This is a genomic window from Bartonella sp. CL70QHWL (genome assembly GCF_042194855.1).
In the GTDB taxonomy this organism is placed as follows: domain Bacteria; phylum Pseudomonadota; class Alphaproteobacteria; order Rhizobiales; family Rhizobiaceae; genus Bartonella.
The window spans coordinates 1-57,671 of record NZ_JBHINJ010000012.1 but is presented as its reverse complement, the minus strand read 5'-3'; the positions used below and the strand labels follow the sequence as shown (position 1 = coordinate 57,671).

The following is a 57,671-nucleotide window of genomic DNA, read 5'->3' as shown; positions in this document are numbered from 1 at the left end:
CACAATTGAGTGAGACGCTTTCAGTTTCTCACTTTTTGACCACGCCCTCTACAGATGCGGTATTGTCTATGTCTGTAGCTCCAGCGATGGTGTTTCACAACGAAATGCAAACAGTGCGTGCGGGAAGAGGAATTCTAGATAAAAGTAAAAAGAATGCAGCTTTATGGACCTATGCGATTAAATCTAAAGAGAGTATTGCGACAGAGCATATAGATTTTAAGTTAGATCAGACAGGTATTGTTTTAGGGATCAATGGTTTAAGCGAGTGGGAAAATGGAGAATTTTATATAGGTGGTTTTGGCAGTTATGATCGTGTCCGTGTTGCGCATGCACGGGGGGGTATCAGTGGTATCAATACTTATGGTATTGGCGCTTATGTCACTTATTTGGATCATAGTGGATGGTATCTCGATGGTATTTTAAAATACAATCATTATCAAAATACTCTAAAGGCAGTTTCAACGAATGGTTTAGGGATTGAAGGAAGTTATAGGCAATGGGCGGTGGGCGCCTCCTTTGAAGCAGGTTATCGACTTCAGACGTCAAAGAACAGTTGGTTGCAGCCTTATGGACAATTTACATGGTTGCAAGTTGAAGGTAAAGAAATCAAGTTATCGAATGACATGACAGGTGACATGCGTCCATTCACTTCATTACGCAGTGAGGTTGGTTTATCTTTAGGATATGAATTTGGTTTTCACATGGATTCCTCATCGCTTGCGTATATTACAGCAGCATGGTTGCGTGAGAATAAAGATGACAATCAAACGTTAATTAATCAACGGCATTCCTTTACCACGGACTTATCAGGGAATGCAGGTAAATTAGGAATAGGTTTAAGCAGTTTAGTGAGTGAGAAGTTAAAGTTATATGGTGAGGCCCATTATATTAAAGGGCGTAAAACAAAACAGTCCCTTCAGGGAATTATAGGTGTACGCTATAGTTTCTAAGTATATGGTTATTTTTTAATTGATCTCAATGTGTGTAGAAGGATTTTCAAACCAAGTGTCTAGGTTCGTCCTCTTTAAAGAAGAAGGCTTTCAAAAAGATATATTTTTTGCATGTGAGTTTTTTCTTATGACTTTTTATTGCTTAAATGATAATTTTGATGGGAAGCATTTAAGATTATGAAAGAAGGTTCAATATTTATTGAGAGTCGGTAGCGCATCTTTATGATGGGATGAGCGATTGCAGGTATTTTTATTAAAGTTTTCTTTATAATTCATTCTATATTTTGAGAATTTGTGTAGATTTTTGCAGAGTCACTTGGCAAAGGGCTCCTTGCTCGCTATAGAAACAGTCAGAGAATGTTATAAATGAAATAAAGGTGAGTAAATGGCTTTAGAGCGTACTTTTTCGATGATTAAACCAGATGCAACCCGTCGTAATTTGACTGGCGCAATTACTAAAATGCTTGAGGATGCGGAGCTACGTGTTATTGCGTCTAAACGTGTTTGGATGAGCAAACGTGAGGCTGAAAAATTTTATGCTATTCATAAAGAACGCCCTTTTTTTAGTGAATTGGTTGAATTCATGTCTTCTGGTCCAACCGTTGTACAAGTTTTGGAAGGCGAAAATGCAATAGCTAAAAACCGTGAAGTAATGGGGGCTACGAATCCTAGTGATGCAGAAGAAGGGACAATTCGTAAGGTTCATGCTTTATCGATTGGCGAAAATTCTGTCCATGGATCCGATAGTGCTGAAACGGCAAAAACAGAAATCGCCTTTTGGTTTTCTGAGATAGAAATTGTTGGTTAATAAAGCGTTTATAATAATAAAGCGTATATAAGAAGCAAAAATCCGAAACACTATATTTCGGTTTTTTGCTTATAAGATTATAGACTTTTTTGAAAGCATATGGAGCATTAATTGTTTTTTAGCTTTTAATATTACAGCTGCTTTTACGAAAATATAAAGCCTATTTACTCTTTTTTGAAGAGCTTTTATCTATATACCACCCTTACTTGTAATGTGCAAAAAAGTGTTTGATTGATTTATCATTAATAAAAATAAATCAATCTTATGCTATCCTCATCTCTTATTTAAGTACAAAAAGATAAATTATCATTATAAATCTCCATACTCTTCATAGGATAACGTGTTTTAAACCTGCACGAAAATAATCCCACCCTGTCCACAATGTAAGGAGGGCAGAAATCCACAGCATAGTAATGCCAAACTCTACTGTGTAAGGGAAAATTTTATTACCGGCTGGTCCAGCTAAAAGAAATACAATAGCGATCATCTGTACAAAAGTTTTCCATTTTGCAAGACGAGAGACAGGAACACTAACTTTTAACTCAGCCAAATATTCACGTAATCCTGATACAAGAATTTCTCTGCAAAGAATGATAATAGCTGCCCATAGTGTCCACCCAGCGATGGTACTGTCTGCGGCAAGCAAGAGCAAACAAGCAGAGACGAGAAGTTTATCGGCAATTGGATCTAACATGCGACCAATATTGGATGTTTGTTCCCAAATACGAGCAAGGTAACCGTCAAGAAAGTCAGTAATGGATGCAACGATAAAAATGGAAACAGCAATCCAGCGAGTGATATCACTTGATTGTAGTCGCCCTTCTAAAAAAAAGCATGCAACAACCATTGGGACTGCAACAATTCGTGCATAAGTTAAAATATTTGGAAAAGAAAAAGTATGATTTTTCATGGAGCCATTTTTAATTCTTGTGAAAGAGAATATATTTCCTTAACGTAACAAGTCGAAGGTTATGAAACAAGCCTATTTTTCATGAAAATGGTTATGAATTTTTTGTGCAATTGTCATAGAAATTCCCGTAACTTTTTTTAAATCTTCAAATGAGGCACTAGCAACAGCTTTGGCACTTCCAAAATGATGAAGCAATGCACGCTTTCTTGTCGGACCGATATTTTCGATTTCATCAAGTGGGTTTTTGAATGTTGCTTTTTTTCGTTTTATCCTATGAGTTCCAATCGCAAAACGGTGTGCTTCATCACGCAGACGTTGCAAAAAATAGAGGATAGGATCACGTGGAGGAAGTGTAAAGGGGGGGATACCTTTTATAAAAAATCGTTCACGTCCCGCATGACGGTCAACACCTTTGGCGATTCCAACAACTGTGAAGAGATCATTTAATTGTAATTCAGCAAGTATTGCATGTACGCTGTTGATTTGTCCTTCACCACCATCGATTAAGATAAGGTCAGGCCAAATGGGAAAAAGATCATCATCTTTTATGTCATGACTTCTATTTGGCAGATCATACTCTTTGATAAGGCGTGAAAATCTTCGTTTAATCACTTCTTTCATCATGCCAAAATCATCGCCAGGCGTGATATCTGTTGAGCGAATGTTGAATTTTCGATATTGATTTTTAATAAATCCCATTTGACCAGCAACAATCATAGCCCCTACAGCATTTGTTCCCATGATATGAGAATTGTCATAGACTTCTATCCGGCGTGGAGGAACAGGTAGTTGGAATGTTTTAGCAAGACCTTGAAGCAATTTTGTATGGGTGGCTGTTTCAGAAAGCTTATGTTCAAGTGCTTCATGAGCATTGAGATAGGCACGATTAACAAGAGTTTTTCGTTCACCTTGTTTAGGTAAAGAGAGGGACACTTTGTGATTTGCTTTGAGACTAAATGCCTCTGTAAGAAGTGTCTTTTCTTCAATTTCTTCAGATAAAAGGATGCTTTTAGGAAGTGGTTTATCATCGTAAAATTGGGCAAGAAAACTCGCTAAAATTTCAGTGCGGGAAAAAGAGGGATCTGCTTTAGGAAAATAGGCACGGTTTCCCCAATTTTGCCCCATGCGAAAAAAGAACACTTGAATACAGGTCATTCCTTCTTTTTGCGCAATTGCAAATACATCCGCTTCTTTTATCGTTTGAGGATTAATACCTTGATGGCTTTGTATGTGAGAAAGGGCTGATAAGCGGTCACGATAGGAAGCTGCTTGTTCAAAATCGAGATTTTCAGCGGCTTTATGCATAGCTTGAACCATATCGCTTTTAATAGATTGATCTTTTCCCGAAAGGAACGCTTTTGCTCCTTTCACCAGTTCTTTATAATCACTGTCACTAATTTCATGAGTACAAGGTGCAGAACATCGCTTAATTTGATAAAGCAAGCAGGGGCGTGTACGGTTTTCAAAAACTGAATCAGTACAGGTTCGTAATAAAAAGACGCGTTGTAAAACATGAACTGTTTGTGTCACTGCACCAGCAGAAGCAAAAGGACCAAAATAGTGAGCTTTTCGTATTCGAGCACCACGATGTTTGTAAAGTGCAGGCACTCGATGATCATCTGTAATCATAATATAAGGAAAACTTTTATCATCACGTAGGAGTACATTAAAATGTGGATGCAATCTTTTGATGAGATTGGCTTCTAAAAGGAGTGCTTCTGTTTCTGTATGGGTGACGATAAATTCCATATGATATGTTGCACGAATCATGCGGGTAATACGATTATTGTGTCCTTGTTCACGTGTATAGTTTGAAACACGTTTTTTGAGATTACGGGCTTTGCCAACATAGAGAATATCACCATTTTCACCAATCATCCGGTAAACCCCTGGCTTATGCGGAAGGTGTCTAACAAACTCTTGTATGAACTTGATACCTTGGAATTGATTTTTCTCATTGCTTTGATTAGCATTATGCCATGTAATATTAGAGAGAAAAGAAAGTTTTTCCCGTTCATTTTGCGGACAATTTGTATTACTTTTCAGGACCATTCCGTTTATTACAAATATGTTGTTCGTTTAATGTATGAAATATTCTTTTTTATTAAATAATGATTATTTATGTCTTTATAATTTTTTTCTATAAATAATATCTTATAGCATAAGAGTATGATTTTAGAGAGCCGATCTTTCATAAAAAACATGAGAGTTGTTATTCTAAGACAGCTTTATGAATTTGCCTAATTTATCCATTAAAATGATTGAATAGGAAATTCATGATGATTAAGAGGATAGACTTTCTAAAAGGAAAAAAATTAATTCACGCTGATCGTTATTAGCTTACCATTATAATATGTTGGTATTATCCAAAGAATCAAAGAACTTTATCATTTAATGCCTTTGTATTTTACAACATGATATTTGATTTAGAAAAAATATAGAGAAAAGTCTAACATAATAGATGTTCTTTTTGAAGCCACTTATGCGTTATTTGGGCATTTTCATCTTGTCCCAGACGGTTGATAAGAAAGGGGCTGAGTTTTTTCATTTCTTCTTCCAAAAGGTAGGGAGGGTTAATAATAATCATACCACTTCCATTCATTGTCGGTGGACTTGAACTTTTTCGGATACGCATTTCAAGCTGTAGAATCTTAGGAATTCCGGTTTGATAAAGCGCGTGAAGAAAACTTTCAATTTCTTTGTCATATTTAACAGGATACCATAAAGCGTAGATTCCTCCAGAAAAGCGACGATAGGCTTTCGTTAATCCATCAATAAGGCGGGAAAACTCTCCAGTTTTTTCAAAGGGAGGGTCAACAAGGATAAACCCACGTTTTTCTTTTGGTGGTACATGAGCATTTAAGGAAAGCCAACCATCTAAATGCAGAACTTTTGTCTGATAATCTCCTGCAAAGTTTTTTGCTAAAATATGATAATCTTCATTGTGCAATTCTATTGCGGTGAGGCGATCTTGTTTCCGTAATAATTGACGAATAAGAACAGGAGATCCAGGATAAAATACAATTTCTTTTTCCCCTTTATTGAGGGCATCAATGATATCACACCATGGACAAAGGAGTGTTCTTAAATCTTCTGGGATAGGAGTTGAAAAAAGTCGTTGGACACCTTCGCGACACTCTCCTGTTTTATGTGCTTCTAAAGAAGAAAGGTCATAAATACCGATTCCAGCATGCGTATCTATAACGCGAAAAGCTTTTTCTTTGCGTTTGAGATATTCTACAATGCGAGTGACAATAATGTGTTTAAAAACATCAGCAAAATTGCCAGCATGATAAATATGCCGATAATTCATGGAGTAAACTCTATCATATGTATAACTGTACCGGATTATTAGCATAGAATAATAGAATTGATATCCATAAAAATATTCTTATAGAAATCAAACAATACCCTCACTCCCACATTATACACTACAGAAAAAATATTAATGTCATCGGAGCATTTATTCACAAGGCTATTTTTATATTATGAGATTAATCGTTAAAATTTTAAATTTTTTATATGAAAGATAGACAAGAAGAGATCAAACATTTCAATAGAGATATTTATGTTGTAAGAGATTTTTCTTTATGATCGCGGACTCTTCTAGGAAGACTATAAAAAACACTCAATTAACGAGAATATTAGTGAAGTTTTTTGAAAAATTGAAGGGTATCTTTCAAATTCATTCATAAATTTTCTTGTTTAAAGATTAAAGAATTTCAAATGCTTGATAAAAACATTGTTACATTTATAAGTTTTTTTAGCGAGCGTAAAATTATGGATAGAGCAATAAAGTGCTGGTGTTATAGTGATAGATTTTTGTAAAAGTGTGAATGAATCTCATTGCTTTAAGCAGAGCCAAAGCTTTACATTATACACGCTAAATAGCTAGGTTATTGTGTATGATGCTAAAATAAAACTTTTGAAAATTGATATGTGCTCTGCAAGCGATCTCAATAAAAATGAGGAATTTTAAACTAAAGTAAATAGGTTTATCTATCTCTAACACTATATTATCGAGCGGCTTTATGAGGTAATCTTATAAAAAAGGCTAGGATAAGAAATTCTTTCTTATATGGATTATGCTTCGATACCATGCTTTTGATTGAATGTAATTTTCTATTCATGCCCATTCTGTTTTCAATACTGAGATAGGTTAAACACATGATATTATGAGAACGCATGCCCAGAATCCGGAGACTTGTAATAGTTAGAGCATACAGTGGCTTAGAGAGCTGGTTATATGGAGGTATTTTCTGAATAAAGGCGCAAGCTGGTACCTTTTTATTTTTTAGCAGTATTGCCATACTTCTTGGTACTTGAGTTAGTTCATAAAGTGCATTTTTACTCTTTCCGCTAATAGTTTTTATTTACACGCCAGATATTTAACTGAACGCGATGATGGCTCATATTTCGTATTGTACATAGAATAATGAATGATAAAATTCCTACCCCAACGCAAAGAATAAATGTTGTGCGTAAGATGATAGTTTTTGAAGAGACTGATGATGTGTTAAGAAAGTTTTTTAGAGATTTTTCTTTCTGAATTTTTTAATTGAATACGTAAAGTATTTTACAACATGTTATGATCTTTATCAGTAAAGGATAATTTGACGGAAATGTTTGTAATGATACGTAAAACATTGTGTAAAAGGAGAGACATTAGCTATAGTATTTACAGGAAGATGAGTAACCTAGGAGATCAGATGAAGTTATTTTAGAAAAGTTTTTAAGTGTTTTGAATTTTGTATGAGGCGGTTTATCATTGTTGAATGGTTTGTGTTATAGTACGCTAAAAAGGGATGAGAGGATAAAAAGTTCTTTTGCAATAAAAGCGTGTAATTGTTTTTAAGTTAAGAAGAAAATATACAAGTAAGATATTATTTTGATACATTCTTCAGAGGAAGCATGAATAAATGAAATCAAATTTAAAAGCATAAGTTAGAGAGAGTAATGGGTAATATTTTTTCACCAACGCATTTAATTATAATTTTATTGATTATCTTTGTGCTTTTCGGTCGCGGTAAAATTTCTGAATTAATGGGCGATGTTGCTAAGGGAATTAAAGCCTTCAAAAAAAATATGAAGGAAGAAGATGACAGCATTGAGGATAAAGTTGAAATGGCTCCTACTTCCCAAATAATTGATGTAGAATCTCAACAATCTCAGCCGTTATCGGTAAAACATGCAACAGCGCGCAGAAAGGTTTCTTCTGCTTCTAAAAAAAGCAAAACATCTGTTGCTAAAAAACAGTAACAAAAACGCAATCATCATTGTGCATTATTTTTTGATGAGAAAGTCGAATTAAGAGATGTTTGGGATTGATGGACCAGAGTTTATCGTAATCTTACTTGTTCTCATCATTGTCGTTGGACCGAAAGATTTACCTAAAATATTAAAAACAGTAGCAAAGGTAAGAGCTCGTATGTGTTCAACAGCAAATGAATTGCGTCATCAGTTTGATGATGCAATAAGACAAATCGAGCTCGATGCTTTGCAAAAAACATGTTCGAATATTAGCGATTCAAGTAAGAAGTTGACAGAGACTTTTGATCCCATTCAAAATACATTAGAAGATATCCACGATAATTTGGATGTTAAGGCAACACACCATAAATCAAAAAAAGATAAAGAAATTTTGGAATGCGATCAAAACGTAACCAATAAAGATACGACAGTATCTATTGCTTCTAAAGATAAAGAAGATATGTCATGAATGTTAAGAAAGATGAAGTTGATGCCCATATGGCACCACTTTTAGAACATTTAATTGAACTTCGTCAGCGAATTATTGCTGCCTTGGTTGCATTTATGATCGCTTTTATGATGTGTTTTCTTGTTAAAGATTATATCTTAAATTTTTTACTATGGCCATATCAGTGGGCAATGAAAATAGCAGGGGGTAATCCTGAGGGTATTCGTTTGCAATCAACGCAAGTATGGGAAACTTTTTTAACGAAGATGAAGCTTTCTGCTTTTGGGGGAATTATTTTATCTTTTCCCTATACGGCTTTTCAGTTTTATAGTTTTATTGCACCAGGGCTTTATAAAAATGAGCGGATGGCTTTTTTACCATTTCTCATTGGGGGGCCTATTTTATTTTGTATTGGGGGAGCGTTTGTTTATGGTCTATTAGCGCCAATAATACTATGGTTTAGCCTTTCTCAACAATTTCTTCCAGATGTTCATTTAAAAATAGAGTTTATAGTGCGTATTTCTGATTATTTGGGCTTTATGACATCATTTATCCTAATTTTTGGTTTGATTTTTCAATTACCTCTTGTCATCAGTCTTTTAACAAAAATTGGATTTTTAACGTCTTATGATTTGGCGTCTAAACGAAAATGGGCTATTTTGCTCTCTTTTATTATTGCGGCAATCATAACGCCGTCGGATTTTTTTACGATGTTTGCAGTGGCTTTACCAACGATAGCACTTTACGAGATTTCAATTTTAATTGCTTACAGTATAGAAAAGAGAAGAAAATCCGCTTAAGAAAAGTGTATAATCTTATGCGATAAGGAATGAATAAAACAATATAATGAGGAATTTTTATGCTTGATATTAAGTGGATTCGTGACAATCCTGAGAAATTAGATAAAGCACTCGTAAGTAGAGGTCTTGAGCCACAAGCTGAAAGGTTAATACAACTTGATCTTGCACGTCGGTCGCATATTGCTAAGGTGCAATTGGCGCAGGAATGTCGCAATGCTGTTTCAAAGGAAATAGGACAGGCTTTAGCGGTATCGGATCAGCAAATGGCTGAACGTCTTAGAGCTGAAGTTGAAGAGATTAAAGCTTTTCTTTCCTCTGCAACAGTGGAAGAAAAACAGCTGACGGAGAGTCTTGAGAAAATTCTTTCAGCACTTCCAAATATTCCATTAGATGATGTTCCAGAAGGTAAAGATGAAAGTGATAATGTCGTCATTCGACATTTTGGTACACCTCCAACATTTAATTTTACACCAAAGGAACATTTTGATCTTGGTCAAGATCTCAAGCAGATGAATTTTGAACGAGCTAGTCGTTTGTCTGGAACACGTTTTACAGTACTTTCAGGGGCATTAGCACGGCTAGAACGAGCATTAGGCCAGTTTATGCTTGATGTGCATGTCAATGAGAATGGTTACACAGAAGTCTCAATACCTCTTCTTGTTCGTGATGAAATTGTTTACGGAGCAGCACAATTACCGAAATTTGCTGAAGACCTTTTTCGTACAACAGATGGTCGATGGCTTATTTCCACAGCAGAAGTGCCATTAACCAATTTGGTCAACGATGAAATTCTTGAAATATCAGATTTACCACTGCGATTTTCTTCTTTATCTCCCTGTTTTCGTTCAGAGGCGGGAGCAGCCGGTCGTGATACGCGCGGTATGTTGCGTCAGCATCAATTTTGGAAAGTTGAAATGGTCTCGATTACCAGTGAAGAGCAGTCTTTAATTGAATTAGAACGTATGACGGAATGTGCAGAAGATATATTAAAACGGCTTGGTTTGCCTTTTCGCACAGTGGTTCTTTCTACGGGTGATATGGGGTTTGCAGCGCGTAAAACCTATGACATCGAGGTTTGGCTTCCTGGTCAAGAATGTTATCGTGAAATTTCTAGCTGTTCAGTTTGTGGAGATTTTCAAGGTCGTCGTATGAATGCGCGCTATCGTAAAGAAGGCGATAAAAAATTGCATTTTGTTCATAGCCTTAATGGTTCTGGTACGGCTGTTGGACGTTGTCTTATTGCCGTACTTGAAAATTATCAACAGGCTGATGGATCAATTATTATTCCAGATGTTTTACAACCTTATATGGGAGGCATGCGCTGTATTACTGCTTAATTTTACGAAAGGAGAGACAATATGCGTTTATTGCCAAGAGGTGATGATACACAGACGCAAGTTTTTGCCATTTTAAAAGAAGCAGTTTGTCAGTATGATAAAAGTGTACCTCCATTGGAGATTGAATGATACTATGGGGCAAAAGGGTATTTTACAATTTCGTGAGGAGTTAGCCGCTCTTGTACTGAAAATGCGTAGCAAAGGCATTGATGACGTGCGATTTTTTTCGGCATTAGAGAAAATTCCGCGTCAACAGTTTGTTGCTGCTCCTTGGTTCAATAGTGCTTATGATAATAAAGTTATTCCCCTTGAGTGTGGTGAATATATGGAACGTTTGGAAGAACAACTCTTAATTCTTTCGGCATTATCGTTGAAAAAAAGGCATCGTGTCTTAGAAATTGGTACAGGATCTGGTTTTTGTACTGCTCTTATGGCATGTCTGAGTGACCGCGTGACAACGATTGATCGTTATAAAACGCTTGTTGATTTAGCACGCCAAAAATTTCAAACTTTAGGAATTGAAAATATTGTTATAAGGCAGATTGATGGAAGTCATAGTGTGACAGGCTTAGGATCATTTGATCGCATTCTTATTTGGCCATCACGTTTTGATGAACCAAAGGAATTTTTAGAACTTTTAGCTGAAAATGGAATTCTCATTCAGGCGATAGGACCTGACGAAGGGGTACAAACGGTGACGCGCTATACAAAAATTGGTAGTCGATTTGAGTGTTTAGAACTGTTCCAAGTGCGTTACCAACCTTTTATTAAAGGCATTGCGGAGATACTTTAATTTTTAAAAGCTAAGAAGTTTCTGCAAATTGTCTACGTTAAATTCATTTTGATCTTATATAAAGATATTTATGAATAAAACATCTCATTTTAACTCTTCGGTAATTTAAAAAAGCTTTAATGGAGTGAGTTGATTATTGATGAGTGAGCAAAACGATGTATCTAAAAGCTTTGGATAATATTTTCCAGCATAATTTTCAGAGAATAACTTTGTTAGCGGTGGTAACTATTGTTGCTGGTTGTAGTTCTGGTACACAGCGTTTTTCCAATACGTTCTCTCATCGTACGGTATCATCTCAATCAAATATATCAAGCACTATGTATACAGATCCGCGAATGCTATCATACGGTAGTGGTATGATACAAAGCACTGAATTGCCACCTGTGGAATCAGGTGATGATTCGTGGGGAGATGACAATTCTCCCTATAATTTTCCACATCAAGATAGGATAACTTCTTCTGATGGTCGCGTTATGGGCTCCCCTCCACGTAATCTTGGAACACTTTCTCGTTCACAAATGGATAAATCTCCTATTTTTCGGCGGAATTCTTATATTGTCCAGAGTGGAGATACACTGCTCAGTATTGCACGACAAGTAGGGGTTAGTGTTGAGGCATTAAAATTAGCAAATGGTATAAACAGCAATTCCATTTATATCGGTCAGGTACTGGTTGTTCCAAGCAGGCGTACATTATCAGCTTCAAATGCACACAATAATAACGATTGGGCAGTGTCAACTACAGAATCTACATCCCAATCTCAAGTGATGTCCTCTATAAAAAACAAGAAGTCCTCTCCTATATATAAAGCTCCTGTAACAACGCCACCCTCTGCAAAGATGAACAAATCAAGTTCTGAGAAAAATTTTTCTAAACAGATGACGCAATTGAAACATGAGACTGGTTTGTCAAGTACTGTTACGAATACAGATAATATGACGACTCCGCAAGCCACAGGAATTTCTAAGATGCGTTGGCCAGTACGAGGGCGTTTATTAAGCCAGTTCGGTCAAAAAAAGGGAACAGTAATGAATCGAGGAATAGATATTGCAGTGCCTGAAGGGTCTTCGGTAAAGGCGGCAGAAAATGGTGTGGTTATTTACGCGGGAGATGGATTAAAAGAGCTTGGTAATGTTGTGATGATTCGACATGAAAATGATATTATCACTATTTATGGATGTAATAGTAAGCTTGTTGTTAACAAAGGACAAAGGATAAGGCGCGGTGATGAGATTGCTAAATCTGGTGTTTCAGGAAATGTTAAAACGCCACGTGTCTATTTTGAGATGCGTAAGAATTCATTACCTGTTGATCCCCTTAAATATTTAGAAAACTAATTTATTGATGACTTTTACATTTGAATAGTCTTACAGTTTATAGAAAATTCATGAAAAACAATTGATTTTCTTAAATCAATAACATAGCAGCAAAAAATCATTGGTTTCAGGAGAGTAGTTCGTGGGGGGCGTTAGATATTACCATCTTTGTATTTATGAAAGTGTAAGAAATAGTATCATACTATTTGTCAGCTTTGAGTATTCCAATTGCTCTTGCATTTGAGAGAAGCATGAAAAAAAATTTCACGCCTTCTTAAAAAGTTTTTATCTACAGGCTCATTTCATATGTGTGACGTGCAACAAAATCGTTTTGATTAATTCAGAAGGTTTGAAATAAGAGCGTTTTATTGTATTTAGATCTGTCGTTCGATATCAAAAACGATAAATTATCTATATAAATTAAAGTTTGTTCATTAGAAAAATTATCTTGTATAATTTATTGAGTTAGTGAAAAGATTTATATTGTAGGATATACAATAGGGGAAAGTGAATCTATTTTTTAAGATTTTTCTCATTATATTTTGGTATTCTGCCTCTTAAGGATTTATTGTATTTTTGTAAAGCTGTGATTAGATTATGTAGTTATTGCTTTTTATGATAAATTCTTTAGGAATTTTTTCTGTATCGGAATTTCATTTTAATAGAGTGGGAAATACCTGAGGTTTAACTATAGGAGATAAAAATGTTTATTACGAACGCTTATGCTCAAGTTGCAGGCGATGTTTCCGGTGGAATTTCATTTGCTAACGCTGTCCCATTCATTTTAATTTTTGCAATTATGTATTTTTTTATGATTCGTCCACAGCGTGCCCAAATGAAAAAACGCCAAGAAATGCTTAATGCAGTACGTCGTGGTGATACAGTTATAACGGGTGGTGGTATTATCGGCAAGGTTACGAAGGTTCACGACGAGAGTGGTGAATTAGAGGTTGAAATTGGTGAGAGTATAAATATTCGTGTTATTCGCTCAACATTAGCTGATGTGCGCGTTAAAGGTGAGCCGATTGCAGAAAAAAAATCAAAACTTAATGCTAAAGCAAAAACACCACAAAAGTCTAAATCTAAAACGACAACAAAAGAAGATATGAGTATCTCTAAAGAGAAAAAAGCTATATCAAAGGAAAATGCATCTTAAGGTGTAATAGCAGTTTATTACATTTTTTAAGCATTTTTGTAAAAAGCTTGGCAAGATCAAGACAATTTCATTGGAAAAGGGGCTTTATAGTGGCTACAGAAAATGGGGTTTTGGTTTTCTTTAGATTATTAAAATAGTTGCTTTATTTATAGAATATTACGCAATTTTTTTCTGTTTTTTAAATAAGATCATTGTTTTTATAAAAAGAAATTTGTGAGTAAATAAGCTGAGGAAACTTTTTAAAAGATAGATTTATTGAAGCAGGTATAGCAATTTATCGCGATTTATTACCAAATTTTCCTATATTTGTTGTATGAGAAGATTAGGGTATTATATAAAAATTTTCACTTCAGTACTAGGTTATGGTTAACATATCAATGTTTATATCAGCCTTACTTTAATTTTTATGGTGAGAAGTAGCAAAGACAATTGGATTATTCAAAAATAAAAGGTGCTTATTCATGTTCGATGCAATTCAAATTCGTGAAGCACATTTTCCAAGTCGCGCACCTATTGATGCTTATGGAAATGGTGGGTTTCGTTTTGCTGATATGTCTCATAGAGGTTCTATTATTTGTGTACCATCAGGTATTTATGGCATTGACATGGCAGAGCCTATTCCCACTCAAGGGGATATATCTCGTATTTTAGAAGAAGCTTCTGAAATCGAAGTTTTATTAATAGGTACTGGAATTGAATTATTACGATTACCTGAAGAGTTACGGGTGCTTTTAGGGGAAAAACGTATTTCATCAGATACAATGAGTACGGGAGCGGCGGTGCGTACATTTAATGTTTTATTGGCTGAAGATCGCGCTGTTGCGGCGTTATTATTTGCGGTAGAATAGAGTATTGTTTAATAAAACAAATGCTCTCGTCTAGTATGAAAGACTTGTGCGATTATTTTTCTGCGCCGTAAAGTACCGTCGTTTAAGGCGGTGATATAAGGGTATAGAATATACATAACTTAACATATTAAAGTGTTTTTAAATACAAAAGTGTTTTTAAATACAGCGGCAAGTATTTAGGACAAAGCTTGCTCGTCGTTCCTAATGAATCACATGAGTGATCAACTCTTGGCACTTGAGACAGTTCATAAGAGGCATTTTTAATTCTTTCTTATACAGTTGTTACCTACAAGCCAGTTACGCTTGGGACGTGCAAGGGAATGGTTTTTATTAATTTAACATGGAATTGGTTTGAAATGAAAGCATATCTACGATATTTGGGATTCTAATTTAACATACAAAACAACAAATTATGATTATAAATCAATGTATTGATAGTAACAGAAACTCACCGAGAGCAATTGGACTTTTTACAAATTGGTGTTGGTAAGAACCTTTGTCTTTTAGGATGGGGAGGAGGTCAATGAGTTGATGAAGTTTTTATGATTAGTGCATTTTTATAAAATAACATTGTCATCTATCCACTGAAAAAGTGTTTTTCGTTGTTTGTTGTTCAAGTTTTACTATGCATGTTACGATTGTTTTTTAGCTTTTTTACTGCAAATGAAAACTTGAAGTCCTATAAGATAAGTTTTATCAGAAAAATTATTTATTTAATTTTTTTCTTTCTAAAACGAAAAGTGACTAGAAAAGAAACTTTAATTCACAATACAGTTAAGAGACACATTTAAAAATCTTATTTTCTGAACTGTATTTGCTTATCCTTCATTTTTTAATATGAATAAAAAGAGGATATTAATTTAATTGCTAAAAAAGGGATGTTAATAGGTTCATAGAATGATAGGCTCTCTTCCTTATTGTCTTGATATTTTACGTACCATAGATCGTGATCGCTATATATCAGTTTTATTTGCACCTAAAAAAAAGCGCCAAGCATTGGCTGCTCTTTATGTATTTAATGCTGAAGTTTCTCGTATCCGCGAAAGTGTACATGATCCACTCATAGGAGAAATACGGTTACGTTGGTGGTATGATACTATTGCTCATGGTGAAATGCAAACGAGTGGAAACAATCCGATTTTGAATGATTTATTAAAAGCAATGACTCTTTTTAATTTACCTAAGACAGCTTTTTTACGTTATTGTGATGCGCAAATTTTAGATCTTTATCACAATCCAATAGAAACACTTCATGATCTAGAGCATTATTGTGGTGAGACAGCAGGCATAATTTTACAGCTTTCTTGTCAGATATTAGATCCTGAAACTGCACAAGAGTTTACAGATATCTATGAACATGGAGGGATTTCTCAAGGATTAAGCGGTGTATTGCGTCTTTTATCATTCATGCAATCACGATATCAATATTATTTACCTACTGATATATTAAAGGCTGTAGGAGTGAATAGGGAAGATTTGGAATCTCATCGTCTCAGTGATCAACAAAAGGGTCGTATTGTTGAAGCTATGGTAGCATTATCACGCGATCATTATACCCAATTTTACGAGTATTCTTGTACTTTACCTAGAATTCTTAAGCCAGCTTTTCTTCCATTGGTCATTGTACCGGCTTCTCTTCAAAAAGCTATACAGCTGGGGGCAGCAATTTTTCAAGAGAGTGCAACTTTGCCATTGATATATCGTTATTGGTTGATAACAAGGGCAGCAATAAGCGGCAATTTTCCAAAGATACTGTAAAAGAATATTACTACGTTGGAATGCGTAACATGGAGACTGATTTTCTCATATGAAGATAAAAGGAGCCATTGTGATTCCAAACCATTTTTTTGTTATAAAAAATGTTGATGTTTTGGTTGTTATGAACGCAAAAGAATAAGAAATTTTATGATCTTGAAAATACAGTGTATTTCTTCATCAGTAATATGTTTTATACAGTGTATTGGATGGGTGAGATACAGAGAAAGAAAAACATGAGATAAATCTTAATACATTGGTTTGTTTGATGAAGAACTTTTAAGTACTCTGAATGTATTGATTGTAGCTCATTTGCAAATGAAATAAAATTTCTATTTTATGAGAGAAGTTATCTTAGCAGTCTATAAGTCTATAAAAAACTCTTATTTTTGAGAAATTATAACATCATAATTGATGACTGTTATGATTTATGAATATATTGATTTATAATGATAATTTGTTTTTTCTCATATTGAATGAGAGTCTTGAATAGAAAAAGATTTCTCCATTTTTATAATGAATTTTAAAAATAGTTTTTTTGTATATTATAAGTTTGGTGTGTAAATGAAATCATTTAAGGAAGAAGCAATATGCTCCTTATGAATGATATTAAGAGTAGTAATATGATGAGCTATAAATGAGTGACGATAGGGATGATATTTATAGCTTAATGGGCGACAACCTTTACAACCTTTGGATGAATAATATTTTTTAATGCGTTGCAAAAACGACTCTACATTCCATTGACTATTTTCTCGCAAATCCATACATGCACTGATTTGCGAGAGAATGAATCATTATACAAATGTTTGATCCTAAGATATGCAAACAAGAGATCTATCTTACCTCTTCAACTATAGACGAAGAGCTGACGGAAACTTTATCAAATAAGTTCTTTAAATTATGTAAAATCTTTTTATTGGAGAGCGTTAAAGATCTGATTATAATTTGTGCTATTAATTTCCAAAGGATGTTCTTTATTGGCAACTTGTAGCATTTCTAGCTTGAGATCTTCTCTTATCATCATATCTATATTGGTGCGGACTTCAGTTGAAAGAGTATGAGACGTGATATCTTTAGGCATGGTTACAGTCTTTATTTGATAAATGATACGGTTTGTTGCAACCGGACCTTTTATGATGCCATAATGACCTTTGGGAGCGGAAAATAATGCTTTAATGCCTTCAACGCCAAGGGTTTCAGATGAGTCTTGACGCCGGAGGGTTGGTGTTGTTTGTTTTGTAACACCAAGGGTATGAGCAAGAGCAACAAGACTTTTTCCTTCCGTGAGCTGTTTGAGAGCATTTTGGGCTTTTTCATCAAGAAGACGTTGGATTTCCTCATTTTTCCATTGAGAAAGAACATCTAGCTTAGCCTCTTCAAGTGTCTTATCACGGGCAGGAATAATTTTATCGACCTTGTACCAGAGATATCCACCATTTTGAAAAGAGAGAGGATCAAGATCGACTCCTTCGTTTGATTGATAGATGGCATTCAGTAAAATATCTTTTTGAGGTAAATCCGTGAGTATTGCACCTTCAAGCGTTTTTCCTGTTTTATCAATGGTAATTGTGCGCAAAGATAACTTGTATTGGTCAGCTAACTCTTTGAGAGAAGCACCCTCAAAACGAGCATTTTCAATGGCTGCATAATTGTTACGGATATCATCAGTAGCACGATTTTTGGCAAGTGTTTGGCGAATATTTTCTTCTACACTTTCAAAAGGAAGAGAGCTTGAGGGTTCAATATGCGTGACGCGAATGATAACAGGTCCTTGTAAGTCATTTATCACAGAACTGACTTGGCCTTGTTGAAGTTCAAAAATTTCAGATGTCAGATGATTAGGAAGTTCATTTTCTGCGAGAGGCCCTTTTTTTATTTCATTAAGAGTCTTTTTTTCAGCTTTTACCAGTTCATCAAAACTCAATCCATCAGCTATTTTTTTTGCTGCATTATCGGCTTCTTCGCGTGAGGGGAATCGCAGTTCTTCGAATGTACGCTTTTCAGGCGTTACAAAACGTGAAGCATTTTGTGTATAATAGGCTTTCGCCTCATCTGTTGAGATATCTTGAGGTTTTACAAAATCATTAAGTTCCATAGATAGCAAAGAGACAGTGCGGTATTCTGGAGCACGAAATTGACTTTGATGTGTTTCAAACCATTTTTGTAATGTTGCGTAATCAGGATCAGCAATTGTTTTCTTTTCTTTTAGATCAATAACAAGATAATCAGCAATACGCATTTCTTCTTGATAAAGAGCAAGTGCTTTATAAAAGAGATTTGGTGCCTTCATATCAGAAAGTAAAGCGGCAATAAGCTGATTACGCTTTTCTTGTTTGGTGTAATAATTAAGAAAAGCACTTTCACTAATACGTAAATGCTGAAGATAGTTATAAAACAAGTTTTTATCAAAAGTGCCATTTACCTGGAACATCTTATCAGAACCAATCGTATGAGCTATTGTATTTTTTGAAAGACTTATTTTCATTTTACGTGCTTGTTCATCAAGAAGTACATTTTGTTGTAATTGATTAAATACAAAAGCAGGAATTTGGTATTGCTGCATTTCATTTGCTGTAAACATTCGTCCAAGATGAGCTGCATATGCTAAACGTGCGCTTTGATCGGCGAGTGCAAGACGATAATCATCGACAGTTACTGTGGACTGTCCAGATGTAATAAGATCTCTTTCACTTTTTTTGTGTAACTGCGGTACCCCCCATAAAAGAATGAAGCATAAGAGTAAAATAGCAAGGAAAATTCTAAAAATCCAAGAATTTGTAGCATTTCTTATGATGTCAAGCATTGTTCAGGTCCATTTTTAATGTGAGTTATTATCAAAGCTGTAATGGAATTTGCAATAAAGAGATGAAAGATGCAAGCTTTAAAGACTTGCTTTCATTTTATAATTTGGTAACTACAGATAAACAATGTATTGTAAGAGCTCTTGAGGTGAAAATATGTCTCAAAATATTCGGCCTTTTCTTGCTGGAAATTGGAAAATGAATGGAACGAGTGAATCGCTTGGAGAGTTGCGTGCTATTGCTACAGGCGTTAGCTCTGATCTAGGTCATCTTTTTGAGGCGCTTATTTGTGTTCCAGCAACGCTTTTATCGCGTGCTTCTAATACGCTGAATGGTGAAAATCTCCTTTTAGGAGGACAAAATTGTCACTTTGATGATCATGGTCCTTATACTGGAGATATTTCAGCTTTTATGCTTAAAGAAGCGGGAGCAAGTCATGTTATTATTGGGCATTCAGAACGTCGTACAGTGTACCAAGAAAATGATGCGATTGTCTGTGCCAAAGTGCAAGCTGCGTGGCGAGCAGGTCTTGTGGCTCTTGTGTGTATTGGTGAAACATTGGAGGAGCGTAAGAATAATAAAGTGCTGGATATTCTGACGCAGCAGCTTGAAGAATCTTTACCAGATGATGCAACAGAAGAGAATACCATTATCGCTTATGAACCAGTTTGGGCGATAGGCACCGGCAATACAGCGACTCCAGAAGATATTGCAAAAGTACATCATTTCATTCGTGATAAGGTGCGCTCTCGTTTTGGTGATGAAGGCAATAAGATTCGTTTGCTTTATGGTGGATCCGTAAAGCCATCCAATGCATTTGAGCTTTTAAGCATTGCTCATGTTAATGGTGCTTTGATAGGTGGAGCAAGCTTAAAAGCGATTGATTTTTTAACTATTTGCGATGTTTGTCGTAAACTATAGCAGAGAAATTTGAGTTTCCCCTTGGATTGTGCGTTATTTATGTGTAAATAGCTATTAAAGAGTTATTTGAAGAGCAGGGTTTATGCAAACAGTACTTATAGTTATTCATTTTTTGATTGTGATTACTTTGGTTGGTGTTATATTAATTCAACCTTCAGAAGGTGGTGGGCTAGGTGTGAGTAATAGCTCAGGGTTAATGAAAACTCGTGGATCTCGAAACCCTTTAACACGTTTGACTGCTATTTTAGCCTGTTGTTTTTTTGTTGTGTCTATTGGACTTACCGTGGTGGGTAATATATCAAATTCTAGTTCTGATATCTTAAAGCGTATACCGGTTAATTCAGAACAGAATTCTACCAATAAAGGCTCAGGCTCAGTTCCATCATCAAATGATGAGTCTTCCCCTTCTGTTCTTGAACAGCTAGGAGGCACTTCGAATTCTCCGCAGGAACAGAAACAGTCCACAAATCCTGAAGCAGAAAGTCCAGTTCCACAGGTTCTTGAAAACACAGTTCCGGATAACAGTACAAAATAGTTTTTTAAGAAAATATAGACTTTTTAAAAAGGTGATTTTTTCACCTTTTTTATTTTAGAAGAAAAATTGTTTCTTTTTGCATTTTTTGCTGGAAAAATCATTATAAATTGCTTATCACCATAAGCCCATGGCACGTTATGTTTTTATTACTGGTGGTGTGGTTTCTTCCCTTGGAAAAGGCATCGCAGCGGCGGCGTTAGCAGCGTTATTACAGGCTCGTGGTTATCGCGTACGTCTTCGCAAACTTGATCCTTATTTAAATGTTGATCCAGGTACGATGTCACCTTATCAACATGGTGAAGTATTTGTGACCGATGATGGTGCAGAAACGGATCTTGATCTTGGTCATTATGAGCGTTTTACTGGGCGTTCTGCAAATAGCCAAGATAGTATTACAACAGGGCGTATTTATCGCAATATCATTGAACGAGAGCGGCGTGGTGATTATTTGGGGGCAACAGTCCAAGTTATTCCTCATGTTACAGATGAAATTAAGAGATTCATTACGATGGGAAATGAAGAATTTGATTTTGTTTTATGTGAGATAGGTGGAACGGTTGGTGATATTGAAGCAATGCCTTTTCTAGAAGCGATTCGTCAGCTTCGCAATGAGTTACCGAGACAAAATGTCGTTTATGTCCATCTCACATTAATGCCTTATATTCCTTCAGCAGGTGAATTAAAAACGAAACCAACACAACATTCTGTCAAAGAATTGCAAGCAGTTGGTATTTCTCCTGATATTTTGCTTGTACGTGCAGATCGATCTATTCCAGAAACAGAACGGTGCAAATTATCACTTTTTTGCAATGTTCGCTCCAATGCAGTCATTCAGGCATTAGATATGCCAACGATTTATGATGTTCCTATGGCATACCATAAGGAAGGTTTGGACTCTGAAGTTCTTTGCGCTTTTGGAATCGATTCGGCACCTTCCCCCAAGATGGATCGTTGGGAGGATATTACGCATCGTATTCACAATCCTGAAGGAGAAGTCACGATTGCTATTGTAGGAAAATATACGGGCTTAAAGGATGCTTATAAATCTCTTATTGAAGCGATTGCGCATGGTGGTTTAGCGAATAGAGTAAAAGTTAATATTGAGTGGATTGATTCGGAACTTTTTGAAAAAGAAGATTCTGTTTCAGCTTTACAAAAAGCCCATGGAATTTTGGTTCCAGGTGCTTTTGGGGCACGTGGGGCAGAAGGGAAGATTCGAGCAATTCAATTTGCACGAGAGCGTAAAGTTCCATTTTTAGGGATTTGTTTTGGGATGCAATTAGCTTGTATAGAAGCTGCGCGCAATATTGCACAGATTGAGAATGCTTCATCGAGTGAGTTTTGCGAAACAGACAATCCAATTGTAGGTTTAATGACAGAATGGCTTAAAGGAGACGTCCTTGAAAAACGTACAAGAAATGGTGATCTCGGCGGTTCGATGCGCCTTGGTGCTTTTGCTGCTGAATTAAAAGAAGAGAGTCATATTGCTCAAATTTATGGGATGACCAAGATTGTCGAGCGACATCGTCATCGTTATGAGGTCAATATTGATTATAAGGATAAGTTAGAACAGTGTGGTTTGATTTTTTCTGGGATGTCTCCTGATGGTATTTTACCAGAAACGATAGAATATGTAGATCATCCATGGTTTATTGGTGTTCAATATCATCCAGAATTAAAATCCCGTCCTTTTGATCCACATCCGCTTTTTTCTTCTTTTATTGAAGCTGCTGTAGAACAAAGTCGATTAGTTTAATGCATAAATTAGGTTACTTTGCTTTTGAGGGATAAAATGACTAAACCAAATGCCCGTGTGAAAGTTGGAAATATGATTTTTTCAAATGAAATGCCTCTTTCATTAATTGCAGGGCCGTGTCAGATGGAAAGTCGTGATCATGCTTTTGAAATGGCTGGTCGTATTAAAACAATTACCGATCAGCTTGGTATCGGGTTTGTTTATAAATCAAGTTACGATAAAGCCAACAGAACCTCTTTGGGGGCGGCACGTGGTATTGGTCTTGAAAAAGCAATGTCCATTTTTTCTGATTTAAAAAAAGAGTTTAATTGTCCCATATTAACTGATGTGCATACAGAAGAGCAATGTACAATTGTTTCTTCTACAGTTGATATTTTACAAATACCGGCTTTTTTATGTCGTCAAACAGATCTTTTGGTAGCAGCAGCCAAAACAGAATGTGTTATTAACATTAAAAAAGGTCAGTTTTTAGCGCCGTGGGACATGGAGAATGTTTTAAAAAAGGTTGTTTACAGTGGTAATCCGAATGTTATGCTTTGTGAGCGAGGCACGTCATTTGGTTACAACCGACTTATTTCTGATATGCGTTCGTTGCCTATTTTACGTTCATTTGGTGCTCCTGTTATTTTTGATGCAACGCATTCTGTTCAAGAACCTGGGGGGCAGGGGGCTTCATCTGGTGGGCAGCGTCAATTTGTTGAAATTTTAGCGCGTGCAGCTGTCTCTGTTGGGGTAGCTGGTATTTTTTTAGAAACACATCAAGATCCAGATAATGCACCTTCTGATGGACCCAATATGGTTAAAGTTGATGATTTACAAAGATTGCTTGAGACTTTAATGGAATTTGATTATCTGTCAAAAAAGTTGAGTTGAGAAGAGAAAAAATATTTCATTAATAGGGCATTATAAATGAATCGAGACTTTTATTGGATAAGGAAACACATATGACTATAATTGTCGATATCATTGGGCGTGAAGTTCTTGATAGCCGTGGTAATCCAACGGTAGAAGTTGATGTTCATTTGGAGAATGGAGCTTTTGGTCGCGCTCTGGTTCCTTCGGGAGCTTCAACAGGAGCACACGAGGCTATAGAGCTTCGTGATGGTGGTTTGCGCTATCAAGGGAAAGGTGTTGAAAAAGCGGTTGCTGCAGTTAATGGCGAAATTCTTGAAGAACTTGGTGGGCGGGATGCAACAAATCAAATTGCTATTGATCAAGCAATGATTGCTTTGGATGGAACGCCAAACAAAGCCCGTCTTGGTGCCAATGCACTTCTTGGTGTTTCATTAGCTGTTGCAAAAGCAGCTGCGGATTCATTAAATTTACCTTTGTATCGTTATATTGGTGGTACACAAGCGCATATTCTTCCAACCCCCATGATGAATATTATTAATGGTGGCGTTCATGCTGATAATTTGATTGATTTTCAAGAGTTTATGATTATCCCTATAGGAGCTCCTACTGTAAGAGAAGCTATCCGTTATGGCGCTGAGATTTTCCATGCATTGAAAAAGCGTTTAAAAGATGCGGGTTATAATACCAATGTTGGTGATGAAGGTGGTTTTGCACCTCAATTTAAAAGTGCTGATCAAGCAATTGATTTTATTATGGAATCTATCATGATATGTGGCTATAAACCAGGTGAACAAATTGCCATTGGTTTAGACTGTGCTTCAACCGAATTTTATAAAAATGGTTCATATTTTTATAAAGGTGAGGGGAAATGCCGTGACATCCAAGAGCAGGTAGATTATTTAGCACATCTTGTGAAAAATTATCCTATTATTACAATTGAAGATGGAATGGCAGAGGATGATTGGGAAGGTTGGAAGCTACTTACTGACACAATTGGAGAAAAATGTCAGCTTGTTGGCGATGATTTGTTTGTAACGAATTCAGCACGTTTGCGTGATGGTATCAAAATGGGGGTAGGCAATTCTATTCTCATAAAAGTTAATCAAATTGGTACATTGAGTGAAACACTTGATGCTGTAGAAGTAGCACATAAAGCAGGTTATCGTGCTATTATATCTCATCGTTCAGGCGAAACAGAGGATTCTTTCATTGCAGATCTTGCGGTTGCAACGAATTGTGGACAAATTAAAACAGGTTCTCTTGCACGTTCGGATAGATTAGCCAAATACAATCAACTTATTCGTATTGAAGAAATGCTAGGAGCCCAAGCGCGTTATGCTGGTGATTTAGTGTATAGTTCTGAGCACAAAATATGAAAGTATAAGATCATTTAGATTATGAAATTGAGATTTCTTATCAAAGGCATATACGCAATAATTTTTAAGTGTTTAAATTTATAGGGATTAAGATGAGAGGTATAATTATTAGTCAAGATCAAGGAACTTATCTCGTTGCTGGTGATGATGGTAAACGTTATCAGTTTGCGACTTGGGATTGGTTGGGAAAGAATCCACCAAGGATTGGTAATGCTGTTGATTTTGTCTGTGAAGGGGGGGTTGTCAGTTCTGTTTTTCCATTGTTGAGATCAGGTACAGAGAACACAAAGATAATGTTCGCACTGCTTTGTTGGGTTGCAGGTATCTTTGGTGTCCATCGCTTTATGGTTGGTAAAGTTAGGACTGGTGCTTTAATGCTAGTTCTATCTTTATCATTGTTTGGATTGATAATTACCGGCATTTGGGCAATTGTTGATTTTATAGTCATTCTTGGTGGAAGATTTACGGATAAAGATGGAAATCAGATTACAGATTTGTGAAAATCTTATAATAAAAAAAGGTGATTTAGCTCGCTTTTTATTTTTATAAATATATTAAGTTGCATCATGCGAAATTATTGTACTACATTTATTTAATATGAGATATTAAAAAACATGTACAGCTAAGTAAACGTATTGAAAAAGACAATGCTATTTTATATGGGTAAAGCAAAGATATAAATCAACTAAAGCATGTTTTTTGTTACTGCTTATAGCAGGGGGAAATATTAGATTATTGGGGAGTTACGAACTATTTTAATTTCATGTTTATCATGGTGAGTACGAATTGTATTTACACCGTGAGGTTAATCCGCATATTATCGAATTGAAATTAATCTCTTTATGAATAACACATAAGGAGCAGCTTTATAGGTGGGCAAGAATGAAAGGTAAGATTATTGGTCATGATCAAGGAGATTATTTCATTTCAGGGGCTGATGGTAAGCGCTATCAATTTGCGAATTGGGATTGGTCAGGAAAAACGCTGCCGAAGGTTGGTGACGTCGTTGATTTTGTGTGTGAAGGTGATACCATTAAATCTATTTTCCCTATCTTGACTGAAGGTCAGTCACAGCAATCAAAAGTGACGTTAGCGGTCGTTTGTTTTTTCTAGGTGGACTAGGGATTCATCGTTTTATTGTTGGTAAAGTTGGAACTGGCATTGTAATGCTTCTTATAAATATACTAAGTATAATCAGTCTACCATTTACTTTTGGGTTAGGGATTATAGGGATTATTTTTATAATTACACCTTGGGTATTGATTGATTTTATAGTCATTTTAACAGGAAATTTTAAAGACAAAGATGGGTGTAAAATCACAAGTTAGTGGGATATCCAATATTTGTAATACAAAAAGTGGGGCATTCAGCTTACTTTGATTGTATTAAGGGGGGGATAAATTGAAATAACAAATTATTTTGGTGTAGATTTGGTAATGAGGTATTAATCAAAATCATGCATAGTTGAGCAAAATATTAAAAAATTTGTGCTGTAAAGACTGTGCTATTTTATGTGGACAAAGCAGAAACGTCGATCAATCAAAGTACGCTTTGTACTACCTCTTATGACGGTGGGAGTCTTAAGCTATTTCAGTTATCACATTTATCATGGTGAGTATGGATTGTATTCACGCAGTGAAGTTAATCAGCATATTAGCGAATTAGAAAAGGAGCTTCATAAAATAGAAGCTGAGCGGATATTCATGGAAAAGCGTATTTCTCTTTTACGCAATGGGCATATAGAAAAAGATATGTTGGATGAGTATGTCCGAAAGAATTTGAACTTTTCTAAGCCAAATGAACTGACAATCTTAATACCTTGAAATTGATACTAAAGGTAAATGAAAAATCGCTTAATTTAAACAACAATCAGCAATGATATTGTTTAAGCCGATTGATAAGGCTTGTAACTTTTGTTCGTAAAGGTTATTCCTAAATAATCATAAAAGGGAGTTTAATATGGCAGAACGACTTAAAAAAAATTCTGCGTCGGCGGCGCGCACTGCATTATCAAGCACCACAAAGAAAGCACCAATGGCAGATTTTACAAAAGAAGAAGAAATTGATGCTTATCGTGAAATGCTTTTAATTCGCCGTTTTGAAGAAAAAGCAGGACAACTTTATGGTATGGGGCTTATTGGGGGATTTTGTCACCTTTATATTGGTCAGGAAGCCGTTGTTATAGGAACATTGAAAGCGGCAAAAGAAGGTGATCAGGTTATTACGTCTTACCGTGATCATGGTCATATGTTAGCGGTAGGGATGAGTCCGCGTGGTGTCATGGCAGAATTAACGGGGCGCCAAGGTGGCTTTTCCAAAGGGAAAGGTGGCTCGATGCATATGTTCTCTAAAGAAAAGAACTTTTATGGAGGACATGGTATTGTTGGTGCGCAGGTTCCAATTGGTTCAGGTTTGGCATTTTCGAATCAGTACCTTGGTAAAGATAATGTGACATTGGTTTATTTTGGTGATGGTGCTGCAAATCAGGGGCAGGTTTACGAGAGTTTTAATATGGCTTCACTTTGGAAGCTTCCCGTTGTTTATATTATTGAAAACAATCAGTATGCTATGGGAACGTCAGTTTCACGTGCATCTGCAGAAACTGATTTTTCCCGACGTGGTCTTTCTTTTGAAATTCCAGGTATTGTTGTTGACGGTATGGATGTTCGATCAGTAAAAGGAGCTGCTGATGAAGCAATTTCTTGGGCACGCTCAGGTAAAGGACCGATCATTCTTGATATGCAGACCTATCGCTATCGTGGTCATTCCATGTCTGACCCAGCAAAATATCGTTCAAAGGACGAAGTCCAAAAAATAAAAGAGGAGCACGATCCGATTGATCAAGTAAAAAGTCGGATTCTTAAAAAAAATTGGGCGAGCGAAGACGATTTAAAATCTATTGAGAAAGAGGTCCGTGCAATTGTTGCTGATGCGGTAGATTTTGCACAAAGTGATCAAGAGCCAGATGCTTCTGAGCTCTATACTGATATTTTAGTTTGATGCGAGGGAAGCAAGTATGTCTATTGATATTTTGATGCCGGCGCTTTCACCAACTATGGAAGAAGGTAAACTGTCTAAATGGCTCAAGAAAGAAGGTGATAAGGTTAGCTCTGGCGATGTTATTGCTGAAATTGAAACGGATAAGGCTACAATGGAAGTAGAGGCCGTTGATGAAGGTACTCTTGGTAAAATTTTTGTGCCTGAAGGTTCAGAAGGCGTAAGGGTTAACACTGTTATTGCAATTTTGTTAGAAGAAGGTGAGCGTGCTGAGGATATTTCGCAACCTACTGATATAGCACAAAAACCTAAGGAATCTGCTCTTTCTCTGCCATTGTCAGTTCCGCAGGCTGCTCCTACTTTTGATACATCTCTTAATTTTGATATTCCAGCGGGAACACAAATGGTTACAATGACAGTTCGTGAAGCGCTTAATCAGGCTTTGGCTGAAGAAATGCGGCGTGATGAAACAGTTTTTCTTATGGGGGAAGAAGTCGCGCAATATCAAGGTGCCTATAAGGTTAGTCAGGGTTTGTTGGAAGAGTTCGGGGAACGCCGAGTTATTGATACCCCAATTACAGAGCACGGCTTTGCTGGGCTGGCTGTTGGGGCTGCTTTTGGTGGGTTACGTCCTATTGTCGAGTTTATGACCTTTAATTTTGCGATGCAGGCGATGGACCAAATTATTAACTCAGCAGCCAAAACACGTTATATGTCTGGTGGACAAATGACCGCTCCTATGGTTTTCCGAGGTCCCAATGGTGCGGCTGCCCGTGTTGGTGCTCAACATTCTCAATGCTATGCTGCATGGTATAGTCATGTACCAGGTCTGAAAGTTGTCATGCCTTATAGTGCTGCAGATGCAAAAGGTTTGCTGAAAGCTGCTATTCGTGATGATAATCCTGTTATTTTCCTTGAAAATGAGATTTTGTATGGGCATCAATTTGATGTTCCTCAACTGGATGATTTTCTTTTGCCTATTGGTAAGGCGCGTATTCATAAGTCTGGACAAGATGTGACGATTGTTGCATGTGGAATTGGGATGCATTATGCTGTTCAAGCGTTACCAGAAATTGAAAAACTTGGTATTGATGTTGAATTGATTGATTTACGAACCATTCGCCCTATGGATCTTCCTACAATTCTTTCGTCAGTTAAAAAAACAGGTCGTTTGGTAACAATTGAAGAGGGATTTCCTCAGTCATCCGTGGGAACTGAAATAGCAACGCGTGTTATGCAGCAGGCTTTTGACTATCTTGATGCGCCAATTGCTACGATTTCTGGCAAAGATGTTCCGATGCCTTATGCCGCTAATCTTGAGAAGTTGGCTTTGCCTAATACTGCTGAAATTATTGAGGCAGTTCAGGCTGTGACATACAGAGCATAACGGAGGAAAGCATAATGCCCATTAAAATTACAATGCCAGCGCTTTCCCCTACGATGGAAGAGGGAAATTTAACAAAATGGAATATTAAGGAGGGAGATAAGGTTTCCTCTGGTGATGTTATTGCTGAAATTGAGACGGATAAAGCGACAATGGAAGTCGAAGCCGTTGATGAAGGTAGGGTTGCTAAAATTGTTGTTCCTGCTGGAACACAAGGCGTTAAAGTAAATGCTTTAATTGTTGTTTTAGCAGAAGAAGGTGAAGATTTAGCTGAAGCTGCAAAAGTTACAGAAGAAATCTCTTCTTCTACAAGACAAGAACCAGAGGGCATCAAACAGACAGATTCTCTGAAACAGACGGACTCAAAGGGAATAAAAATGTCTCATGAATCATCAACTGGGCAATTAATACAGCAAAATAAAAAGGAAGCTCGTCTTTTTGCCTCTCCCTTAGCGCGGCGATTAGCATCTCAGGCAGGTCTTGATTTATCCCTTATTTCTGGAAGTGGTCCGCATGGGCGTATTATTAAGCGCGATGTGGAAAAAGCTGTGAGCAGCGATATTTCTAAAGTGTCTTATTCATCACAGATAGAGGAGCTAACAGCTACAGGTGCTTCAGACAAACAGATATTGAAACTCTTCAAAGAGGATGAATATAGCTTCGTTCCCCATAATAATATGCGTAAAACAATCGCGACACGTTTGGTGGAATCAAAACAGAAAGTCCCACATTTCTATGTAACGGTAGATTGTGAACTTGATGCGCTATTAGCACTGCGTACACAACTGAATGCTGCTGCACCAATGGTTAAAAGGCAGGAAGAAACTCAGCCTACTTATAAGCTTTCTGTTAATGACATGGTGATCAAAGCTGTCGCACTTTCTTTGAAAGCGGTTCCTGATGCGAATGTCTCTTGGCTTGAAGGTGGGATGATTCATCATAAACATTGTGATGTTGGGGTTGCTGTTTCTATTCCCAATGGATTAATTACACCGATTATTCGCCATGCAGAGGAAAAGCCGTTATCACTTATTTCCAAAGAGATGAAGGATTTTGCAAAGCGTGCGCGCGAGGGCAAGTTAAAAATGGAAGAATATCAGGGTGGAACAACAGCTGTATCAAATATGGGGATGTATGGTATAAAAAGTTTTTCTGCTATTCTTAATCCACCGCATGCGACGATTTTTGCGATTGGTGCAGGGGAGCAGCGTGCCGTTGTTAAAAATGATGCATTAGTCGTTGCGACAGTTATGTCAGTTACGATTTCTGCTGATCATCGTGCTGTCGATGGTGCTTTAGCAGCAGAGATCGCGCGGACTTTTAAGAAGATGATTGAAAATCCATTAGCAATGTTGGTTTGAACTGTTTAACAGTTCTTCACGTAAATTGTGAGAGAGTGTATTAAGAGAATAAAAGCAAATTTAACGAGTTTGAAGAGCAATGTTATTGCTATTTCTGGTTTGGGTAAAGCATTTACGTAAGCAAAAGACATAAGATGATTCTGTCATGTTATTTTGCAGACTTAAGTTCAAAAAGTGCATATCCGTTTTATATATATCCATGGAGGAATTACTGTGGCAAATCTTTATGATGTAATTGTGATTGGATCAGGTCCAGGCGGATATGTAACCGCAATTCGTGCAGCACAATGTGGCTTTAAGACTGCGATTGTTGAACGTGAACATTTGGGAGGGATCTGTTTAAATTGGGGATGTATTCCCACAAAGACCCTTCTACGTTCAGCGGAAATGAAACATTTTGCTGAACATGCGAAAAATTATGGACTAAAAATTAATGGTTCAATTGAGGCAAACATCAAAGATGTTGTGGCACGTTCACGCGGTGTTTCAGCACGTTTAAATGCTGGTGTTGATTTTCTAATGAAAAAAAACAAAATTGATATTATTTGGGGTGAAGCAAAGCTTACTAAAGAAGCAAAGGGAAGCCATCCTGCGGAAATTATGGTTTCTTCATCCTCAAAACCGATTATGCAACCGCAAAATCCAGTCCCTAAAGGAACGTTAGGGGAGGGAACTTATCAAGCAAAGCATATCATTATTGCAACGGGCGCACGTCCTCGTGTTCTTCCTGGTATTGAACCAGATGGAAAACTCATTTGGACTTATTTTGAAGCTATGATACCGCCAGCAATGCCAAAATCGCTTTTGGTTATAGGGTCTGGGGCTATTGGCATTGAATTTGCCTCTTTTTATCGTGATATGGGGGCGACAGTAACTGTTGTTGAAATGATGCCCCATATCATGCCTGCTGAAGATATTGAAATTTCAATGTTTGCTCGTAAACAGTTAGAGAAAAGAGGTTTACGCATTCTTCGTCAAGCAAAAGTAACAAAGGTTGAAAAGTCTTCCGATTCTGTGACTGTACATATTGATGTTCAAGGTAAAATAGAGACAATGACTGTTGACCGGTTAATTTCCGCTGTAGGGGTGCAAGGTAATATTGAGAATCTTGGTTTAGAAGTTTTGGGAATAAAAACCGATCGCGGGTGCATTGTAACTGATGAATGGAGTTGGACGGGGGTGGAAGGCATTTATGCTATTGGTGATGTAGCAGGTCCTCCTATGTTGGCCCATAAAGCAGAAGAAGAAGGAGTGATATGTATTGAGCATCTTGCAGGTTTGAAGAGTGCTCATCCGCTTGATAAAAGAAAAATTCCAGGGTGTACATATTGTACACCACAGGTTGCCTCTGTAGGGCTTTCAGAAGCGGCTGCAAAAGAAGCAGGTTATGATATACGTATTGGTCGTTATTCTTTTGCTGCGAATGGTAAGGCGATTGCTTTGGGTGAAGATCAGGGGTTAGTAAAAACGATTTTTGATAAAAAAACAGGACAGCTTCTCGGGGCCCATATGGTAGGGGCTGAGGTAACAGAATTGATACAGGGTTTTGTTATTGCTATGAATCTTGAAACAACAGAAGAAGAATTAATGCATACTGTCTTTCCACATCCGACCTTATCGGAAATGATGAAAGAAAGTGTATTGGATGCTTATGGTCAAGTTTTAAACGCTTGATGATTGGATTGTATGAAAAATTTTATATTTTTGATTGTTACTTCGTATTTATAAGGCAAAGGCTTAAATGGTTACGGTTGTTGATAGAGTTACAAATAGACGTTTGCGTCATCCTGAAAAGGCACATCGTCCTGATACAAGCGTTCAAAAAAAGCCAGATTGGATTCGTGTAAAAGCGCCAACATCACCAATTTATAAGGAAACACATGGTATTGTACGTACGCATAAGTTAGTGACTGTATGCGAAGAAGCTGGTTGCCCTAATATTGGCGAATGTTGGAGCCAGAGGCATGCTAGCTTTATGATTTTAGGTGAAATATGTACGCGTGCTTGTGCTTTTTGTAACGTTGCAACAGGTATTCCACTTGCCGTTGATGATAATGAGCCAGAACGTGTCGCCGATGCTGTTGCACGGATGGAATTAAAACATGTTGTCATTACATCTGTTGATCGTGATGATCTTGCTGATGGTGGTGCTGAGCATTTTGCAAAAGTTATTTATGCGATTCGTCAAAAAACTCCTAAAACAACAATTGAAGTTCTTACACCTGATTTTCGTCATAAGGATGGCGCTTTAGAAGTTGTTGTTGCTGCTAAGCCTGATGTTTTTAATCATAACTTAGAAACAGTTCCTTCTAAATATTTGAAGGTCCGTCCAGGGGCGCGTTATTTTCATTCAATTCGTTTATTACAACGCGTTAAAGAACTTGATCCAACAATTTTTACAAAATCGGGAATTATGGTTGGCCTTGGGGAGGAGCGAAATGAGATTTTGCAATTGATGGATGATTTGCGCGCTGCTGATGTTGACTTTATGACAATTGGACAATATTTGCAGCCTACACGAAAACATCATCCAGTTATTCGTTTTGTGCCTCCTGAAGAATTTGAGTCTTTTGCCAAGATTGGTAAAGTAAAAGGATTTTTACATATGGCTTCCAATCCTCTGACGCGTTCATCTCATCACGCTGGAGATGATTTTGCCATTTTGCAAAAAGCGCGTGATGAAAAATTTTCCTTACAGAGATAATTATGCCGATTTTTACAATACATCGGCAGATCACCCATAGTGCCAGTGAAATGTTTGATCTGGTTTCAGATATTGAGCGTTATCCTGAATTTTTACCAATGTGTGAGTCTTTAATAATACGTTCTCGAAAAGAATATGGAAAAAAAATATTGCTTCTTGCGGATATGACCGTTGGCTATAAGATTATTCGTGAAACTTTTACGACTCAAGTATTTCTTCAGCCGGAAAAAAGTCTTATAGAAGTTAAATATATTGATGGTCCATTCAAATATCTTGAAAATCGTTGGGCCTTTCATGATATTGAAAATACCAATGCATGTAATGTAGAGTTTTTTATTGATTATGAATTTAAAAGTAAAACGCTTGGATTAGTGATGGGCTCAATGTTTGATATTGCGTTTCGTAAATTTACCGAGGCTTTTGAGAAGCGTGCGCATCAGATTTATGGCTCTACGGTAACATAGTCTATTCTGTTATTTTTTAACAATACGTATTGCTTATAACAGCGTGAAGGTGAAAACCGGTTTCCATCTTTACTATTTGTTTTTAATTCAGCTTTCAAAAGCATATTGAAGGAACATCATTTTAAATGATGAAGATGATGTACAGCTTCACTCTTTTGTTTCTCTCTTTTTTAATGGATACACATCCGTTAAACAGAACGCCCAAATAGAACATGCTTGCGTCATACCCATTTCATAATAGTGCTCATAATAAATAGTATAGATCCTTCGTAAAAGCATATAAACTCCACATCTGTACGTTTATGAACAGTCAGCCTGCACCATTTATTTGCCATCTCTCAAGATGTTGCGCCAGCTCTTAGCACTTGAGAGAGAGGTACAAGTGTCCCTTTCTTTAATCATTTTATTTACTACAGTTTTTTTCTCTTGTGGCGTGCAAGTGAATAAATTTGATTAATTCAACCTACACAGGGCTGAAGTGAGATAACTTTACGCTATTCAGGTCTTTCATTTTCAAGGTGTGGGCGACTATAGACTCAATGTGGAATAGAGAATTTTGAAATTAGTATGGGGAATTCAGTGAAGTAATTCCAGAATCATTTTAAAAACATTTTCAACAGTTGCATGGCGGATAGCATTGCGATTAAGATGAGCAAAGTGCATTTCTTTGTGCAGGGGGGGGTGATTTTTATAAGCTACTGCGCAATGCACAAGTCCTACAGGTTTATCAAGACTTGCACCTCCTGGACCAGCAATCCCTGTTACAGAAACTGCAATGTCAGCTTGTGAATGTTTTAATCCACCCTCCGCCATTGCAAGAGCAACTTCTTTTGAAACGGCACCATAGGTTCTTATAAGTTCAGCACAAACGCCAACAAGGCGTGTTTTGGATTCATTTGAATAAACAACAAATCCACAGTCGAGAACATCTGACGATCCTGCAATATTTGTGAGGCTTGCAGCAATGAGTCCCCCTGTACAAGACTCTACAGTTGTTAACAGTAAACCTTTTTGGCGAAAGGTATTAAGGACTTCATGTGCTTGTTTTTCACAAAGATATGTCATTGGGGAATTTCTCCTGAATAAAGAACGCTCGCTGTTGCAAGAGCAGCAATTCCCTCACCACGACCAATAAATCCAAGCTTTTCATTTGTTGTTGCTTTGATAGAGATTCGATCAGGTGTCATTGCAAGTATTGTCATAAGATTTTCTGTCATAGCATGACGATAGGGACCAATTTTAGGATTTTCAGCGATAATTGTGATATCAACATTGGCGATACGACCATCTGCTTGTTTTATAATATCGAGAGCATGACGGAGAAAAATTTCTGATGATACATTTTTCCATTGAGGATCAGAGGGAGGAAAATGTGTACCGATATCTCCAGCACCTTGAGTTGCAAGAAGGGCATCTGTTAATGCATGAAGAGCAACATCCGCATCGGAGTGTCCATTTAATTTTTTATGAAAAGGGATTTTTATACCACATAATATAAGAAAATCACCATCTTCAAAAGAGTGAACATCATAACCATTGCCGGTACGGATATCAGGAAACATTTGCATTTTCTTTTGGAGATATAAATGTGCAGTATTAAAATCTTCATGCCATGTAATTTTTATGTTGTTAGGATCCCCAGGAACGGTACGCATAGGAATTCCAAACCATTCGGCAATTGCAGAATCGTCAGTGAATTCTTGTTTGCAAGCTTGTTTTGCTTGTTTATGGGCCGCTAAGATATGTTCAAAGGGAAAACACTGTGGAGTTTGTGCACTATAAAGATGGGTACGGGGAATTGTTTCTAAAACATGCTGATTATTTATACGTTTAAGGGTATCAGAGATGGGCAGAACAGGAAGAACACCTTCTTGAGGCGTGATAGTGTTGTGAATGTTATTAAAAAGCTTGTTTTCAATAAAAGGGCGTGCACCATCATGAATATGCACATATTGGGGGGAAAATTTTTTAAGTGCCTGAAGTCCATGTAAGGTAGAGATTTGACGTGTATTGCCTCCTTCAACGATAATAAGGCGCTCTTTAAAATCGCCAATAGCTTGTTCACAGATTTGACGATCTTCTGGATGAATAACAAGGATAATTGTTGTGATAGCTGGATGCTGCAAAAAACAATGCACGGTATGATAAATAATCGGCTTTTGTCCTAGAAGCCGATATTGTTTTGGAATTTTATAGGGAGATCCTGCTCTTTCACCCCGTCCAGCGGCTAATATTATTGCTGCAATAGAAATACTTAATCTCCTTGTATTATAATCTTAGTTTTCTTTTTTGTCATTAATTTTAAAATGATTTTGAAAGGATGGTTGTTGTAGATCAGCAAGGGATATCATGGACAACACCTCAAAAAAAGCATTTAATGCTTTTTGAAGTGCGGTATTTAAACCACAAAAATCAAACAAGGGGCAAGTTGGTTCTGCAGTATCGAAACATTCTGCTAGGGAAAAGTTGTCTTCTGTTACTTTCACAACATCAGCGACTGAAATCTCTGCTGCGGGTTTAGCCAATCTAACTCCACCATTGCGTCCACGCACTGTTTGTATAAAACCTGCTTGAACAAGCAGCTGAAGGATTTTAAATAAAAAAAGTTCTGAAACGGCATATGCTTTAGCAATTTCTGGAACACGACTGAGAGTTCCCTGATTATCTGCACAATACATGAGCATTCGAAGAGCATAATTTGTTTGTTTTGTTAATCGCATCTCATTTCCTTCGTAAAGTATCGTCGAACACAGTCTATTTTAAAGATATTTTGCAAAATATAGAAGCTTTTCCTCATTGACTATATTTGCCCTATTTAAATGTAGTATTAGTATTGTCAATTTTTGCTACAAAAGGTTATATGAGAATAATGGGATAAGGGTATGTAAGCTCATGACGAATATAACATCTGTGACGAATCTTCAAGACATAGATAAAAATACTTATAACGATGAGTTGTATCGTTTAAGTAAGGTATATATTTTTTTAGGGATTACAATTATTGTATTGGCTTTACTTACGGCCTCTGTTTCGTTTATTATTCTTATTGGATTAACTCCTGTTGTTCCCAGTAGAACAGTAACCCTTATTCTTATAGGGATTAATAGTTTTTGGGTTTTAGGGCTTATTGTCATCGTTTTTTATGAGATGATTCCGATCATTCGTGCTTGGCGTTCAAGGCGTGCAGGATCGCGTCTTCATGTGCGCCTTATTTCATTGTTTGCACTTGTTGCGACAATGCCAGCTGTTGCTGTAGCTCTTGTATCGGGTCCAGCACTAAATTTGGGACTTGATCGATGGTTTGATACAACAACGCGGCAAATTGTGGGCTCTTCTATTGATTTAGCAAATGCTTATGCAGATGAAATGCTTCAAAATTTAAAAAATTTATCCTACGCGATGGCATTTGCACTTGATAACAAAAAACTCTTAGAACGTAATCCAGCTGAATATAGGATGCAATTGACGCGTCATGCTATAGGACGCAATTTGCGTGGTGCATTTTTGTTAAGTTCTAGCGGAGCTATTTTTGTATCGAGTGCTCTTGGTGATGAAGATAAACTGCCAATTCCTCCTTCTCATCTTATTGAACGTGCAACCAGTGCGAGACCTTTTTCTTTTCAACCAGGCGTTCATGATTATTTTGGTATTATTTTAAAATTTACCAACATTCCAAACACATTTTTATATTTGGTGCGTGACGTTGATAAAGGTGTTTTATCTGCTTTGCGTTTGACAGAAGTTAATACAGATCGTTATCGTGATTTAAATGAAAATCGCCTGCTGACACAGATTGCATTTGGTATGCTTTATTTGTGTCTTTTTTTTAGTTTATTCTTATCAGCTATTTGGGCTGCTATTGCTGTTGCTGATCGTTTAGTGCGTCCTATTCGTCTTCTCATTAGTGCTGCCGATGATGTTGCTTCTGGAAATATGGAAATTTTCGTGCCAGTACGAGCAAAAGATGGAGATATTGGGCAATTATCCAAAACTTTTAATTACATGGTCAGTGAATTGAAAAGTCGGCGTAATGAGTTGATTGCAGTGCGTGATCAAATTGATGAAAGACGGCGTTTTTCTGAAGCTGTGTTATCGGGTGTAACAGCGGGAGTAGCAGGTATAGATGATAATGGTGATATCACCATTATCAATCGGTCTATTGAAGCGATGTTTGATATTCGCTCTGAGCACGTTGTTGGACAAAGTCTTTTATCTTTAAGCGCTGAAATTTGGCAGGTTTTTCAGTTTGTGCGTTCATTAGATCGTAAAAACCATCGTGAACAGGTCACTTTAAACGTTGCAGGAAAAGAGCGTGTCTGTAATGTTCAAGTTACGATGGAGGAGGATGATGGACAGGGGCAATCTTGGGTTCTAACAATTGATGATATTACTGACCTTGTTGCAGCGCAACGTACAGCAGCGTGGGCGGATATTGCGCGGCGTATTGCGCACGAAATTAAAAATCCTCTTACACCTATTCAGTTATCCGCTGAACGCATTCGTAAACGTTATAACAAAGCTATTACACAAGATAGAGAGGTTTTTGAGCGGTGTATTGACACGATTATTCGGCAGGTTGGAGATATTGGGCGTATGGTTGATGAGTTTTCCTCTTTTGCACGTATGCCCAAACCCAAAATGCATATTTTAGATATACGAGAATTGTTGCGCGAAGCATGTTTCTTGATAGAGGTGACGCGACATGATATTCATTTTGAGCAAGATTTAGGAACTCTACCACTTATGGGTGCATTTGATAACCGTCTCATTGTACAGGCTTTCTGCAATGTTATCAAAAACGCGAGCGAATCCATAGATTCAGTTATGCGAGAGGAAAATATTCACGGTCATATTCTTGTCCGTTCTTATCGACAGAAAGAATGGGTGGTTGTGGATGTTGTTGATAACGGGAAAGGACTTCCTAAAGAGCAAAGACAAAAGTTATTAGAACCCTATATAACAACGCGGGAAAAAGGAACAGGACTGGGGTTAGCCATTGTGCGCAAAGTTATTGAAGATCACGGTGGTTTCATGGAGCTTCATGATGCACCGGAGAGTTTTTATGAAGGTCGTGGTGCGATGATCCGTTTGATATTTCCTGCGGATGGGGGTAAGCAGGGTAATATTATACAAGCCATAAATCATAAGATAGGGGAATAGTATGGTATCAGATATCTTGATTGTTGATGATGAAGCAGATATTCGTGAGCTTGTTGCTGGTATTTTAGAGGATGAAGGTTATGAAACGCGCGTTGCTTGTAACTCTGATGAAGCATTGGCTCAAATTAGTGAGCGTATTCCAAAGCTCATTTTTTTGGATATTTGGCTACAGGGTAGTCGTCTCGATGGTTTAGCACTGCTTGATGAAATTAAAACACAATATCCGGCTCTTCCGGTCGTTATGATCTCTGGTCATGGTAATATTGAGACGGCTGTTTCCGCTATAAAGCGAGGGGCATATGATTTCATTGAAAAACCTTTTAAAGCTGATAGACTTGTATTGGTTGCAGAGAGAACACTTGAAAATTCAAATTTAAAACGTGAGCTTTTAGAATTACGAAAGCGTTCGAACGAGACATTAGAGTTGCTCGGAAAATCGACAGTTATAAAAAATTTGCGTCAAATCATAGAAAAAGTAGCACCAACCAATAGTCGCATCATGATAACAGGTCCTTCAGGGGCAGGAAAAGAGACTGTTGCACGAACTATTCATGCGCTCTCAACGCGTTCGAATGGGCCATTTGTTACAATAAATGCTGCAACGATTACTCCGGAAAGAATGGAAATAGAGCTGTTTGGCAGCGAAATGGAGGGAAGAGAGCGTAAAATCGGTGCCTTAGAGGAAGCTCATGGTGGTATCTTATATCTTGATGAAATTGCTGACATGCCGCGTGAGACTCAAGGGAAGATTCTTCGGGTTTTAACGGGGCAAACATTTGAGAGAATTGGCGGCACAAAACGTGTTAAGGTGGATGTCCGTATCATTTCTTCGACAGCGCAAAATCTTGAAAACCTCATTTCTGATGGGCGCTTTAGGGAGGATCTTTTTCACCGTCTTTCCGTTGTTCCTATTGTTGTTCCGCCCCTTTCAGCGCGTCGTGAAGATATTCCAGAACTTGTACATCATTTTGTAAAAACAATATCACAGCAGGTTGGGATTAAACCGCGTGCAATCAGTGATGATGTGATTGCTATTTTGCAAACGCACGCTTGGCCGGGTAATGTGCGGCAATTACGTAATAATATTGAGCGTCTTCTTATTCTTGTGCGGGATGGTGATGGTCCTATAACAGCGGACTTTCTTCCCAGTGAAGTAAGTGATTCTTTGCCACGCCTTCAAATGGATTCAGATGAAAGTATAATGGATTTGCCGTTACGTGAAGCTCGAGAATTGTTTGAAAAGAGATATTTAGTGGCGCAGATTGGGCGTTTGGGTGGAAATATATCACGTACTGCTGAATTTATAGGCATGGAGCGTTCAGCTTTGCACCGTAAACTTAAAGCGCTTGGAGTTTCTTAAGCGATGCGTGTTATTATTTGTGGAGCAGGACAGGTTGGTTATGGGATAGCAGAGCGTCTTGCTGCTGAAAATCATGATGTTACTGTTATTGATATCGAAACGAGATTAATTGAAAAGATTCGCGATACATTGGATGTGAGAGGTTTTGTTGGTCACGGTTCACGGCCTGAAGTTCTTTTGGCAGCAGATGCAGACAAAGCTGATATGTTGATTGCTGTTACTTTGTTTGATGAAGTCAATATGGTAGCTTGCCAAGTAGCACATTCATTATTTAATGTGCCCACAAAAATTGCTCGTATTCGCTCACAATCTTATTTAGAGCCACGTTATAAGACGCTTTTTTCCAGAGAGAATATTCCCATTGATGTGGTTATTTCGCCAGAAGTTGAAGTTGGGGAAATGGTTTTGCGCCGTATTGCTTTACCTGGTGCAATAGATGTTCTTTATTTTTGTAATGATGATATTGTTGCGCTAGCCTTGGAATGTATGGAAGATTGTCCAGTTATTAATACACCTTTGCGTCAATTAACAGAGCTTTTTCCAGATCTTCATACGACGGTTACCGCTATTAAACGTGGCGCGGAATTATTGGTTGCACATTCAGAAACGCAATTACGCGTTGGTGATATAACCTATCTTGTTGTTTCTCGTGAACAGATGCGTCGTGCTGTTGGGCTTTTTGGTCATAAAGAACAAGATGCACACCGCATGATTATTGCAGGGGGTGGTCACATTGGCCTTTATGTTGCACAGGCGATTGAAAAGCGTTTCCATAAATTAAAATTGAAGATTATAGAATCGCATAGAGAAAGAGCTCTTACAATTGCTGATCAGCTTGAAAAAACGACAGTCTTATACGGTAACGTGTTAGATCCAGTGATTCTTCAAGATGCGGGAATTGATCAGTCCGATTTAATGATTACATTGACCAATCAAGATCAGGTTAATCTCTTAAGCGCTATTATTGCTAAAAGATTGGGCTGCAAAGCCAATATGGTATTGATTAATAATGTTGCCTATCAAGAATTTAGTCGTGCTGTTGGTGTGGATGCATATCTTAATCCCCATAGCGTTACAATATCGAGAATTTTGCAACAAATGCGCCGTGGGCGTATTCGTTCTGTTCATTCAGTTTTTAATGGCCGAGCAGAAATTATTGAAGCTGAAGTGATGCAAACATCTTCATTAGTTGGTAAGTCATTATCAGAGCTCAATTTATCAGATGGTTTGAGAATTGGTGCAATTTATCGCAATAAGACAATAATACAGCTTTCGGCAGATACGCGTATTTTGTCTGGTGATAGAATAGTGATTTTTGCTCTTGCTGATAGAGTTCGTGATGTTGAACAACTCTTTCGCGTAAGTTTAGAATATTTTTGATGTATTATCTATGGATATTTGTACTTTTTGGTATAGTGGACAATTAAGATTGGTGGATAGGCTTTGTTTGTCTTCAATGGTTAAAACTGGACAGCGCGTTAAGCTTTTTAGTTATGATAAAAAAATAGATAATCTCCCTGCTGGTGTTGAGCTGCATGAAGCCGAATCAATTTTACCACGCTCAGCAATTTATCGCCTTGATCCCGATTTTTCTGATGATAAACTAGGGTGTACAATTGTTCAGTTCTCGGATTTTTTTCGTGTTATGCTGATGAAATATCAACAAGGTGTTTAGTTAGATACAGATGTTTACCTTGTTAAACAATTTCATCCAGATGCCGATAAGGTTTGGTTGGCAAGAGAAAATAATACAAGAGTAGGCGTTTCTGCACTTTATTTTCCGCCCAATAACCCTATTATAAAAATATTTGAAGATTATTGGGCAGGCACAGAAATTATTCCTCATTGGCTTGGGTTTAAGCGTCGTGTTTGGAGACCGTTCTGGTTAAAGAGGAAAAAAATGCCGATTTTACCGGGAAATCTTGGCGTTACAATATTTGGCAATGATGGTATTTCACGATTAGCAAAACGATATGGTTTTTTTCATGAAGCAAGGGAAAAGGAAACTTTTTATTATTGGACTGGGCGAAAAACTGAACGTATTTTTGAACCAGCTTTTGGCGTAAAGCCGCTTACAGATTCACGCTTGATAGGCTTTCATATTCACAGAAAGACAAAGACCACGAAAAGACCTCAGGAAGGAAGTTTTTACCATTGGGCGGTATCTCGCATTCCTGATGTTCATCATTTGTTTAGGTAGAGTTATTATTGCTATTTTAACTATTGAGATTTTAATCTATCTTATACATCTCTTGATTGTAGCTTGCACAAGAGAGTAATGTTAGCATATGGATAAAAACATTGAATGTGTAAAGAGCGGTTGTTATATGAACGGAAAGTAAAAATATGAGTGATCCAATGAAAACAGCATTAAGCCTTGTTCCTATGGTTATTGAACAAACCAATCGTGGTGAGCGGGCCTATGATATTTTTTCCCGTCTTTTAAAGGAGCGGATTATTTTTATTAATGGTCCTGTTGAAGATGGTATGGCAATGCTTGTTTGTGCACAATTGCTTTTCTTAGAAGCGGAAAATCCTAAAAAAGAAATTAGTCTTTATATTAATTCTCCAGGTGGTGTCGTAACATCTGGTATGGCTATTTATGATACTATGCAGTTTATTCGCCCTCCTGTTTCTACGCTTTGCATGGGGCAAGCGGCATCTATGGGGTCTTTATTGTTAACAGCTGGAGCAAAAGGTCATCGTTTTACATTGCCAAACGCACGTATTATGGTGCATCAACCATCTGGAGGTTTTCAAGGTCAAGCTTCAGATATTGAGCGACATGCGCAAGATATTATAAAGATGAAACGGCGTTTAAATGAAATTTATGTCCAACATACGGGTCAAGATTATGAGGTTATAGAGAAAACTCTCGATCGCGATCATTTTATGACAGCAGAAGAAGCCAAAGCGTTTGGCTTAGTTGATGATGTTATACAATATCGTGCAGAAACTGAAAAAGAAGAAAAAGATTAAGAATTTTTATAGAAAAAACAGCTACTTTAAATCAAAGAGTTTTATAAAAAATATCGCAAAATAAGAGAAACACCTAAAAATATTGAGACATGCATGGTTTTCTATATGTCTTTTAGTTTTCATGATGAAAAGCTTCCTTTGAAAAGGCAAAGTATTCATATATCGTGGTGAAAGGAAAGAAAAATGAGCAAAATTAGCAATAGCGGGAACGAATCAAAAAATACTCTCTATTGCTCGTTCTGCGGCAAGAGTCAGCATGAGGTGCGTAAGCTCATTGCGGGGCCTACTGTATTTATCTGTGATGAATGTGTAGAGCTTTGCATGGATATTATTCGGGAAGAAAATAAGTCTTCTGGGGTTAAGGTGCGTGATGGTGTTCCCACGCCACAGGAAATTATAACAGTTCTTGATGATTATGTTATTGGTCAGCAGCATGCGAAGCGTGTTCTTTCTGTTGCTGTGCATAATCATTATAAACGGTTGGCGCATCAGTCTAAAAGCAATGATATTGAGTTGGCAAAATCAAATATTCTTCTTGTTGGTCCAACGGGCTGCGGTAAAACTTATCTCGCACAAACATTAGCACGTATTATTGATGTACCTTTTACGATGGCGGATGCGACCACTTTGACTGAAGCAGGTTATGTGGGGGAAGATGTTGAAAATATTATTCTTAAGCTCCTTCAAGCAGCAGATTATAATGTTGAACGTGCACAGCGTGGTATTGTTTATATCGATGAGGTTGATAAGATTTCTCGTAAAGCAGATAATCCTTCTATTACAAGAGATGTTTCGGGGGAAGGAGTTCAGCAAGCGTTATTAAAAATTATGGAAGGAACGATTGCTTCTGTTCCTCCTCAAGGTGGACGTAAGCATCCGCAACAAGAGTTTCTTCAGGTTGACACCACAAACATCTTATTCATTTGTGGGGGAGCTTTTGCAGGTTTAGAACGGATTATTTCAGGGCGTGGTGAAAAAACTTCTATTGGTTTTTCTGCGACCGTTAAGGCTCCTGATGAGCGTTGTGTCGGTGAAATTTTTCGTGATTTAGAGCCTGAAGATCTTATAAAATTTGGTTTAATACCAGAATTTATTGGACGCCTTCCTATAGTCGCTACCTTAGAGGATTTAGATGTTAACGCCCTCATGCAAATTTTATCACAACCTAAAAATGCATTAGTAAAGCAATATCAGCGTCTTTTTGAAATGGAGAATGTCGAGTTAGCATTTCATGAAGATGCTTTACGTGTTATTGCAAAGAAAGCAATTGAACGTAAAACTGGTGCTCGTGGTTTACGTTCAATTATGGAGAAGATCCTTCTTGAGACGATGTTTGAGCTACCGGCTCTTGAAGGCGTTCAAAAAGTGGTTATTTCGAGTGATGTCGTTGATGGGAAAGCGCGTCCTCTTTATATTTACTCAGAACGTGCAGAAGATAAAGAAAATGTATCAGCATGACATTGTGCGATGCACAATATAAAAGGTGGTAATGAATGGTATTTGATGGGTGTTTCTAATAATATCATTATAATGCTTGATTTATGTATGAGTAATTACCACTTCATGTACAGTGAAGAGCTGAGGTTTTCTAAAGGTGGGCTGGTTGTTGTAGGTAGCTCATAGGCTCCAGAAAGGAGAGTTATGCAATATATTGATGAAAAGACAGATGAAGTAAGAGATGGGGTTTATGCTGTTTTACCTCTTCGTGATATTGTTGTCTTCCCCCATATGATTGTTCCACTTTTTGTGGGCCGCGAAAAATCAATTCGTGCTCTTGAAGAAACGATGGCGGTTGATAAGCAAATACTATTGGTGACACAAAAAAATGCTTCTGATGACGATCCAAAATCAGAGGATATTTATCATATTGGTACATTTGCTAATATTCTTCAACTTTTAAAGCTTCCTGATGGTACTGTAAAGGTTTTGGTTGAGGGAACTGCACGTGCAAAAATTAGTCAATTTGCTTTAAGTGAAGGTTATCATCAGGCTTTTGCAACTGTTACAGAAGAACCTAGAGAGAGTGATGTTGAGATTGAAGCTCTTTCAAGGTCAGTGATTGCTTATTTTGAAAACTATGTAAAGCTTAATAAAAAAATCTCTCCTGAAGTTGTGAATGCGATTGGCCAGCTTGATAATCCTTCTAAGCTTGCCGATACGATTGCTTCTCATTTGATGATTAAACTTGCAGAAAAGCAGGAAATATTAGAGCTCTTACCTGTGCGGGCCCGTCTTGAACGTGTTTTGTCCTTCATGGAAGGAGAAATTTCTGTTTTGCAGGTTGAAAAACGTATTCGTTCGCATGTTAAACGGCAAATGGAAAAAAACCAACGAGAATATTATCTCAATGAGCAGATGAAGGCTATTCAAAAAGAGTTAGGAGCAGGTGATGATAGCCGAGATGAACTCTCTGAATTAGAAGAACGTATCAAGAATACAAAACTATCCAAGGAAGCGCAGGAAAAAGCTGGAGCAGAATTGAGAAAATTACGGAATATGTCTCCTATGTCTGCAGAAGCGACAGTTGTACGTAACTATCTTGATTGGTTATTAGCAATGCCTTGGGGTAAAAAATCTAAGATTAAAAACAATTTAGATTTTGCTGAAAAGGTCATGAATAATGAACATTTTGGTCTTGAAAAAGTTAAGGAGCGAATTATTGAATATTTGGCCGTACAAAGTCGCGCGTCAAAGATAAAAGGTCCCATTATTTGTTTGTTAGGTCCTCCAGGTGTAGGGAAAACATCATTAGCGCGCTCTATTGCAAAGGCAACGGGACGTGAGTATGTCCGTATCTCATTGGGAGGTGTCCGAGATGAAGCAGAAATTCGTGGACATCGCCGAACATATATTGGATCGATGCCTGGAAAAATTATCCAGTCTATGAAAAAAGCAAAAAAATCTAATCCGCTTTTCTTGCTTGATGAAATTGATAAAATGGGACAAGATTTTCGTGGCGATCCTTCATCTGCTTTATTAGAAGTTCTTGATCCTGAACAAAATGGTACGTTCATTGATCACTATTTGGAAGTTGAATATGATCTTTCTGATGTCATGTTTATCACAACTGCCAATACGCTTAATATTCCAGGTCCGTTAATGGATCGTATGGAAATTATTCGTATCGCTGGTTATACTGAATGTGAGAAAATGGAAATTGTTAAACAGCATCTTTTACCAAAGGCACTAAAAGATCACTGTTTGTCTAAAAAAGAACTCAGTATTTCTGATGGAGCACTAAGGTCAATTATTCAGTTTTATACACGTGAGGCAGGCGTTCGTAACCTTGAACGTGAACTCATGAAAATTTCCCGCAAATCCGTTACAAAAATTCTCAAAACACATCAAAAATCTGTAAAAGTTACAGAAAGTAATATTCATGATTTCTTGGGTGTTAAACGTTATCATTACAATCAGATTGAAGGAGAAAATCAAGTTGGTGTTGTAACAGGTCTTGCGTGGACAGAAGTCGGTGGAGAGTTATTGACCATTGAAGGAGTTATGATGCCCGGCAAAGGGAAGATGACTGTAACTGGAAATTTACGTGATATTATGAAAGAGTCCATTTCAGCGGCAGCATCTTATGTACGTTCTCGTGCTGTTGATTTTGGTATTGAACCTCCACTTTTTGAAAAACGCGATATCCATGTTCATGTTCCAGAGGGTGCGACACCAAAAGATGGCCCATCGGCTGGGATTGCAATGGTGACAGCAATTGTTTCGGTCCTTACAGGAGTAGCTGTGCATAAAGATATTGCAATGACTGGTGAAATTACTTTACGTGGACGCGTTTTACCCATTGGTGGATTAAAAGAAAAACTCTTAGCAGCTCTTCGAGGAGGGATAAAAAAAGTACTTATTCCTGAAGAAAATGCAAAAGATTTGGTTGATATTCCTGATGATGTCAAAAATAATATGGAAATTATTCCGGTAAATCATGTGAGTGAAGTTTTGAAACACGCTTTGGTTCGTTTTCCAGATACTATTGAATGGAAAGAACCCTCTACAGTGGCTGTCCCAATCCGGTCAGAGAGCAGTGATAGTGACGGAATACAGATTGCGCACTGATTCACTTATCTCATTTATAACGGCATTTTTTAGGTGGCAGAAGGCGTTGTTGAGGTTATTATTTTGTTTTTTGTTGGAAAAAGTGAAAAATTCCGTGAATAACTGTGATTATTGCTAAAAAAACAATGTTTTGGATAAAAATAAGACTTCTGTTTGCTGTACTTTTCAATAAACTGACCAATAACATGATTAAGTCATGTTCAGGTAATATAGGGAAAGGAAATATTTTATGAATAAAAGTGAATTGGTTAGCTCCGTTGCTGAAAAGGCAGGTGTTTCGAAAGCGCAAGCTGGTGCTGTTGTTGATGCTTTTATGGCTTCTGTAACAGAAGCTTTAGCTTCAGGGGGAGATGTTCGTCTTCCAGGTTTTGGCACTTTTGAAGTTTCTCATCGTGCTGCAACAAAGGGGCGTAATCCTTCAACTGGTGCTGAAATCGATATTCCAGCACGTTCTGTACCCAAATTTTCTGCAGGAAAAAGCCTTAAAGAAGCAGTTAATAAAAAATAATTTAGAGCTACATTAAAAAAACCCGATTTATTTATAAGCGGGTTTTTTTAACACATGTGTTATGCGCATTTTTCATATAAAACTTTGAGATCTTTGCGATACTTTTTATTTTCATGTATTGCTTAAAATATATTGTTTTTAGTATTTTCAAAAAATATTGCACCGTATTAATTGAGCACTGGTATGGCTTATAAAATGTAATATTAACTTTTATTACGCTGAAGTGTTACGGTATTTATTTCAAAACAAGATCCGTAAATAATATGAGGCGGAAAACTCTGTAAAGTCCATAAAAGTTATTATATATCACCATTTACGCTTAATAAAAGTGCATGTTGGTGCCACCGTGCTATCTATTTTCTCAGTTCCTATAATGTTGCGACTAGCCCCAGATATCTGAGACGAGTGCATAAGGGATAGTTTTATTCTTTTACTCTTATACGCCAACCTTGCTTGTGACACACCAAGAGGATAATTTTATTGATTTATTAGAGAGCCTGAAATGAAAGAATCTTTTGATATTCAGATTTGGTTTTCAATATTGTGATTTTTCTTGGCATTTGAGAGGGGAGAGATAGCTTCAGCTCTATCCTACAAATATTTTTTCCATATCTTTATTTCACTTGTGATATGCAAGCGAGTATTTTTACTTCATCATACAAGAGTTAAAATGAGAGAACATCACAAATTTTGAGGGAGGAAGTTACAAAACAGAAAAATTACTCTTATAAAATAATATACATTACGTAATATAAAAACTATTAATAAAGATAGTACAGTATTACGTGTGTATTTTTCATCTATTTTTTTGATTATTCATAATATATTTATATGATTATTTTTTTAGTCATTAAATCATATTAAATTTTTGATAGCGGTAAAGGTTTTTTATAGCCAAAAGTTATTTCACAGCACCTACATAATTGAATAAATGATGAAATGTAGGTAGTATTTATTGATTGGAGGAGACAGTCTTTAAAAGGCTTTAGAATGATTTTTTCACGAGAGTCATAAAGATCTATTCAGTAGGTGAGAGGCGAATCGTATGTTTTTTATAAACAGGAGCTCTTTGATTCTTTATCTGCTAACCACTGAGTACAATCATTGAGAGCTCTCGCTGTTATGGCTTGTTTTTTTACTAATTTTTTTTCTTTACTTGGTAAGCGTTTCCCTGAATGTTTAATAGAAGCAATAGGGGGAAAAAGTCCGAAATTGATATTCATTGGCTGAAAAGACTGTGTTTCTGCTTTTTCATCTATGATGTGTCCCCCCGTAATATGATTCAAAAGGGCTCCGAATGCTGTAGTTTGTGGGGGGAGGCAAGGGGAAATATGATGATATTCGGCAGCAGCAAAACGTCCAGCAAGAAGCCCTATTGCCGCTGATTCTACATAACCTTCACATCCGGTAATTTGCCCTGCAAAGCGTAGTTGTCTTTTTTGTTTTAAACGAAGGGTTTGATCAAGAATAATTGGCGAGTTGAGGTAGGTATTGCGGTGAAGACCACCAAGACGCGCAAACTCTGCTTTTTCAAGACCGGGAATCATTCTAAAAATACGAATTTGTTCACCATATTTCAGTTTTGTTTGAAAGCCGACCATATTATAAAGCGTTCCAAGTTTATTATCTTGGCGTAATTGAACGACAGCATAGGGTTTAACTGTAGGGTTATGGGCATTAGTTAAGCCCATAGGTTTCATAGGACCATGTCTTAACGTTTCAAGTCCGCGCTCAGCCATAATTTCAATGGGGAGGCATCCATCAAAATAGGGCGTTTTTTCAAAGTCACGAAACTCTGTTTTTTCAGCATTTTTTAACGCTTCAACGAATGTTTCATATTGTTCTTTGTTGAGAGGACAATTAAGATAATCTTTTCCTGTTCCCTCAGGACCAATTTTATCATAGCGAGATTGATACCAACAAATGTTGATATCAATACTGTCGGTATGGATAATAGGTGCAATCGCATCAAAAAAAGAAAGAGCTTTTATACCGGTTATTGCTTGTAATTTTTGAGCAAGTGCAGGCGATGTAAGGGGGCCCGTTGCAATGACAACATGTTTCCAAGCTTTAGGAATTTCTTGAACTTCTTCACGTTTGATTGTTATAAGGGGGTGGTTTTCGAGTGCTGTCGTAACGGTTTTTGAAAATCCATCACGGTCAACAGCAAGAGCACTCCCTGCGGGAACTTTGTTGGCATCAGCAGCTTTCATAATTAACGATTTTGCTAATCGCATTTCAGCATGTAAAAGCCCTACGGCATTTGTTAATGAATCATCGCAACGAAACGAATTTGAACAAACCAATTCTGCCAATTTATCTGTTTTATGGGCATCTGATTTTTTTTCAGGCCGCATTTCATGCAAAACAACAGGAATTCCTGATTGAGCGATTTGCCAGCTCGCTTCACACCCCGCAAGACCGCCACCGATGATATGAATTGGGATATCAAATGTCTTTAACATAATTGACTTTTAGCGTAAGCAGTTATGTATGAAAAGCATAGATTTTGTTTTTTTTAATATATTTGTTTGCTTTTTTTCTGTAATTAATGGTATAGAAACGCCGCTTGTATAAGGTTATTAGCTTGTAAGTTTGAGCGGATGTGGCGAAATTGGTAGACGCACCAGATTTAGGTTCTGGCGGGAGACCGTGGGGGTTCGAGTCCCTCCATCCGCACCAAAGCAATCCCTTAGGTGCTACGGATTTCTACGTGTCTGAAATTCCGCTTCATGGTAAATGTAACACTCGAAGTGTTAGAATGTAATGATTATTAGAGTGGGTTGATCCCTCTCCTTAGAAAAATGAAGGTGTTTAATGCAGGTTACCGAGACGCTTAATGAAGGACTGAAGCGCGAAATTAAGATCGTGGTTCCAGCGAAAGATTTAGAAGAAAAGTTGAATGAACGATTGGATGATACCAAGGGAAAAATCAAGCTTAATGGTTTTCGTCCCGGTAAAGTGCCTAGTGGGCATTTGCGAAAAATGTATGGTAAATCCTTTATGGCGGAGATTCTCAATGAGATACTCAGTGATGCACCCCGTTCTATTTTAGCAGACCGCAATGAACGTGCAGCGATGCAGCCAAAAATTGATATAGATGAAGATGAAAAAATTCTAGATGGCAAAGCTGATTTTACTTTTAGTTTAAAGTATGAAGTTTTACCAAAAATTGACATTAAAGATTTTGAACATATTAAGGTTATTCGTGAAATTGCAACTATTCCTGAACAGGATATTGATGATCAAGTCAATCGCGTCCTTTCTTCTACGCGTAATTATTCCCTAAAAGAGGGGAATTCTGAAGAAGGTGATCGTATTACCATAGATTATCAAGGTAAGCTTGAAGGCGTTCCATTTGAAGGTGGGGCAGATAGTGATGCACAACTGATTCTTGGGTCAAAACAATTTATTCCTGGTTTTGAAGAGCAATTGGTTGGTGTGAAAGCTGGGGATGCAAAAACGATTTTTGTTAAATTTCCAGATAATTACAGTGCGGCACATTTGGCGGGACGGGAAGCAGAGTTTGACATTACTATCAAAGCTGTCTTTAAACCAGATGAATTAAAAATTGATGATGAAGCAGCGCAAAAAGTTGGTTTAGAGTCTCTAGATCGCTTACGTGAGGTCGTTCGTGGGCAGATTGAAAGCCAATATGGTTCAGTGACACGTCAAAAAGTTAAGCGTCAAATTCTTGATGCTTTAGATGCTGATTATAATTTTGAGATTCCTGAAGAACTTTTAGAAGTTGAGTTTAACAATATATGGGCTCAGGTTAATGATGATTTGAAAAAGGCTGGGCGCAGTTTTGAAGATGAAGGTATTACAGAAGAAAAGGCACGGGAGGAATATCGTGTCCTTGCGCAGCGTCGTGTTCGTCTTGGTTTGGTGCTTTCTGAAATTGGAATGAAGGTTGGTGTTAAAGTTAGTGAGGATGAGCTAAAAGCAGCCGTTTTTGATCAGGTTCGCCAGTATCCTGGACAAGAGAAAGAGATTATGGATTTTTTCCGTAGGACTCCGGAAGCTGTTGAAAATCTACGTGCTCCGATTTTTGAAGAAAAGGTCATTGATCATTTATTAGCACAGATAAAAGTCACAGATAAAGAAGTGACGGTTGAAGAGTTGATGAAAGAATATGACGAATCAAATGTTCCTGAAGAAAAGCCGGCAAAGAAAAAGTCTGCAGTGAAAGAAACGTCTACAGAGAAAAAACCAGCTAAGAAAAAGGCTCCTAAAAAAGCTTAATATTTATGCAAACAGAACGAGCCCGATAGAAACGGGCTTGTGTTGTAAGATTTATGTTCTGGGGTTACACTGAGAGAATGGTTTTAGATAAGCCATGAGTATATTTTAAATATTGGTAGTGGATTGGCAATGAGCATCATTGATACGCGTACTCCTGATTCTAAGCGTTTTATTTCTGGAGTTACAGGTGATTGGGAAGTCATCATTGGCATGGAAGTTCATGCGCAAATCATATCAAATTCAAAACTTTTTTCAGGAGCATCAACAAAATTTGGTGCAGAGCCGAACAATCATGTATCACTTATTGATGCAGCCATGCCAGGTATGTTGCCTGTTCTTAATCAAGAATGTGTTCGTCAAGCGGTTCGAACGGGGTTAGGATTAAAGGCGCATATTAATTTAAAGTCTGTTTTTGATCGCAAAAATTATTTTTATCCAGATTTACCGCAGGGGTATCAGATTTCTCAATTTCGCTATCCCATTGTGGGAGAGGGAAAGATTATCATATCTGTTGGTCCAGATTCGAATGGCCAATTTGAGGATATTGAAGTGGGAATTGAGAGGTTGCATCTTGAACAGGATGCTGGAAAATCGATGCACGATCAACATCCAACGATGTCTTTTGTAGATCTTAATCGTTCTGGTGTTGCTCTTATGGAAATTGTTTCCAAACCTGATATGCGCTCATCAGATGAAGCCAAAGCCTATATGACAAAATTGCGTACGATTGTTCGTTATTTGGGCACTTGCGATGGCAATATGGATGAAGGTTCTATGCGTGCAGATGTCAATGTATCTGTTCGTCGTCCTGGTGAAGATTTTGGAACGCGCTGTGAAATTAAAAATGTTAATTCTATTCGCTTTATTGGTCAAGCAATTGAGTATGAAGCGCGTCGTCAGATCGCAATTTTAGAAGATGGAGGCGTCATAGATCAAGAGACTCGGCTTTTTGATGCCGCTAAAGGTGAAACGCGTTCTATGCGCTCAAAGGAAGAAGCGCATGACTATCGTTATTTTCCTGACCCTGATCTTTTACCATTAGAATTTGATCAAGCATTTGTGGATGCTTTGGCAGCAGACTTACCAGAATTGCCTGACGCTATAAAAGCACGTTTTATTAAGGAAATGGGATTGACAGTGTATGATGCTTCCATTCTTGTGACAGAAAAGGCTATTGCTGATTATTTTGAAGAGGTAGCGCGTGGGCGTGATGGAAAAATAGTTGCCAATTGGGTGATTAACGACCTTTTAGGGGCTTTAAATAAAGATAATCGTGAGATTGAAGAGTCCCCAGTATCGCCAAATCAATTGGGAAGTATTATTGATCTCATAAAAGAAGGAGTTATTTCTGGAAAAATTGCCAAAGATCTTTTTGAGATTATTTGGAATGAGGGGGGTGATGCACGCCAAATTGTAGAAGAGCGAAATATGAAGCAGGTAACGGATACAAAGGCTATTGAAAGAGCTGTTGATGAGATCGTTGCTAATAATTCTGATAAAGTTGCGCAAGCAAAGCACAAACCTGCTTTAGCTGGTTGGTTTGTTGGACAGGTAATGAAAGCAACAGGTGGTAAGGCAAATCCCCAAGCTGTTAATGAATTGGTTAAGATGAAACTTGGCATAGATTAAATTTTTATGGGGTGGAGAAGAAGCCATACATATGATATCTTCTTGAAATTAAAGGATAGCACGTTAACCTATCAATTGGAATTGTAGTTGAATTTACGAGTAACTTTTTCGATAATTTCAATCGTTAATAATTTTATTCCAACGATTAATTTCATGAGCGCACTAAATGAATGGAATAGCAGATGGCTCGTTTTTTTAAGCAAATCTTCACATGGTGGAATGGCAATACCATTGGTACGCGTTTTTTCACATGGCGCAAAGGTAAGCGGATAGGGGAAGATCAATTTGGAAATATATATTATGAAGGAGGACTTCATAAGGATGGTTATCCGCACCGTTGGGTTATCTATAAAGACTATTCTGAGGCCTCTACTATTCCACCAGGTTGGCACGGCTGGATTCATCATCGCTGTGAGTGTCCACCAACACAGGAGGATTATCATCCTTATGAATGGGAAAAGCCTCATGTTGCAAATATGACAGGAACAAGTGAGGACTATCGACCAAAGGGGGCTATCACTTCCAATGGAGAGCGTTCTTGTGTGCATGAAGATTATGATGCGTGGTCACCTAAAAAATAACATGTTTTAATGTGCGTGTGTATTTTTGTCTTATTTGACTCTATGTTATGAAAAGAATTATTTTTTTAAGGTGCGATTGATTTTGATATGATGAGATTTTTTTTATTGTTAGGGGTGAGGCATTTTTTATATATTTTTTTAATGGGAATTTTAGTGTTTTTATCCTTAAATAGTGGAGTGCGGGCTGAACGTATTAGCAATGGAATTGCTGTTTTTGCGGGTCTTGACAAAATAACGGGGCGGACTACACGTTTTGAAGTTACTCTTGGTAAAATTTATCAGTACGGTGCATTACAGGTAACTCCACGTGCGTGTTATACGAGCTCTAAAGATGAACCCACGCGTACAACAGGTTTTGTTGAAGTCAATGAAGTGACATTAGATAAAAAAATACGGCGTATTTTTACAGGATGGATGTTTGCAGATAGTCCTGGTTTGAACGCTGTTGAGCATCCTATTTATGATGTATGGTTAAAGGATTGCAAGCAGAATTCTCAAGATCTTCCTCTTCAATGATTAGTGTATTATCTATTTATAATACATTGATTTATAATGGTTATTTATCATTTTACAACTTAATAGGAGGTTCAAATTCCTATGATTACCTCATTTAAAATTTTTTATATTGAATTGATCCAAACTATTCTCTTGCGCGTTAAAAGTGACGGATGTGTAAATAAGACTGTCTAAGAAAGGAATAAAAAACTCCGTCATGAACTGTTTAAATTCAAAGATGCATCATTAGAATAAACATATTTTTTCAGTGTTTCATAAGAGACAGTTCTTGAATTATATCTGTAAAAGGTTGAAATGAAAGGCTTGTTTATATTTGTTAAAGAGATGAACTGACGCTTTTGCATTTATGAGGGAAACAGACTATCAAGTAAGTAATTCATCATGAAACACCAATCAGTATATCTAGAGAACGCCTGTGTTGGTAGTTCTTTTCTCATAGAGATGTCGTTTTTTATTCAAAGAGTAGAAGCAATGCAATCTCTATTAATGGAAAAATTGAGATTTAAGATTATTTAAAGTTTATCAATCGAAGTATAGCTTGGTTAAAAAATGCAGTGATCAATATATTTCTAGTAAGAAAACAATGTTTATATATTTTTATTATATACCACACTCATAAGTGAGTTTGTCTATTCGTAAGTCCTTGTATATTGCATGATAACTTCACATTTAAGTAAGCAGGATACCATTAAGTTTGTAAATCATATTCTTGGTATCCGTGCTTTTTAAAATCTTTTGTATAAAATACACGTGTTTTCATGTAGAGCTATTGAAAATTTAAAAGGGGGCCTCGAAGAGGCGTTAAAAAGATTTTGTATCACTGGGAGTGGTATATTTATTTTGTATAAAGAATAACCCATTTTCTGAAAAATACGAGATTTTATACAATGAAAGTTTCTAGTCACAACCATAATGATGTTTCCCGATTGCCGAAACAACCTAAAGAACCCTTATTGAATGTTCCATTTATTATAGTTGTTTTGATAGCATTTTGTTTTTGTCTTTATTGCATTTCTCAGTATTTTTTTTCTCATCAGTTTTATGTTGAAAGCCTTGAGTTTTTTTCATTTATACCAGCATTGTTTAAGAGGGATCCTGTAGCATTTTGTTATACCATGGTGAGTTATTCATTTATGCATAGTAGTTTTAAACATGTTGCTCTTAATATGGTTTGGCTTTTGGTTTTTGGCTCTCCTTTAGCAAGGCATTTTGGTGTTTTACGTTTTTTAATTTTTTGGGTGTTAACGGCAGTTATTTCTGTTTTGACTTATTTTACATTTCATCAAGAAAGTACCATATCACTTATTGGGGCGTCAGGTGCCGTATCTGGAATGATGGGTGCTATTGCACGTTACGGTTTTCCTAGTGGGAATCTAGCTGTCAATGCGCAGAACGAAAAACTTTTGGGACCTTTATTGTCTGTCAAAAAAGCTCTGTGTTCTAAGGGGGTGCTTGTTTATATGAGTATATGGCTGACGACTGATTTGATCATAGGTATTTCTTCTATTTTGTTTGAAGAAAATGGCATCTCAATAGCATGGGAAGCTCATATTGGCGGTTTTTTTGCGGGTTTTTTGTTGGTTGGTTTTTTTGATGTTTCACAAAAAATTAAAAACTAGGATCTAAGATATTGATGTGCCACATAAAGTGCTATTGTTGCTGCATTTGAAACATTTAATGATTTAATATTTCCAGGCATATCAAGGCGTGTTAAAGCGCAAACGGTTTCGCGTGTTTTTTTACGTAAACCTTTACCTTCTGCTCCTAAAACAAGAGCAATTTTATTCCCTGTTAATGCTGTTTCTAGAGGTTGGTCACCTTCTGAATCGAGACCAAAGCTTGTAAAACCTGTTTGATGAAGTTCTTGAAGAGCTTCAGCGAGGTTTCGTACGGTAATATAATGAATCATTTCCAGAGCTCCAGATGCCGCTTTCGCAAGAACACCGCTTTCGTGGGGAGAGTGACGGCAAGTTGTAATAAGTGCTTTAGCTTTCAATGCAACTGCAGAGCGCATAATAGCGCCAACATTATGTGGATCGGTAATTTGATCCATGACAATGACCAGATCAGTATTGGTTAGTTCCGACAGTTTGCATGGTTTGAGGGGGAGAGTTTCCAGAACAATACCTTGATGAACAGCCTCACTTCCAACAAGCGAATCAAGATATTTGGGGGTGCATAATGTAACAGAGCAAGGATAATCTGATTCGGATATATTTAATCGTTTTAAGGCATTTTGTGTAACGTAAAGACATTTTAAAATTCTTTTTGGGTTTTCTAAAGCAGCCTGAACAGAATGAATGCCATAAAGATGGATGATCCCTTGCTGTAAAGAAGCAGCTTTCTTCTTTGGGTGTGTAAAAGATCGAGAAGGAGAGCCTTTTGTATCGCGATATCGGCGACGCAAACGAGCATAATGAGAATTTTGTGATGTTTTTTCTTTCATAGCTTCTTTATAGCGTGTTAATAAGAAAAATAGAGAGAAAAAAATCTATGATTTAAAATTATGAGCAGGAAATTTGTACAGAACTGTATTTATTCTGTTGACAGATACAATAGTAATCGTCATAACCACTTCGCAATCAGATTGAATTGAATGGGTATTCAAGATGGTTGTCGTGATGTCTCATTGCGTGACTTTATCGGTGTAATGGAGGGGTGCCCGAGTGGTTAAAGGGGGCGGACTGTAAATCCGTTGCGTATGCTACGTTGGTTCGAATCCAACCCCCTCCACCATTCATCGAAGGAGAGTTAGTACGTGGGTCATGCGGGTATAGCTCAATGGTAGAGCAGCAGCCTTCCAAGCTGAATATGCGGGTTCGATTCCCGCTACCCGCTCCAAATGGTTGTTGATGATTGGGCAAATAGGTATGATGGAGGATATTCCATTTATAGATGGGGTGGGGTTTTGCCTCTAAGAGTTGTGGTTATTGGGCTGTTTACAGTCTGGTCAGACTCATTTTTGCAGGACTGACCCTAGGTGCTAACAAAAATAGGGAATAAAACAAGAGATTAATAGCAATGGCGAAGAGCAAGTTTGAACGAACAAAACCGCATGTTAATATTGGTACGATTGGTCACGTTGATCATGGGAAGA

The 57,671-nt window shown here is 37.2% G+C and carries 45 protein-coding genes, 3 tRNA genes and 3 pseudogenes (1 of these 51 running past the window's edge); 42 read left to right on the top strand and 9 right to left on the bottom strand.

Annotated elements, in window-relative coordinates; all coding sequences use genetic code 11:
* Together bafA and ndk are read left to right on the top strand one after the other, a co-directional pair.
* A protein-coding gene (gene bafA, locus ACFIJZ_RS06710; protein ID WP_375631371.1) for a BafA family autotransporter crosses the window boundary here: on the top strand, window positions 1-950 show its final stretch. 1,612 nt of this gene lie to the left of the window's left edge; 950 of the gene's 2,562 nt are visible here — the last part of the coding sequence; its start codon lies off the left edge, out of view; its stop codon occupies window positions 948-950.
* Between the two features lie 385 nt (window positions 951-1,335).
* A complete protein-coding gene (gene ndk, locus ACFIJZ_RS06705; protein WP_375631370.1) occupies window positions 1,336-1,758 on the top strand; it encodes a nucleoside-diphosphate kinase in 423 nt (140 codons plus the stop codon).
* Between the two features lie 328 nt (window positions 1,759-2,086).
* Here the strand turns inward: ndk and pgsA are convergent, their stop codons facing one another.
* The 3 genes from pgsA to ACFIJZ_RS06690 all read right to left on the bottom strand — a co-directional run bounded on the left by pgsA (window position 2,087) and on the right by ACFIJZ_RS06690 (window position 5,981).
* Complete coding sequence (gene pgsA / locus ACFIJZ_RS06700; protein WP_273723320.1) at window positions 2,087-2,668, bottom strand: CDP-diacylglycerol--glycerol-3-phosphate 3-phosphatidyltransferase; 582 nt, start codon at window positions 2,666-2,668, stop codon at window positions 2,087-2,089.
* A 72-nt stretch (window positions 2,669-2,740) separates the two neighbouring features.
* Window positions 2,741-4,720 carry an excinuclease ABC subunit UvrC gene (gene uvrC / locus ACFIJZ_RS06695; RefSeq protein WP_273791127.1) on the bottom strand — a complete coding sequence of 660 codons (1,980 nt, stop codon included), beginning with the start codon at window positions 4,718-4,720 and terminating at the stop codon, window positions 2,741-2,743.
* 397 nt (window positions 4,721-5,117) lie between these two features.
* Window positions 5,118-5,981, bottom strand: a complete 864-nt coding sequence (locus ACFIJZ_RS06690) for a 23S rRNA (adenine(2030)-N(6))-methyltransferase RlmJ (RefSeq protein WP_375612916.1) — start codon at window positions 5,979-5,981, stop codon at window positions 5,118-5,120.
* Between the two features lie 1,643 nt (window positions 5,982-7,624).
* Here ACFIJZ_RS06690 and tatA point away from each other — a divergent pair.
* The 9 genes from tatA to ACFIJZ_RS06645 all read left to right on the top strand — a co-directional run bounded on the left by tatA (window position 7,625) and on the right by ACFIJZ_RS06645 (window position 16,374).
* The gene (gene tatA / locus ACFIJZ_RS06685) at window positions 7,625-7,927 is read left to right on the top strand and encodes a twin-arginine translocase TatA/TatE family subunit (RefSeq protein WP_273791129.1); all 303 of its coding nucleotides are present in this window, start codon (window positions 7,625-7,627) and stop codon (window positions 7,925-7,927) included.
* A 55-nt stretch (window positions 7,928-7,982) separates the two neighbouring features.
* Complete coding sequence (tatB, locus tag ACFIJZ_RS06680) at window positions 7,983-8,387, top strand: Sec-independent protein translocase protein TatB (protein ID WP_375631369.1); 405 nt, start codon at window positions 7,983-7,985, stop codon at window positions 8,385-8,387.
* Window positions 8,384-9,166, top strand: a complete 783-nt coding sequence (tatC, locus tag ACFIJZ_RS06675) for a twin-arginine translocase subunit TatC (RefSeq protein WP_273791131.1) — start codon at window positions 8,384-8,386, stop codon at window positions 9,164-9,166. Before tatB ends, tatC begins: the two co-directional genes overlap by 4 nt.
* Window positions 9,167-9,225: 59 nt before the next feature.
* Window positions 9,226-10,503, top strand: a complete 1,278-nt coding sequence (gene serS / locus ACFIJZ_RS06670; RefSeq protein WP_375631368.1) for a serine--tRNA ligase — start codon at window positions 9,226-9,228, stop codon at window positions 10,501-10,503.
* A gap of 133 nt (window positions 10,504-10,636) precedes the next feature.
* Complete coding sequence (locus tag ACFIJZ_RS06665) at window positions 10,637-11,296, top strand: protein-L-isoaspartate(D-aspartate) O-methyltransferase (RefSeq protein WP_273791164.1); 660 nt, start codon at window positions 10,637-10,639, stop codon at window positions 11,294-11,296.
* Between the two features lie 155 nt (window positions 11,297-11,451).
* Window positions 11,452-12,633 carry a peptidoglycan DD-metalloendopeptidase family protein gene (locus ACFIJZ_RS06660; protein ID WP_375631367.1) on the top strand — a complete coding sequence of 394 codons (1,182 nt, stop codon included), beginning with the start codon at window positions 11,452-11,454 and terminating at the stop codon, window positions 12,631-12,633.
* 682 nt (window positions 12,634-13,315) lie between these two features.
* On the top strand, window positions 13,316-13,768 hold the full coding sequence (gene yajC / locus ACFIJZ_RS06655) for a preprotein translocase subunit YajC (protein ID WP_375631366.1): 453 nt from the start codon (window positions 13,316-13,318) through the stop codon (window positions 13,766-13,768).
* 461 nt (window positions 13,769-14,229) lie between these two features.
* A complete protein-coding gene (locus tag ACFIJZ_RS06650; protein WP_375631365.1) occupies window positions 14,230-14,616 on the top strand; it encodes an Mth938-like domain-containing protein in 387 nt (128 codons plus the stop codon).
* A gap of 897 nt (window positions 14,617-15,513) precedes the next feature.
* Complete coding sequence (locus tag ACFIJZ_RS06645; RefSeq protein ID WP_375631364.1) at window positions 15,514-16,374, top strand: phytoene/squalene synthase family protein; 861 nt, start codon at window positions 15,514-15,516, stop codon at window positions 16,372-16,374.
* Between the two features lie 913 nt (window positions 16,375-17,287).
* Here ACFIJZ_RS06645 and ACFIJZ_RS06640 read toward each other — a convergent pair.
* Entirely contained in the window at window positions 17,288-19,177 is a 1,890-nt protein-coding gene (locus ACFIJZ_RS06640; RefSeq protein WP_375631363.1) for a peptidyl-prolyl cis-trans isomerase, read from the bottom strand.
* Window positions 19,178-19,331: 154 nt separating this feature from the next.
* Between ACFIJZ_RS06640 and tpiA the strand changes: the two genes are divergently transcribed.
* From tpiA to ACFIJZ_RS06570, 14 genes and pseudogenes are all read left to right on the top strand, one after another.
* Complete coding sequence (tpiA, locus tag ACFIJZ_RS06635; protein WP_375631362.1) at window positions 19,332-20,096, top strand: triose-phosphate isomerase; 765 nt, start codon at window positions 19,332-19,334, stop codon at window positions 20,094-20,096.
* Between the two features lie 82 nt (window positions 20,097-20,178).
* Window positions 20,179-20,631, top strand: a complete 453-nt coding sequence (secG, locus tag ACFIJZ_RS06630) for a preprotein translocase subunit SecG (protein WP_375631361.1) — start codon at window positions 20,179-20,181, stop codon at window positions 20,629-20,631.
* A gap of 127 nt (window positions 20,632-20,758) precedes the next feature.
* A complete protein-coding gene (locus tag ACFIJZ_RS06625) occupies window positions 20,759-22,387 on the top strand; it encodes a CTP synthase (RefSeq protein ID WP_273791140.1) in 1,629 nt (542 codons plus the stop codon).
* Between the two features lie 36 nt (window positions 22,388-22,423).
* Window positions 22,424-23,260 (top strand): 3-deoxy-8-phosphooctulonate synthase, encoded by an 837-nt coding sequence (kdsA, locus tag ACFIJZ_RS06620; RefSeq protein WP_273791141.1) that lies wholly within the window; start codon window positions 22,424-22,426, stop codon window positions 23,258-23,260.
* A 71-nt stretch (window positions 23,261-23,331) separates the two neighbouring features.
* The gene (eno, locus tag ACFIJZ_RS06615; RefSeq protein ID WP_375631360.1) at window positions 23,332-24,618 is read left to right on the top strand and encodes a phosphopyruvate hydratase; all 1,287 of its coding nucleotides are present in this window, start codon (window positions 23,332-23,334) and stop codon (window positions 24,616-24,618) included.
* Between the two features lie 92 nt (window positions 24,619-24,710).
* Window positions 24,711-25,118: a TM2 domain-containing protein gene (locus tag ACFIJZ_RS06610; protein ID WP_375631359.1), complete on the top strand. Its 408-nt coding sequence runs from the start codon at window positions 24,711-24,713 to the stop codon at window positions 25,116-25,118.
* 382 nt (window positions 25,119-25,500) lie between these two features.
* Window positions 25,501-25,946: pseudogene (locus ACFIJZ_RS06605) on the top strand (TM2 domain-containing protein).
* Between the two features lie 183 nt (window positions 25,947-26,129).
* On the top strand, window positions 26,130-26,441 hold the full coding sequence (locus ACFIJZ_RS06600; RefSeq protein ID WP_012754998.1) for a septum formation initiator family protein: 312 nt from the start codon (window positions 26,130-26,132) through the stop codon (window positions 26,439-26,441).
* 136 nt (window positions 26,442-26,577) lie between these two features.
* Entirely contained in the window at window positions 26,578-27,618 is a 1,041-nt protein-coding gene (gene pdhA / locus ACFIJZ_RS06595; RefSeq protein ID WP_375631358.1) for a pyruvate dehydrogenase (acetyl-transferring) E1 component subunit alpha, read from the top strand.
* Between the two features lie 16 nt (window positions 27,619-27,634).
* The gene (locus ACFIJZ_RS06590; RefSeq protein ID WP_375631357.1) at window positions 27,635-29,002 is read left to right on the top strand and encodes a pyruvate dehydrogenase complex E1 component subunit beta; all 1,368 of its coding nucleotides are present in this window, start codon (window positions 27,635-27,637) and stop codon (window positions 29,000-29,002) included.
* 14 nt (window positions 29,003-29,016) lie between these two features.
* Window positions 29,017-30,360, top strand: a complete 1,344-nt coding sequence (locus ACFIJZ_RS06585; RefSeq protein ID WP_375631356.1) for a pyruvate dehydrogenase complex dihydrolipoamide acetyltransferase — start codon at window positions 29,017-29,019, stop codon at window positions 30,358-30,360.
* A 213-nt stretch (window positions 30,361-30,573) separates the two neighbouring features.
* On the top strand, window positions 30,574-32,034 hold the full coding sequence (gene lpdA, locus ACFIJZ_RS06580) for a dihydrolipoyl dehydrogenase (protein WP_375631355.1): 1,461 nt from the start codon (window positions 30,574-30,576) through the stop codon (window positions 32,032-32,034).
* Between the two features lie 67 nt (window positions 32,035-32,101).
* Window positions 32,102-33,064 carry a lipoyl synthase gene (gene lipA, locus ACFIJZ_RS06575; RefSeq protein ID WP_375631354.1) on the top strand — a complete coding sequence of 321 codons (963 nt, stop codon included), beginning with the start codon at window positions 32,102-32,104 and terminating at the stop codon, window positions 33,062-33,064.
* Between the two features lie 2 nt (window positions 33,065-33,066).
* The gene (locus ACFIJZ_RS06570) at window positions 33,067-33,528 is read left to right on the top strand and encodes a type II toxin-antitoxin system RatA family toxin (protein ID WP_273791149.1); all 462 of its coding nucleotides are present in this window, start codon (window positions 33,067-33,069) and stop codon (window positions 33,526-33,528) included.
* A gap of 576 nt (window positions 33,529-34,104) precedes the next feature.
* Here ACFIJZ_RS06570 and ACFIJZ_RS06565 read toward each other — a convergent pair.
* The 3 genes from ACFIJZ_RS06565 to rirA are packed head-to-tail and all read right to left on the bottom strand — an operon-like array spanning window position 34,105 to window position 36,248.
* Window positions 34,105-34,593 (bottom strand): CinA family protein, encoded by a 489-nt coding sequence (locus tag ACFIJZ_RS06565; RefSeq protein ID WP_375631353.1) that lies wholly within the window; start codon window positions 34,591-34,593, stop codon window positions 34,105-34,107.
* Entirely contained in the window at window positions 34,590-35,780 is a 1,191-nt protein-coding gene (locus tag ACFIJZ_RS06560; protein WP_273791165.1) for a bifunctional 2-C-methyl-D-erythritol 4-phosphate cytidylyltransferase/2-C-methyl-D-erythritol 2,4-cyclodiphosphate synthase, read from the bottom strand. The genes ACFIJZ_RS06565 and ACFIJZ_RS06560 overlap by 4 nt, the downstream gene beginning before the upstream one ends.
* A 24-nt stretch (window positions 35,781-35,804) precedes the next feature.
* Window positions 35,805-36,248, bottom strand: coding sequence for an iron-responsive transcriptional regulator RirA (gene rirA / locus ACFIJZ_RS06555; protein WP_273791151.1), 444 nt, complete (start codon window positions 36,246-36,248; stop codon window positions 35,805-35,807).
* Between the two features lie 172 nt (window positions 36,249-36,420).
* Here rirA and ACFIJZ_RS06550 point away from each other — a divergent pair, with 172 nt between their 5' ends.
* The 8 genes and pseudogenes from ACFIJZ_RS06550 to ACFIJZ_RS06515 all read left to right on the top strand — a co-directional run bounded on the left by ACFIJZ_RS06550 (window position 36,421) and on the right by ACFIJZ_RS06515 (window position 47,603).
* A complete protein-coding gene (locus tag ACFIJZ_RS06550) occupies window positions 36,421-38,688 on the top strand; it encodes a PAS domain-containing sensor histidine kinase (RefSeq protein ID WP_273791152.1) in 2,268 nt (755 codons plus the stop codon).
* Between the two features lies 1 nt (window position 38,689).
* Window positions 38,690-40,048 (top strand): sigma-54 dependent transcriptional regulator, encoded by a 1,359-nt coding sequence (locus tag ACFIJZ_RS06545; protein ID WP_273791153.1) that lies wholly within the window; start codon window positions 38,690-38,692, stop codon window positions 40,046-40,048.
* A gap of 3 nt (window positions 40,049-40,051) precedes the next feature.
* Entirely contained in the window at window positions 40,052-41,428 is a 1,377-nt protein-coding gene (gene trkA / locus ACFIJZ_RS06540; protein ID WP_273791154.1) for a Trk system potassium transporter TrkA, read from the top strand.
* 10 nt (window positions 41,429-41,438) lie between these two features.
* Window positions 41,439-42,248, top strand: a pseudogene (locus ACFIJZ_RS06535) (hypothetical protein).
* A 146-nt stretch (window positions 42,249-42,394) separates the two neighbouring features.
* Window positions 42,395-43,027 (top strand): ATP-dependent Clp endopeptidase proteolytic subunit ClpP, encoded by a 633-nt coding sequence (gene clpP / locus ACFIJZ_RS06530; RefSeq protein ID WP_273791156.1) that lies wholly within the window; start codon window positions 42,395-42,397, stop codon window positions 43,025-43,027.
* A 183-nt stretch (window positions 43,028-43,210) separates the two neighbouring features.
* Window positions 43,211-44,485 (top strand): ATP-dependent Clp protease ATP-binding subunit ClpX, encoded by a 1,275-nt coding sequence (clpX, locus tag ACFIJZ_RS06525; RefSeq protein ID WP_273723371.1) that lies wholly within the window; start codon window positions 43,211-43,213, stop codon window positions 44,483-44,485.
* A 183-nt stretch (window positions 44,486-44,668) separates the two neighbouring features.
* Window positions 44,669-47,095, top strand: coding sequence for an endopeptidase La (gene lon, locus ACFIJZ_RS06520; protein ID WP_273791157.1), 2,427 nt, complete (start codon window positions 44,669-44,671; stop codon window positions 47,093-47,095).
* A 229-nt stretch (window positions 47,096-47,324) separates the two neighbouring features.
* The gene (locus ACFIJZ_RS06515; RefSeq protein WP_273791158.1) at window positions 47,325-47,603 is read left to right on the top strand and encodes an HU family DNA-binding protein; all 279 of its coding nucleotides are present in this window, start codon (window positions 47,325-47,327) and stop codon (window positions 47,601-47,603) included.
* 1,052 nt (window positions 47,604-48,655) lie between these two features.
* Here the strand turns inward: ACFIJZ_RS06515 and trmFO are convergent.
* Window positions 48,656-50,068 carry a methylenetetrahydrofolate--tRNA-(uracil(54)-C(5))-methyltransferase (FADH(2)-oxidizing) TrmFO gene (trmFO, locus tag ACFIJZ_RS06510; protein WP_273791159.1) on the bottom strand — a complete coding sequence of 471 codons (1,413 nt, stop codon included), beginning with the start codon at window positions 50,066-50,068 and terminating at the stop codon, window positions 48,656-48,658.
* Window positions 50,069-50,202: 134 nt separating this feature from the next.
* Here trmFO and ACFIJZ_RS06505 point away from each other — a divergent pair.
* The 6 genes from ACFIJZ_RS06505 (at window position 50,203) to ACFIJZ_RS06480 (ending at window position 56,193) form a co-directional block, all read left to right on the top strand.
* A tRNA-Leu gene (locus tag ACFIJZ_RS06505) sits at window positions 50,203-50,285 on the top strand.
* Window positions 50,286-50,420: 135 nt separating this feature from the next.
* Complete coding sequence (gene tig, locus ACFIJZ_RS06500; protein ID WP_375631352.1) at window positions 50,421-51,848, top strand: trigger factor; 1,428 nt, start codon at window positions 50,421-50,423, stop codon at window positions 51,846-51,848.
* 129 nt (window positions 51,849-51,977) lie between these two features.
* The gene (gene gatB, locus ACFIJZ_RS06495; RefSeq protein ID WP_273791161.1) at window positions 51,978-53,477 is read left to right on the top strand and encodes an Asp-tRNA(Asn)/Glu-tRNA(Gln) amidotransferase subunit GatB; all 1,500 of its coding nucleotides are present in this window, start codon (window positions 51,978-51,980) and stop codon (window positions 53,475-53,477) included.
* A 182-nt stretch (window positions 53,478-53,659) separates the two neighbouring features.
* Window positions 53,660-54,058, top strand: coding sequence for an NADH:ubiquinone oxidoreductase subunit NDUFA12 (locus ACFIJZ_RS06490; protein ID WP_012755018.1), 399 nt, complete (start codon window positions 53,660-53,662; stop codon window positions 54,056-54,058).
* A 90-nt stretch (window positions 54,059-54,148) separates the two neighbouring features.
* Window positions 54,149-54,574: a DUF2155 domain-containing protein gene (locus tag ACFIJZ_RS06485; RefSeq protein ID WP_375631374.1), complete on the top strand. Its 426-nt coding sequence runs from the start codon at window positions 54,149-54,151 to the stop codon at window positions 54,572-54,574.
* Window positions 54,575-55,461: 887 nt separating this feature from the next.
* Window positions 55,462-56,193, top strand: coding sequence for a rhomboid family intramembrane serine protease (locus tag ACFIJZ_RS06480; RefSeq protein ID WP_375631351.1), 732 nt, complete (start codon window positions 55,462-55,464; stop codon window positions 56,191-56,193).
* On the opposite strand, the gene ACFIJZ_RS06475 is transcribed toward ACFIJZ_RS06480, so the two are convergent.
* Complete coding sequence (locus tag ACFIJZ_RS06475; protein ID WP_375631350.1) at window positions 56,190-57,020, bottom strand: TrmH family RNA methyltransferase; 831 nt, start codon at window positions 57,018-57,020, stop codon at window positions 56,190-56,192. The genes ACFIJZ_RS06480 and ACFIJZ_RS06475 overlap by 4 nt on opposite strands.
* Before the next feature lie 206 nt (window positions 57,021-57,226).
* On the opposite strand from ACFIJZ_RS06475, the gene ACFIJZ_RS06470 reads away from it, so the two are divergent.
* The 3 genes and pseudogenes from ACFIJZ_RS06470 to ACFIJZ_RS06460 all read left to right on the top strand — a co-directional run.
* Window positions 57,227-57,310 (top strand) — tRNA-Tyr (locus tag ACFIJZ_RS06470).
* 31 nt (window positions 57,311-57,341) lie between these two features.
* Window positions 57,342-57,415 (top strand) — tRNA-Gly (locus tag ACFIJZ_RS06465).
* A 180-nt stretch (window positions 57,416-57,595) separates the two neighbouring features.
* A pseudogene (locus tag ACFIJZ_RS06460) lies at window positions 57,596-57,671 on the top strand (elongation factor Tu); the annotation flags it as partial.

Coding starts and splice junctions, on each gene's coding strand:
- ACFIJZ_RS06565 (WP_375631353.1), bottom strand. CDS start 34,593: ATGACATATCTTTGTGAAAAACAAGCACATGAAGTCCTTAATACCTTT.
- tatB (WP_375631369.1), top strand. CDS start 7,983: ATGTTTGGGATTGATGGACCAGAGTTTATCGTAATCTTACTTGTTCTC.
- tatA (WP_273791129.1), top strand. CDS start 7,625: ATGGGTAATATTTTTTCACCAACGCATTTAATTATAATTTTATTGATT.
- gatB (WP_273791161.1), top strand. CDS start 51,978: ATGAGCATCATTGATACGCGTACTCCTGATTCTAAGCGTTTTATTTCT.
- ACFIJZ_RS06600 (WP_012754998.1), top strand. CDS start 26,130: ATGTGGACAAAGCAGAAACGTCGATCAATCAAAGTACGCTTTGTACTA.
- ACFIJZ_RS06590 (WP_375631357.1), top strand. CDS start 27,635: ATGTCTATTGATATTTTGATGCCGGCGCTTTCACCAACTATGGAAGAA.
- clpX (WP_273723371.1), top strand. CDS start 43,211: ATGAGCAAAATTAGCAATAGCGGGAACGAATCAAAAAATACTCTCTAT.
- ACFIJZ_RS06625 (WP_273791140.1), top strand. CDS start 20,759: ATGGCACGTTATGTTTTTATTACTGGTGGTGTGGTTTCTTCCCTTGGA.
- secG (WP_375631361.1), top strand. CDS start 20,179: ATGCAAACAGTACTTATAGTTATTCATTTTTTGATTGTGATTACTTTG.
- clpP (WP_273791156.1), top strand. CDS start 42,395: ATGAGTGATCCAATGAAAACAGCATTAAGCCTTGTTCCTATGGTTATT.
- eno (WP_375631360.1), top strand. CDS start 23,332: ATGACTATAATTGTCGATATCATTGGGCGTGAAGTTCTTGATAGCCGT.
- ACFIJZ_RS06585 (WP_375631356.1), top strand. CDS start 29,017: ATGCCCATTAAAATTACAATGCCAGCGCTTTCCCCTACGATGGAAGAG.
- pdhA (WP_375631358.1), top strand. CDS start 26,578: ATGGCAGAACGACTTAAAAAAAATTCTGCGTCGGCGGCGCGCACTGCA.
- ACFIJZ_RS06690 (WP_375612916.1), bottom strand. CDS start 5,981: ATGAATTATCGGCATATTTATCATGCTGGCAATTTTGCTGATGTTTTT.
- lon (WP_273791157.1), top strand. CDS start 44,669: ATGCAATATATTGATGAAAAGACAGATGAAGTAAGAGATGGGGTTTAT.
- trmFO (WP_273791159.1), bottom strand. CDS start 50,068: ATGTTAAAGACATTTGATATCCCAATTCATATCATCGGTGGCGGTCTT.
- rirA (WP_273791151.1), bottom strand. CDS start 36,248: ATGCGATTAACAAAACAAACAAATTATGCTCTTCGAATGCTCATGTAT.
- ndk (WP_375631370.1), top strand. CDS start 1,336: ATGGCTTTAGAGCGTACTTTTTCGATGATTAAACCAGATGCAACCCGT.
- ACFIJZ_RS06485 (WP_375631374.1), top strand. CDS start 54,149: ATGAGATTTTTTTTATTGTTAGGGGTGAGGCATTTTTTATATATTTTT.
- uvrC (WP_273791127.1), bottom strand. CDS start 4,720: ATGGTCCTGAAAAGTAATACAAATTGTCCGCAAAATGAACGGGAAAAA.
- ACFIJZ_RS06545 (WP_273791153.1), top strand. CDS start 38,690: ATGGTATCAGATATCTTGATTGTTGATGATGAAGCAGATATTCGTGAG.
- ACFIJZ_RS06640 (WP_375631363.1), bottom strand. CDS start 19,177: ATGCTTGACATCATAAGAAATGCTACAAATTCTTGGATTTTTAGAATT.
- ACFIJZ_RS06480 (WP_375631351.1), top strand. CDS start 55,462: ATGAAAGTTTCTAGTCACAACCATAATGATGTTTCCCGATTGCCGAAA.
- ACFIJZ_RS06665 (WP_273791164.1), top strand. CDS start 10,637: ATGGGGCAAAAGGGTATTTTACAATTTCGTGAGGAGTTAGCCGCTCTT.
- ACFIJZ_RS06610 (WP_375631359.1), top strand. CDS start 24,711: ATGAGAGGTATAATTATTAGTCAAGATCAAGGAACTTATCTCGTTGCT.
- trkA (WP_273791154.1), top strand. CDS start 40,052: ATGCGTGTTATTATTTGTGGAGCAGGACAGGTTGGTTATGGGATAGCA.
- ACFIJZ_RS06515 (WP_273791158.1), top strand. CDS start 47,325: ATGAATAAAAGTGAATTGGTTAGCTCCGTTGCTGAAAAGGCAGGTGTT.
- ACFIJZ_RS06570 (WP_273791149.1), top strand. CDS start 33,067: ATGCCGATTTTTACAATACATCGGCAGATCACCCATAGTGCCAGTGAA.
- serS (WP_375631368.1), top strand. CDS start 9,226: ATGCTTGATATTAAGTGGATTCGTGACAATCCTGAGAAATTAGATAAA.
- lipA (WP_375631354.1), top strand. CDS start 32,102: ATGGTTACGGTTGTTGATAGAGTTACAAATAGACGTTTGCGTCATCCT.
- ACFIJZ_RS06645 (WP_375631364.1), top strand. CDS start 15,514: ATGATAGGCTCTCTTCCTTATTGTCTTGATATTTTACGTACCATAGAT.
- pgsA (WP_273723320.1), bottom strand. CDS start 2,668: ATGAAAAATCATACTTTTTCTTTTCCAAATATTTTAACTTATGCACGA.
- tpiA (WP_375631362.1), top strand. CDS start 19,332: ATGTCTCAAAATATTCGGCCTTTTCTTGCTGGAAATTGGAAAATGAAT.
- ACFIJZ_RS06650 (WP_375631365.1), top strand. CDS start 14,230: ATGTTCGATGCAATTCAAATTCGTGAAGCACATTTTCCAAGTCGCGCA.
- ACFIJZ_RS06550 (WP_273791152.1), top strand. CDS start 36,421: ATGACGAATATAACATCTGTGACGAATCTTCAAGACATAGATAAAAAT.
- ACFIJZ_RS06490 (WP_012755018.1), top strand. CDS start 53,660: ATGGCTCGTTTTTTTAAGCAAATCTTCACATGGTGGAATGGCAATACC.
- yajC (WP_375631366.1), top strand. CDS start 13,316: ATGTTTATTACGAACGCTTATGCTCAAGTTGCAGGCGATGTTTCCGGT.
- ACFIJZ_RS06660 (WP_375631367.1), top strand. CDS start 11,452: ATGTATCTAAAAGCTTTGGATAATATTTTCCAGCATAATTTTCAGAGA.
- tatC (WP_273791131.1), top strand. CDS start 8,384: ATGAATGTTAAGAAAGATGAAGTTGATGCCCATATGGCACCACTTTTA.
- tig (WP_375631352.1), top strand. CDS start 50,421: ATGCAGGTTACCGAGACGCTTAATGAAGGACTGAAGCGCGAAATTAAG.
- kdsA (WP_273791141.1), top strand. CDS start 22,424: ATGACTAAACCAAATGCCCGTGTGAAAGTTGGAAATATGATTTTTTCA.
- ACFIJZ_RS06475 (WP_375631350.1), bottom strand. CDS start 57,020: ATGAAAGAAAAAACATCACAAAATTCTCATTATGCTCGTTTGCGTCGC.